Below are 56,440 nucleotides of genomic sequence, written 5' to 3' on the forward strand. Positions count from 1 at the left end.
CCTCCGCTACCCGCTCCTGCGGTACATCGCCTGGCTGCTCACCGGCGCCACCGTGGCATTCAACGCTGCAGCCTCATGGCCGGACGTCCTCGCGTCCGCGATGCACGCCGTCATCCCCCTGCTGTTCATCTCGGTGACCGAGGCGGTGCGCCACGCCATCGAGAAGGCCACCTCCGCCGCCACCAACCAGCGCATGGACTCCATCAGGCTCGCGCGCTGGCTGCTGTCCCCCGTGTCCACCTGGAACATCTGGCGAGACATGAAGCTCTGGGAGATCCGCTCGTATTCGGCGGCACTCGAGCGCTACCAGCAGAAAATGCTCTACCGGCAGGACCTGAAGTCGCTTCACGGCCGGGGCTGGCGTCGGAAGGCCACCGGCGCCCAGCTGCGCCCGCTGCGTCAGGCCCGCCTCGGGCTCAGCGTCACGGACCAGCCGGCCCCGACCTTGCTCTCGGATCTGGCCGACGTCCTCAAGACCCTGACACAGGCCGAACTCCAGGTCCCGGAAGCGTCGAATTCCGTCCAGCCTGCTGAGCTCGCAGCCACCGAATCCGCCGTTCCTCTGCCGCTGCCCGCCCAGCGTGGCGTTGCCCCACTGGCATCCGCTACGCAGCCACCCGCCCCGACAACCGCCGCTCAGCCGGGGACCGTTGTGCCTGTCGCTGCCCAGCCAGCGCCCGAAGCGCCGGCACCCGCCGGGGTGACGCCGGCGCCTGCCCAGCCGGCCGTTCCCCAGCCCGCGCCCGGTTCACTGGCCGCCTCTCAGCCGGTGCCCGCCGTGCCCGCCGTGCCCGCCCCAATGATCACCACCCAGCCTGTCGCTGCCCAGCCGGCACCCGTACTGCTCACGCCCGTACTGCCGGCACCTGCCGAGGTGACGCCGACGCCCGCCCAGCCGGCCGTTCCCCAGCCCGTGCCCGCTCCAGCAGCCAACACTCAGCCGGTGCCCGCCGTGCCCGCCCCGACAATCGCCGCTCAGCCGCAGACCGTTGTGCCTGTCGCTGCCCAAACGGCCCCCGTACGGCCGGCGCCCGCCCAGCCCGCTGCTCCCCAGCCCACGGCGGCCACAGGAGTGCTGCCTGCCCAAGTCGCGCCGGCTCACGGGGGACCACTGCCCTCGACCACCTCCGCTGGACAAGACCCGCAGGACCTGACGAGCGAGGCCAACCCAGCCTCCGGTACGGCTCCCGCGCCGGGAGCGGTTGAGGAACTGCAGGCGCGGGAGAAGCACGAGGCGGAAGCCGAAGAGACGGCTGCGGAATCCGGCATCGATCATGAGGATCTTGAGGACGAGGAGGATGGAGCGGCCACCGGCGAGGAGATGCCGCGACTCGACCTGGGCGTGGCGCCGCCGAACGAGACCAAGAGCCAGAAGGCAGCACGCATCTACCTCGCGCATCAGCGTGCCGGCGTGGAGCTGACGAAGCCGAACCTGGCCAAGTGGGCCGGATACCAGAACGACGGCTCCGGCCGTACCCAGTACAACCGCCTTGAGCAGCAGTACGGGCCGATCCTCGTCAACGAAGGTGCGGACCAGCTCGACCTCGATTGGCAGCAGAACCCGGGCGGCCGCGAGGCCCAACCGGCGGCCGCGGCTTAAGGACTCGGTCGACCGCGAGGACTCCTACCACTGACGGGGTCGCCTGGAGCCGCCAGGCGACCCATCTGCTCGGATCGCGCCGGCACCCCGCCTGCCGAGAACTGCGCGGAGACTCGGGCGGACTGCCTGGTCAGTGCTGCTCTCGAATACGGCGGCGGTGTGTCATACGCGGACGTTAAGCTCCTCCCCACCGAACAGAGACCGGGAGACTTGCGAATGGCCAGCTCGCGAACACAGCTCAGAGGCGCTGCAGCGTCTGAGCAGAACGTAGCGGCAGGCCTCGGATTCGGGTGTGGCATGGCCGGCATCCTGGCTGTGCCCTCGGTCGCCATCGACTCACAGCTTTTCCATGATCACCGGCCCGTTGCCTTCGCGGTGATCTCCGTGTCTGCTCTAGCCATGGCCCTGGCCGGCTATGGCATCTCGCGGCTCGTCTTCTCGCGCTACGGGGTGAAGTGGTCGTACATCGGGATGGTGACCGCAGTGATCGTCGCTGTGGTGGTGGGGGTGCCGCAGGTGTCCGCGTACGTGTTCCCCGATCAGATGAGGCGCTACGACCGGGAGCTCGGCGGTGCCGGCCGGTGCCTGGGCGATACTCCGTACGCAAGCCGAGATGCTTTCCCGAGCACCTCCCAGGTGACCTACGACGACAGCAGGGGTGATCGGATGGTCGTTACCCCACTGGACCCAGCTGTTCCGGCGATCACCCTCAGCCATGCGAAGAGGGGCGGAGTACACCACCTGACCCCCGCTGATGATCAGACCCGGAAGGTTCTAATGTCGCACGGCTGCTGAGATCCCCGGCAGCGTGCATGTGAGGTAGTCCGGCTGCGGACCGCGGCCACGAAGGTTCACAGCACAGGGCCAGCCCCGGGCAAGAAGCCCGGGGCCGGCCCTGTGCTGTGATCAGAATGGTGGTTCGAGGCTCTGTGTCGGCTTGAACCAGGGACTCCGAGGCCGACGAAGCCCAGTGTGGAGCGTCTCGAGGTCCTCGCCAGCGATCCGCGCAGCCACGGCGGAATCTGCGAACGATGAGGTGAAGGACCTGAGCCGGGCATGCTCGCTCTCGGGCGCGGCCAGAAGGCCCCGGCCTGCCGCCCACAGCGCACCGGTCGTGTCGCCCGCAGCGAGTCGGGACTGAACGAGCAGGCGAGCTGCATCGACGATCGAGGTCGTCATCGCGTCCACGAACCGATCTGCCCACCAGTACAAGTCGGCTTGCTCGCCGAACGGACGGCCTCGGACGAGCTCGAGAGCCTGCTCCAGGGCCCGCTGTCCCTCGGCTGTGTCGGGCGCCAGCCGGCCGACCTCGTAGTGCTGCTGGAACTTGGCCCAGTCGCTTGTGACCGTGTCGGCGAAGGCGTAGCCGCGCTCCTTGGTGGCCTCGGGGAAGTGCTGAGCGCCCATCCATGCCCGCAGGCGGCTGGTCATGACGTTCCGGGTTGTGGCGGTGGTGCTCTGGTGCGGCCACAGCGCCTGGTCGAGCGTCAGGTAGTCGGAGCCAGGGTGGAGATGAAGCCAGCTCGCATACTCAGTGAGGCGGCGAAGGCGCTTCCGTTCGACCGTGCCGTTCGCTCCAACCACCTCAACAGGCCCCAGCAGGCGGATTTCGGGGCGTGTGACAACGCTCTCCGCAGCACCGCCTTGGGTTTCGGCGGAGAGGGCCGTCTCGGACGTAGCCGTGCTGGTCGGCTGGACAAGCAGGCAGCAGATGATCTCTGGATAGTCGGTGGTGGCGGATCCGCGCAGCGCAAGCAGCGTGGAGTGGGCCTCCCGGCCGGCGCCGCGGTCGCCGGCTGCGAGACGCCCCAGAGCCAGGCCGAGTTGGTGGCGTTCGGGCGCGGGTGCGAAGAGCATGACCCGGCCTGCCGCCCACGCTGCCCCGGCCAGGTCCTCGCGCTCCAGACGGAGGAGGTAGAGGTGGAGGGCGACGTCAAGGATCTCCTCCGTCATCCGCCGCGCATGCGGTTCCACCCACGGGGCCGATTCGTGGCGACGGTCCCGGAGGGTGCAGGGCGGCCCTTGGACCAGCTCGAGGGACCGCTGAAGGAGGGCATCGCTGTCCGCACCGGGCTCGAGGGCTGCCTGGTGCAGGGCCTGGAACACTTCCCAGTCGCTCGTGACTGTCGGGGCGAAGGCATACCCGTTCTCCTTCTCTGCCTCTGGGAAGTTCGCCGCCCCGACCCACTCACGTAGGAGGCCCAACGCCTTGTCACGGGTCCTGTTGTTGATCCTCGTGTTCGGCTGGAGGGCAAGGTCGAGACTCCGGTAGTCCCCCAGCGGATGGAGGTGTATCCATGCTGCGCCCGCTTCCAGCTGCCGGCGCCGCCAGGCGCCGTCCGGGCATGCGACGGCTGTTCCAAGCAGGTCGACCTGTCCCAGGAGCCGGATCACGGGCCTGTCCGCCGCGAGGTCCTCCAGGGGGTCCCGGTCCTTGCGGAACTCTGGTTCGTAGCGGGCGGGTTGGTGCGCTATGCGAACGGCTGCGAGCTTGACGAGCGTGGGCATTGGCATGGCAGGAGGAGCCGGCGCGGCTGGAGGTGCCGGCAGGCGGCTGTTCAGGCTGTCGAGCACTCCGAGAGTGATCGCCCAGCCCTCGACGAAGGCCCGTTCCGAGGCTTCCGGATCGGGCAGTGGCGGCCACTGCGCGTCGGGCCGCAGGATCTGCCAGGCGTAGTCGTCCGGTGGGCAGATCGATCGGAGTAGCAGGAAGGCGGCCGCACGCCATCGCGCCAGGCGGTCGGGTGGGGTGCCGGGGCCGAGTTGCTCGCCGCTGCCGATCAGGTCTCGGATGGCAGTGCGGAGCTCTGGGCTTCTGGGCGGTGTCGTAGTGAGCGGTGTGGGGTTCACGGGTGTGGCCTCCGTTGGGTGGTGAATGTGGACCCCAATAGAGGTGTCGGAACGCGCCTGCGTGTGACATGCAGCCGCTACCCAGTTTTCGGGGTGCCGGGCGCCGGCGCTCCCCGCTATTTCGTAAGGCTATTTGCCAATGTAGACTGCCATAGGGCGCCGTTGTGGCGGCGAGGGCCACCCGGCTGGGCCTTGCGTCAAACGCCTTGGGTGCAGTGGCGCAACCGATCCACGATCGAGATCCAAGGCACGGCCGCCCCGGAGCCACGGAACCGGCCATGCGCCCGCTTTACGTTCGACAGCCCCAGCTCATCAGACGAAGGAGTAGCTCATGACTCACGACACCGCCCGAGTACCGGACGAACTGTTTCTCGCCCGCCCCCGGCTGTGGGGAGAGTGGAAGTCGTTCATCAGCCGCGACCAGCTCGCGTCCTTCCTCGAAGCTCATCCGGAGGCAGTCGTTAAGCGCGCCAAGCTGGTGTTCGAGCCAGTCGACACGGCGGAGTATCGTCGCCCGATGCGGGTCTACCGGGTGCTCGTCCGCTACCAGGACGGCAGTGTCGATACGCCTGGACCGGCTTACGAGATTTGTGCCAATTCACCCTGGATGCTCGACGATCAGGCGCTCGCACAGGCGCGGCTCGACTATCCGACCGTGCCGTGGAACCGGTTGGTTGCCAGCTCCCCCAGGGTCGCCAAGAAGTCCGTAGCCTGGGGGCCGAAGGGCTCTCTGCGGAAGGTTCGGGACTTCACGCCGCCCGCCTAGAAGCCCGTACCAGCCGGGGACCCGCAGCGGCTGACACGCCACCAGGCGCAATCCGAGAGGTGCGAGGGGTCAGCTTCCGCCGGGCCGGGCGAGGCGGGCGCGCCGAGCAGCGGTGAACGCCGCCGCCGGGTCGGCTGAATGCCCAGCGGCCGGGCGCCAGTCCCCGCCGGAAGCGGCGAACGGATACCAACGGCCGTCAGGACCGAGTCGCACCTGCAGCCCGGCACCCATATCCGTGATCCGATTCCTGTCGCACGTCAGTGGTCCCGGCGCACCTGGGCGCAGCGGCTGGATGCGTTGCTCGGCAGCGGCGACGACGTCCGGGTCGGCCGGGCCGGAAGCTGCCGCAGCGTGGACGGCTGGGATACCGCCCAGGCGATAGGCGGCGAGCAGCAGGCGCAGTTCCTCCGGGGTCCGGCCCAGGTGGGTGGCGGCGTCCTCGAGGTAGGGCAGGCCAGTGGTCGTTGCGAGCAGACGGATGGCGTCGCCGAGTGCGTCGACGCCGGTTGCGGTGTTGGTTTGCCCGTTCAGCAGGGCGGTGGCGTGGTGGGCGGCTGAGGCAGTCAGGAGCCTGAGGTGCTCCAGTGGTGGCGCTGGGGCGGGTGGTTCGTCGCGGAGCTGGTCCAGGACCGGGTGGCCGCCGGCCGTGGGGTATGTGCCGGGTTGGGGCAGGGGCTGGGTGTGGGTGCGCCAGAGTTGGTAGGCGTGGTCGGCCCGTACCTCAGTGGGCAGCGTCGCTGGGCGCGGTTCGCCGGCGCGGGCTGTCGTGCGCTGCTCCGGAAGGATGACGGCGGCGGTCAGCCTCGTGGTCAGGCGGCTCATGGAGAGGCCGCGCAGCACGAGGAAGACGCTGGGGTTGGCGGCGATGCGCGGAGTGAGGGCGTGGCCGAGCGCGGCGCTGTGCTGGCACACAGTGGGGGTGTTGCGGCAGGTGCAACGGAAGGTGATTTCCGTTGCGGCGGGGACGAGGCGAATGCCGGCGATGTGCGCCGGGTCGGCAAGTTGACGGTGGAGGTGGCCCGACAGGACGGCGGCTCGGTGCTCGGGGTGGGCGGCGATGGCGCTGGTGACGGCGTCCCACTGTGCTTCGCTGAGCGTGGTGGTGGAGATGGTGGCCCGATGGCTTGTCCCGTTGATGCCGACGACCTGTGCGGTGACGGTCAGCGGTGCGGTGGAGATCTGGCCGACGGCTCCGTCGCGGGCGAGCTTGGCGCCGGCCCCGAGCCGGTTGGGGTCGTCGGCCGCCTCGGTGAGGGCCCGCTTCCACTGGTCGGCCCAGGGGCTCAGGTTGGTGCGGCGGCGGGTGGCGGTCATCGGCTGCTTCCGAGGGATACGAGGTCGGACAGGTCACGGTCGTCGAGCTCGGTCAGGGCCTGCTCGCCGCCGGCCAGGACAGCTTCGTTGAGGGCGCGCTTGTGCTCGAGGAGGGCGGTGATCCGGTCCTCGACGGTTCCCTCCGTGACGAGTGCGTGCACCTGGACCGTCAGGTGCTGGCCGATGCGGTGGGCGCGGTCGGTGGCCTGGTCCTCGACGGCGGGGTTCCACGGCCGGTCGTAGTGGATCACGTGGGTGGCGCGGGTGAGGGTGAGGCCTGTTCCGGCTGCCTTGACGGAGAGGATCAGCACCGGGGTGCGGCCTGCCTGGAACGTGTCGACGATCTCCTGACGTCGGCGGCGGGTGGTCTTGCCGTGCAGGAACTGCACGGGGACGCCGCGTGCTTCCAGGTAGGCCTGCAGGAGGTGGCCCATGGTGACATAGCTGGTGAAGACCAGCACCGCCTCGCCGCTGTCAGTGATGGCGGCCAGCAGCTCGTCAAGCGCCTCGACTTTCGCGGACCGGGCGGCCAGGGAGCCGGGGTCCGCCCGTACGCTCTCGGGGGTGTCCTTGAGGTAGTGGGCGGGACTGTTGCAGATCTGCTTGACGCTCTGGAGGAGCTTGAGGACCAGGCCGCGGCGGTTGATGCCGGAGGTCCCGGCGATTCCGGCCATGGCCTCTCGCACGACCGCCTCATACAGGGCCGCCTGTTCGGTGGTCAGCTGGACGATGCGCGGGCTGTGGACCTTGGCGGGAAGCTCGGGGGCAATACCCGGGTCGGACTTGAGGCGGCGGAGCATGAACGGGCTGATGAGCCGTGCGAGGCGCTGGGCCTCCTGGCTGGCGGTGTCGCGTTCGGCGGCGCGGGCGTAGCGCTCGCGGAAGGCGGTCAGTGTTCCGAGCAGGCCGGGGTTGGCCCAGTCGAGGATGGCCCACAGTTCGGTGAGGTTGTTCTCGATCGGGGTACCGGTGATGGCGACGCGGGTGCGGGTGGTGAGTTCGCGCAGGCGGCGGGCCGCGGCGGAGCGGTGGTTCTTGACGTTCTGGGCCTCGTCCGCGAGGACGGCGCTCCAGGGCTGGTCGAGGAGGGCGGCGGGGCTGCTGCGGAGGATGCCGTAGGTGGTGATGACGATGGCGTCGTCGGGCAGATGGGTGAGGGTGCGGCCGGCGCCGTGGTAGACCACGACCGGGATGCCGGGTGCGAAGCGGGCGATCTCGCGGGCCCATGCCGTGACGAGGGACGACGGGCAGACGACCAGGGTGGGGCCGGTGGATCCGGCGGTGTGGCGGTGGAGGATGAACGCGATCGCGGTCAAGGTCTTGCCCAGGCCCATGTCGTCGGCGAGGCAGGCGCCGAATCCGAGGCTGGTCGTGCGGGCCAGCCACGTCAGTGCCCGGTGCTGGTAGTCGCGGAGCGTCGCGTTCAGCACGGAAGGTACGGGAATGGGGTCGGTGCTGGTGTCTCCGGTGCGCAGGGCGGAGATGACGGAGGTGAGGCCCGCGCCGGCCTCGCACACGAACTCCTCGCCGTCCACGGTGATCGTGCCGGTCAGCGCGGCGGTGAGAGCTTCGACGCCGCTCAGGTCCTTCAGGGTGCGGTCTCCGGCGCGCAGGGCGGTCTGTGGGTCGACGAGGACCCACTGCTCGCGCAGGCGCACCAGGGGGCGGGCCGCTTCCGCGAGGGTGTCCATCTCGGCTTCGGTCAGCGGGCTTCCGTCGAGGGCGATCCGCCAGCGGAAGTCAAGGAGCTCGGTGAGGCCGAGCTGCCGGTCGGCGGTCGTCGACCGGCCCACCACGGTGTGGGTGGCGAGGGCGGACACCAGCTGCGCGGGCCAGTGGATCGTGATGCCGGCGCGTTCGAGTTCCTGGGTGGCGGGGCCGAGGAGCTGAACGGCCTGGGGGCCGGTCAGGTCGAGGCCCACCGGCTGTTCCTGGCGGGCCAGTGGCGCCAGGGAGGGGCAGATCCGTGCGGCGCGGCGCAGCACGCGTTGGACGCGAGCAGTCGCGCCGGGGTCGAGGCCAGCGGTCGCGGGGTCGGCCCAGGCGTTGGCTGCGGGGATGTCCTTCTCTTCGGTGTCGGTTGCGATGCGCAGTGCGAGTGAGGCGCGCAGTGTCGGAGTGCCGTGGTCGGTGGACGGCGCCTTGATGTGCAGGACGAGGTGTGGTTCGGGGAAGGGGTCCAGGCGTTGTTCGATGGAGTCTGCCCATGCGTGCAGGTGTCCGGCGTCGCGCGGGGTGGTGCTCGCGTAGGGCAGGTCGCCGACCAGGGCTGCGGCGCCGGGGGTCTTGAGGTAGGAGTTGGCGAGGTCGTCGAGGAACGCGGACACCAGTGGGCGGGCGCCGGTGATGCGCAGTGGGGTGTGGCCGGACAGGAGGCAGTGGGCGTGTGGGGGCATGGCGGCGGCGAGGTCGTCGAGTGCCTGGGCCAGGCGCGGTGTCATCGGGCCGGCGCGCCAGCGGTCGTGGCCGGCGGTGCTGACCGAGGGGTACACGAGACGGGCGGCGACGATCTGCAGTCCCAGGCGTGCGACGCGGGCCCAGGCCAGCGTGGAGGGGTGGACGGCGGGGCTCGTCTGGTCGAGGTCCAGGAGCAGCGGTACGGCCGTGGCCACGGGGACCGCCCAGCCGTGCACGTGTGCCCGTCGGACACCGACGTCGGTGCCCAGGGCCAGTTCCGCGCTGCTGTTGGCGAGCGGCGCGGGAAGGTCGGCGTCCGGTAGCGGTTCGCCGTCCGGCCGGTAGGCGAGGAGGTGTCCGCTGGCGTCGGCGGACGGCAGGTAGAGGAGTGCGGTGCCGGTGGCGAGCTGCTGGCGCAGCCGCGCTTCGGCGGCGGCGCGCGTGATCCAGTCCGCGGGGTGGCGGTCCGGGGCCGGTGGGGTGAAGTGCGGCAGGGCGCGCTGAGCGGGGGCGGCGGGGCGGGACTGTTCTGGCGAGGGCGGCGCGGGCGGTTGCTCGGTCGCGGGTGTTGCGGCCGGTGCGGGAGGCCGGGTGCCCGGCGTGGGCGAGGTGGCTGGTGCGGCCGGATCCGGTGTGGCGGTGGTCCGGCGGAGCAGGTCCACCATGCTCTGCGCGGCGCGGGTGCGGGCGTCGGGCTTGGAGGATGCCCTGCCGGTGGCGGTGAGCGGGTTGCCGTTCAGGTCGCACGTGACGGTGCAGACGAACTCTGTGCCGATCGCCCGGCCGGGAAGCGGTTCGACGGTGACGGTGTAGACCGGCTTGGTGATCCCGCCGACCTGCGCGTACTCGTTCAGGATGCTCAACGGGTTCTTCCCGTCGCGCAGTTGAGGGACACCGGGTGCCCCGATGGTGGGCGACGGGTCGACCGGGGGAAACTGCGGTGCGCGTGTTCCGGCGAGGTGCGCCAGGAGGCTGCATGCCGCGCGGTGGCGGCCGTCCTTCTTCGATCTGGCGCTCTGCTCGGCGCCTCGTACCGTCCCGGCGTCGGGGGCCTGAAGTTCAGCGGTGCAGACGAGCACGGACCCGCCGCTCTCCTCTCGCACGCCCTCGTCGTAGCGGAGCCACGGGCCCGCGTCCGGGTCGCCCGCGTGGGCGAGGACGGCGGCGGCCGTACCAGGCTGCCGGGCGACAAGGCGCATGACCGCTTCCCGCACCTCGGCCCAGCCCGGCGAGCCGGTGGTGAGCAGGATGCGGTGGATGTCGCCCTTCTTCAGCTGCTCCCGTTCGCAGCGTCGCAGGATCTCCCGCTCCAGCGCTGCATCCGGCTCCGGGGCGGCGACGCGGCTCTGGAGGAGAGCCTGGAAGGCCTCTGCGCCCATGCGGGGGGCCGGCGCGTCCTTGGTCCGGCCGGCGGCGGTGAACTGGCCGGACGGAGCAACGGCGCTCGCGCGGCCCGGGTCCGGAAGGTCGGCGAGCTCCGCCAGGAGACTGAGCAGTGCGCGTTGGCGTGCCTCACGCGGGGTGGCGGCGCGGTGGACGGCGCCGCTGGTCTCCTCGCCGGGCAGGCCGAGCGTTGCCTGGGCGAGGAAGGCTTGCTGCTTGCCGGAGCCGGCGACGGCTTCCTGTACGGCGGGCGGTGGCCACATCTCGACCTGGGCGTGCGCGGCGACGATGCCCGGGACGAGCGGGGGTGTGCGGACTGCCTGGTCGAGCGCGGCCTGCCGGGCCCGTCGCCAGTGCGGCGTGTCACCGGTGAGGAACAGGAGCAGCCGCAGGTCTCGGACACCGAGGCGGTCGGTGTCCGCCCGTGATGCTGCTTCCGCCGGCTCGGGACCGGGCTCTGCGCTCAGGCAGGCGGCTTTCAGGAAGGTGTAGAACTCCTCGCTCCCGAGCCCCCCGAGATCGAGGTCCTGACCGGCTCGGTCGAGCGGGGGTCGGGGTGCGATCAGGTGACCGTCATGGCGGCCGGACAGGGCGGTACTCCGGGGTTGGCGGGGAGCGTCAGCCTGGTTCGGCGGCTGGGTGGGGAGAACCGGCTGGCGGGCGGGCTGCTGGACCACCAAGAAGAACTCCATGCAAAGGACCGGGCCGACACAATGCCTGCCATTGTTCCGTGCTCCCGCCGAGTCGAACGCCCGGACGCGCCAAAACGGTCCGCTCACCCGCGTCATGCCGATCTCGTGAGGCGCAGCCCGCTGGTCCACGATCGCTACCTGTGTCCTGCGAATGCGAGTTGCAGCGGCTTGTCGTTGCGGTGCCGAGGCCTTGAGGTTGGTGGCCAGTGCGTCCGGAGCCGCCCCCCTGACTCTGCTGCTGGGAGGCAGGCAGCGCCTCGTAGTTCGGGAGTGTCCGCACCCCGGGCCGAGCGCGGGCGATCCAATCGCTCCCTCAGGCCTTCGGGAGGCACGCAAGTGACGATGGTCCAGGTGATGGCCGATCGGGTTCGCATGGGGCATTGGACTGACGTTACTGCTGGTCTGAATCTAGACCGGACTGAATTCAGTACGTATGATGCCTGCATGGACACCAGCGAGATCAGGGCGGAGCGAGCGAATTTCCTGGGGGCGAAGCGGGCACTGGTCGACGCGATCACCCGCGAAGCCCGGAGCGGGACTTCGGCCAAAGAGATCGCCAGGCAGGCGGCGCCCGCCTTCGGGCGGGACCAGGTGCTCCAGTACGTCGCGGCGGTCGCGCTTCACGACGTCGCTCGCAAGGCGCTGCTGGAGGCGGGCCTCGACAGTGCGGTAGACATCTCCGTGACTGGTATGGACACACCCCGCGAGGCGCGCCTGCGCCTCTACGTCGACCCCGGCGAGACAGCCGACTACGCGCAGCTTCCCGAGCGCATCCGGGCGGCCCTCCGCGACTTCCAGATCACGCTGGCGCCCGCCCGCGACGGCAGCGACCCTGCCGCCGAGCCCGACGACCTCCTGCGTGACGGAGAAGCAGCACGGCTGATCCCGCTCAAGCCCCGCCGGTGATCGTCCGCAGCCGGTGGCCGAGGCGGGAAGCGGCCATGCCCGTCCATGATCCCAGCAGAGCGAACGTTGCCAGAGCACGTCGGTGGCCGATGGTTCAGCAAGAGCGGCTACCGAGCACCCCCGGCCGCGCTCCACGCGGTGGCGGCGCTTACCGCCACGTTGGGTGGTCTGCCGAATGCTCAGCCGCTCGCCGAATCACCGTGATCGTTGCCACCAGGGCACGACATCACATCCCCGGCCTCACCTGTCCACGGCCGTAGCGCAGGCCCCCCTTGGAGAGTTCATGTGGCAGCAAGTGCAACTCAACGGCCTTGAGGCCTTCACACAGTACCCAAGCCCATTCAGGGGCGGGATGCTGGACACCGCCACGATGACGGGTGGCCTGGATCCGGAGCACCTCCGGTTGCGCAACGCACATCATGAGGCCGGACACGCCGTCATCGGCATGATCCTGGGCCTGCCAGTGACGGCGGCCGTCCTCGATGCCAGCCCAGCTCCGACGTCCACCCCGGCCGGCACGTACGGCGAGTCAGGGCACGTGTCGGTCGGCCCGTTCGACGCGACGGAACTCGACACCGTTCTGGCCTTCTACGTCGCCGGCGTCCGGGCCGCACACCGTTGGCTATTCGAGAACGGACTGCTGACCCCGGTCACCGCGTTTCTCAACGATGTGGTCGCCGGCGTCGGCGACCAGGTGCAACTGAGAGCGGTCCAGGCCGAGCGGCCGATCCTGTTCACCTACGGGACGGGGCGTCCCGAAGACGTGCCGGATGGTTGGGACCACGTGGAGGTCGCCTCGATCTACACACGGGTGGACAAGCTGGTCGATCGGCACTGGCCACAGGTCGCAGCGGTCGCCCTCCACCTGGTCTCCCACAGCCGGGCGGGCGTGGACGACCTGCGGGCCCTACTCTCCTCGGACGTACGCCACTGAAGGTCCGAACCAGATCCCTCCAGGGCCGCCAGGCCCGACTCGGACAGAGGGGCATCTCCCCCCGCCTCAACGGATGATGCCCTGCCTGACGTGCGCGGACGGCCCCCGGCAGGCCGTGCTGACCCGAACCGATCGCGGCCGAACTCAAACTGAACCGCCGCGGAGGCGTACCGCGGCTGCGCGAGCGGACCGGGAGGCGCGGACACCGGCTGGCGTGGGCCCGCCCCACACCGGCCAGGCCTATCCTCAACGGCCCACCGATGCGGCTACGGCTGCGACGCGGCGTGGCCGATCCACCCGGCCGCCAGGTCGTCCGGACGAGCCAGGACCCGCGACAGGTCGTCGGCGATGGCGAACGGCACCTTCGGGTCGGCGAGGAACGCTGCCGGCTCGATGGCGCGGGTGACCATCAGAGGGATGACCCGCCAGACCTGGTCGGACTGGATCCCGCAGGCCCGGGCGGCCGCATCGGTGTGGGCTGCGATGACGGCCGCCTTGGCGAGCAGCTTGCCGACGTAGGTCTCGGTGAATCTCTGAAGGTGAGTCAGGAGGTTGTGCGGCGCTACGGCTCCGTGGGGGTTCTTGGCCTCGATCACCCACAGCCGGCCGGTGCCGGGGTCGGCAACGAGGAGATCGATCTCACCCGGCAGGTCCGGGATGCCAAGTGCCCGGGCCGGCTTGGCCTCCAGTCGGAACCGGTGGGGCAGCCCGGCCTGCTCGGCGACGGCCCGCACCTCGGTCTCCAGCTCGTCGTTGAGGTGCTGACGGTGCCGTTCCAGCGCCTGGCGGACGGCCGGCGGCAGGTCAGGGTGGGGCAGCCGGGAGTCGGTGAGGTAGCCGGCGTAGACCTGCTGGGCACTGTCGACGAGCCAGGGCAGGATGAGGATCTGACCCTCGAGGGAGATCAGCGGGTGCGTCGCGAATCTGGTCCGCCGCTCGACCTCGGTGTAGGCCTGGGCACGGTCGTCGGCGGCGTTGCCCGCGTGCAGAAGCAGCCGGTTGGCTGCGGCGCTCAGGTCCGCCGGTGGCAGCTCGGACCAGGCGGCGGCTTCCCGGACCAGGTCCGCCTCGGTGGTGACGGCAAGGCCGTTCGGGGCGGTGGGCCAGTCGACGGCGGTGGCGAGAACTGCGGCCAGCGCCTCCAGGCCGCAGCCCCAGTGCTGCTGCAGGAGCCGGTCGGCTGCGGCCAGGTGGCTTCCCGTCGGCGGCCGCAGCGGGGTGAACGCGGCCGGGGTGCTCCGCCGCTCGGGGGTGAACAGAATCGCGGGGTCGAGCAGCTCGTCCCGGGCAGTGCTCGCCGCGGTGATGAACTGCTGCTCACGGGCATCGTGGAAGGCATCGCGGTCGAAGCCCATGTGCTGGAGCGCGGTGTCTGCGGCGCCGGAATGAGACGGATCGGTGGTGTCTTCGAGGCTGAAGACCCCGGAGGGGTGGATCTCGAGGTGCAGATCGTGGAGTCGGCGGCTGCCGGCGACGGCCGTGATCCCGGTGTGCAGCACGAGTTCGGCAAGGGCGACGAGCTCGGCGAGGGCAAGGATGTCGACGGGAACATCGCCGGCGGGCGGGGCGGCGATGGCGTGCTGCAGCAGGAGCTGCAGGGCGGTCGTGGCCAGGGCGCCGTCGGCCTGCCGCCGGCCGGCCTCCTCGGTCCAGTTCTCGGCCCACGGCGCGGCAAGGTTCCGGACCGCCTCCAGACGGCCTCGCGTACGGGTGCTCCAGGCCGCGTTCAACTGCCGCGCCAGCTCGGTCGTCAGCGACGGGTCGTACTGGCGGACCTGGCTGGCGAGTTCCTGTTCCAGGACGGTGAGCAGCTGCTCGGCGGGGCCGCCGCGGCGGCACGCATCGGGGCCGTGGAAGGTTCCGGTGCTCACGCGGGCGCGGCAGACTGCGGCGGCCGTGGTGCGCAGAACCCGGGCGTGCACGTGGCGCGAGCGGGCCAGGGTGTAGGTGGGCGCGCTGACGGGGTGGAAGTCGTGCACGGCGTGCAGGGCCAGCACGGGGTGGGCGGCGTTCCAGGCCGCGGTGAACGCGCTCTCGTCGGTGCCGGGTGAGGCGCCGCGGGTCTCGCGGACCTGTGTGGCGCAGCGGTGCAGCAGCCGGCCGAGGATCTGGTGGCCGTCGTCGCCGAAGCGGCTGAGGAACGGCGGGTCGAGGTCGATGCTGATGCGGGGCCCGTCCGGATCAAGGGCGACGCGCAGCAGCAGGCCGTGTTCGGACTCGGCGGCGTCGCCGGTCCCGGTGCGCTGGTGTGCTTCGGCGGTCTCGGTGACGTGGACGAGCCACGCGTCGCCGCTGGGCAGGGTGAAGTGCGCGGCCACCGGCGGGAGGTCGGTGATGGTCGCGCGGACGGCGTCGGCCAGCGAGGCGAAGGAGGCGACGTCCAGCACGGCGGTGTCGTGCCCGCCCGGGCTCGCGACGATGACGAGCGGCGGGCTGGTGGTGACGTATGCAGCCAGGGGTCCCACGCCGTCGTGCCCGGGCTGGAACAGGTCGCCCTGGCGGACCGACGCGTCGTCATGCTCGATCAGGCGGGCGGTCCTCCACTCCAGGGACGGGGGCAGGCCGACTCCAGCCAGGACCGCGTCGACGCTCCCCCAGGCCGCCGCCCTCTCCCAGGACAGGTCACGGCCGTACGGCGGAACCACGGCCACGCCTCCGTCCGGCGGGCCGGGTGGCAGCAGCGTGGCCTCCCGCCGCCAGAGGGACCACGCATCAAGCGGCTCCTGGTAGGCGACCGCGTCCACGCCCGGGTGCTCGGTCAGCTCCAGGATGAACAGCGCAACGTCGGCCAGGTCGCCCTGGGCGTCGGCGAGGATCTCGGCCAGCTCTTCGACGTGCAGGTACACCGCGTCGGTGATGACCTCCCGCCCGAGCACCCGCGGACCGCCGTAGACCACCAGCCGGCCCGGCCGCGCCGCTCCCTCGGCCCCGGCGAGGGCGGCGCGGCCGTCCTCGATCCGCCGAGCCAGCGCCCGGTCGGCCAGGGCACTGACGACCGCGATCTCCAGGCGGTGGGACGGTGCGCCGAGGAGGCAGACCGGGTCCGGGTGCCGGGGCACGCGGTCCAGCCCCAGCAGCTCAGCGACGCGGTCGACGGTGAGCTCCTGGAGACGCTCGTCCAGCCCTGGCTCCTCGGCGACGGCGCCGACCAGGTCGGTGGTCACGGCTGCGAGGGTGTCGAGCGCGACGGAGGCCGGCACGGGAATCCTCCGACCGTGAGCGGCCACGGCCAGGACCGGTCCGAGCAGTGGGGGGTCCGGCGCGTAGCGCAGCGGCAGGGTCCGGATGTCGGCGGTGAGGTACTCCAGTGCCCGGGTGGTGCGCTCGGGCTCCGGCCCCGCAGCGACGAACGCCTCGAGGTCGAGGCGGGCCACAGCGCCAGCGGCGTTGGCCTCGGCATCGGTCACCTGGCAGGAGATCTCCGCGGACTCGTCCAGGGCAGGCCAGGACGGGGCCAGGAGCCCGATGGTGTGATCGGTGTACCGCAGGACGAGCGTGAGGACGTCGGTGAGGGTGAAGCCGGCCTTCTCCAGCAGCCGGTCGTCGACGGCCTCGGCGGTGGTGCTGAGGGAGCGCAGAAAAGTCAGCGGGTGGTCGAGGTCGCCCGGGTGCACGCGCCAGCGCGCCCCGCCGACCGCGATTCGGACCTGGGCACGCGGGTCGTTCGGCTCCCGGTCGGTCATCACGCCGCGCCCGGGGGCGGCGTGAAGTGCCGCCTGCATCAGCGCGGGCAGGTCACCGGCCGTGGCCAGGGCTCCGGCCCGGCCTGGGCCACGCGCGACGCGGGTCCACAGCAGCAGCAGGTGATCGTGAAAGCGGGCACAGCCGGGGGAATCCAGCGCAGCACGGAGCAGCTCGAGCAGCGAGTCGGTGGAGAAGCCCGCGAGGGCCTGGTCGACGGTCTTCCACTGCACGTGCCGGTGCTGCGCGGAAGTGGGCGGCTTCACTGCCATCGTCGGTTCGTCTCCCCTGCCGGTTGCCTCGGGTCAGCCTGGCAGGGAAGCGGTGCTCCTCGCACGGGTTTGTCGGCTCGGGACGGGTGCCGACGGCTTCGGCGCCCTGGTTTGCGGAGTCCGCGTCCACAGGCATCGGGTTAACGTCTTGGCCGGGCCCAGCTGCGCACCGCAGGGCGACTCTCGGCACCGACCCGCGCTTGCGCAACCGGCGTCGGGAAGGCAGCTGACACGGCATCATCGTCGATGTGCCTGCAGGAGGAGCTCCGGCATGTTCCGATGCAGCACGGCGGAGTTCAGAACCACCAGCGAACCATCAGCTACCGCCGGCGAGGCCTCGCTGTCACCGGCAGGCCGCACCGGCACCACAGGGAGCTTCACCATGGACTTCCGGACCTGGCCGCGTCTGTATGTCGTCGATGTGGAGGGGAACGGGGCGACCCCACCGGATCTGGTGGAACTCGCGGCCGTTCCCGTGGTGGACGGCAGGCCGATGCTGGCCTCTGCGAGGTCCGTGCTCGTCCGCCCCGCGCACCCGATCACCCCCTTCGCAAGCCGCGTCCACGGCCTCACCGACCGGCATGTACAGAACTGCCCGTCCTGGGACGAGGTCGCGCCCCGTGTGCGCGCCGATCTCGACGGCGTCTGGATCGCCGCGCACAACGCGTCGGTGGACTACAACGTCCTGCTGAGGCACCTCCCCGGCTGGCGGCCAGCCGGTGTGCTCGACACCCTCCGGCTCGCCCGAGCAACCTATCCCGCGGCACCGCGGTACAGCCTGGACGCGCTTGTGGAGTTCGCGGGGCTGGACCTCGCCGCAATCCCCGGCCACCGCCACCGCGCGGGCTACGACGCCCACGCTGCCGCACTGCTGCTGCTCAACCTCGCCAGTTCCTATGCGACCTGGAACACGATGCTCGCCTCCGCGGTGCCCCCTGGAATGCCCGGCGCCCCGATGCCTGACCACCACGAGGAGCAGCTCTGGTGATCCCGCCCACGTCACCGTCACCGAAACGGGGAAGCCGGCTGAGAGGTGCATGGCGCCGCGGGTTCCGCGAACAGATCCAACGCCTCGGTGAAAGCGCATCAAGCAGCTCACCGCCGGTACCGAGCCGTACGCTGAGGCCTCGCGCGGCCAACACTTCACCCACTTCTGGAGCCTCTCCCGTGGACTACGACGATCCCCGCAGCGGTGCCTACGTCCGGTCGCACTACGGCGTGCCAGCCGACCCCGGCCGACGAATCGTGGCGACCGGCGCAGCGGGCACCATCGTGGGTTTCACCGGCCTCTTCCTCTTGGTCCTCCGTGACGGCGACGACCACTGGGTCAGGATCCACCCGACCTCGGGAGTGGAGTACCTGGACGAGGTCCGCGAGGTCACCTTCACTCTTTCGAGCGACCCGGCCGAGACCGCGGGTCTGGCCGACTGGCTGCGCCCGTACGGCTGGTACGTCGACCGGCCGGAGCAGGCCGGCCCCGGGTACGTGAGGATGCGGCCTGTCAGCGAGGATGAGCTGGAGGACGGGAGCCTCATCGTGCGGGCCGGTGCCACCATCCAGTGGGACGGCACCGTGAACCGGTACGACCCGCCGATGACGATTCCGGCGGAGGTCCGGGAAGGTCTGGCCGAACGTTTGGCGCTCCCGTTGCCGTAGTGCGCCGGGTGATGGCCGCGAGGGGACGGTGCCGCCGGAAGCGCTCGGTCCGGCAAAAGTCCTGGTCAAGCAGCATGAAGCATGGTCATGATGGGGGCTTCGACCGCTCGACGATGGGGATCTTCATGACTTTGCCCGTACTGACTGCCCACGCGCGTACGGACGCGCTGAACAAGGCCATGGCTGCCCGCCGCGAGCGCAGCGACGTCCTCGCCGCCCTGAAGAACGAGCAGCTTTCGCTGCGGGAGCTTCTGGAAAGGACGGACAGCGTCATCGGTAAGACGCCGGTGAAGCGCCTCCTGGAATCCCTGCCGGGTGTCGGCAAGGTCCGCGCCGACAAGCTCCTGGCTGAGCTGGAGATCTCCGAGAGCCGCCGCGTGAAGGGCCTCGGGCCGCGTCAGCGCGAGCGGCTGCTCGAGCGCTTTCCGTCGCAGCGCTAACGGTCAGGCTCCCCGAGGAGCTCGGCCGCGGCCCTCGGGAGGCACCCCAGTGCATCACCGGGGCTCGATCCACATCGGGCTGCTGGCCCTCGCCACGGCCGCGGCCTCAAGCCCAGAGCGAAGGCTCCCGTTATCTGGGGTCCCGAGATGGTCGCAGGCTTGTTGACTGAACTAACCTACGCGTTTTCACAGGTCAGGCACCATGTCTGTCAACTTCCCGGGGTGCCTGAGCCAAACGGTCCCGGGAGGGATCTGTCGAGCTTCGTGCTGCCCGAGATCGGCAAACTGTACGAGACTGGTGACCGGTGGGAGCCATACCAGCTTCTGACGCCGTCAGGGGGTGGTCATCTCGACGCATTCGGTTGGAGGAGGTGCGTCATGGCACACGAGGGTGGCCTTAGGTTGCATATGGAGCGCGTCCTACCCGCACCGTGCTCGGTCGTATTCCGATCCTTGACCGAACCGCAGGGCCTGGCCAGGTGGTGGGGCCCTGACGGATTTGCCATTCCGAGTGTGGAAAGCGACCTTCGGCCAGGAGGTAGCTACCGAATCGCTATGCAGCCCCCGGAAGGCAATCTGTTCTACCTGGCAGGGGAATTCCTTGAGGTCGCCCCTCCGGAGCGCTTGTCCTACACCTTCCGATGGGAGGATCCCGATCCAGAGGACCGGGAAACGGTGGTGACGCTGTCCCTCCGCGATGCCGGTGGTTCGTCGTCCGGGCTGGTCTTCACCCAGGGCGACTTTGCCACTGAGCGGCGTCGCGCTCTACACGAGGAAGGCTGGACCCAGAGCCTCAAGAAGTTGGAGGAGCTACTGCGGCTGCATCGACCTGAGAGCCGCGGGGAGGGGCGTTTGCCCTATTAGTTCAGAGAAGGCACGTGGAGGACTCTCACCGCGACTTCGACGGCGAACCGGCTCCGCCAGCTGGCGGAGCCGGCCGACCCACGACCGACATCAGGAGGCCCAGCTCCTGATCCAACCGGTGCTGGGCGAGGCCGTCAGTACTCGTCCCTGTTGTGGAAGACATCGTCCTTCGTGGGGTAGTCAGGCCAGATCTCTTCCATCGACTCGTAGGGGTCACCGTCATCCTCAAGTGCCTGCAGGTTCTCTATGACCTCTACCGGCGCCCCCGTTCGGGTGGCGTAGTCGACGAGTTCGTCCTTCGTCGCAGACCATGGGGCGTCATCCAGGTGGCTGGCCAGTTCCAGGGTCCAGTACATGCTGTCTCCGTTCGAGCGGTACGGCGGTCCAGCCAAACATAGCCGCAAATATGACGACAGATCAGTGCAGTGCCACCGGGGCACGGAGACACTGCCGGCTCCTGTCCGCAGCCCAGTACCTGGTAGTTCAGAGAAGGCGTGTTGAGCGACAGGACCCGGAACCGGGTCTGCCGCACGGATATCTCGGCGTCATCCAGGAACATGAGGCGTGAGGCACTGCGACCAGACGTGTGGCAGCAACGGCCGCGCCTTGGATGCTTCGGGCGTGGGTCCGTGTGCTCGTGCTCGGGTGCCGTGAAACTGGGGTGTGTGAGCATCAGCAGCGAGCACCCTGTGGGTGCTGACCAGATCTACGCCGCCTTGGTAGCGATGGGAAGCGAGCTGGTGCTCGACCCCGAGCTGTGGCCGGAGGGGCCGCAGGAGGACGACCGCCGGCGGTTGCTTGGCGTCTTGCTGGCCCAGGTGGAGCTGGAGATCACCGCTGCGACTCGGTTGGGGAGCGACCACGAGGCAGACGAAGGCGAAGTCCTGATCGGCTGGGTCGATCAGGCGGGGCCCGACTCTCGCCTGTCGAGCAACGTGCTGGTCAACCGGTTGCAGCGCACCGGGGTGCAGCTGATGGGGCTCGAAGAGGATGAGACTCCCCCCAGCCGCGCGGCATCAGCCATGGCCATTGCCGCCGCTGCCGACACCTTCAGCGCTCACCTGCACTTCCAGGACGGAGACATGGAAGGTGTCCGGCTCTCCCTCGGACGGGCGGAGACGTCCGTCATCGAGATCCTTCGGAACATGCACGATCTCCGTGTGGCCATCGGCGACGCGGCCGAGGAGCCGGACGAGTGATTAGCGGATGGTGCGGGGGCTGTCCCGTCTCATATGATCTGGTCCCTGGTGATGGCTCTGACCTGCGGCGACCACAAGAGTTAAGACGCCGCAGCACCGGAAATCTCAGTCGATGTGGTCCCGGACGCGCGGATTCCTGATGTCGTCTCAGTTGACCTGGTCCGTCTCTGGGCCTGGCCGGGTAGGTGCTCGGTAGGGGCCGGATCAGCTCGGTGTGAAGCAGACGGACAGGGTGTTCCGGGCCGGCCGTCAAAGTACTGAAATTGGGGACCTCAGGGGCGCTGGGAGAGGCATCGTACGCGGCCTTGCCGGGCCCGAGGCGGTGCTTTGGCAGCGGTTCGCGACCCCGAAGGTAGACCGCCTTCGGACAGGCGCTCTCACGCCCGTCCACCCTCTTGGCAAACACGTCCTGACCTGGTGTTTTCCCGAGATTTGCCTAAGCTGGAGAGCTCTGCTGGACACCTTCGGAGGGGACATCGTGAGCAAGGAAGCCGTCAGGTACGACGCCAGCCACATCCAGGTGCTGGAGGGGTTGGACGCCGTTCGAAAGCGGCCCGGCATGTACATCGGCTCGACCAGCGAACGCGGCCTGCGCCACATGGTGTTCGAGATCGCCGACCGAGCCGTCAACGAGGTCCTGACCGGCAACGCCAGCCGCGTCGACATCACTCTCACGCCAGACGGCGGCGTGTGCGTCGCCGACGACGGCCCGGGCGTTCCCATCGACGAGGCCGGAGACGTCGGCGGCCCCGGCCTCGAAACCCTGCTGACCCGCATGGGCGCCGGGGCAGGCCGCAGCGACCGGCACGACGTGACGGCCGGTTTCTGTGGTGTGGGGCCTTGCGTCGTCAATGCCCTGTCGAGCCGGATGACGGCCGAGGTACAGCGCGCGGGGGCGCGCTGGGTCCAGGAGTACACGCGCGGCGTGGCCGTCACCCCGCTCACCGAGGCGGGACCGTCGACCGGAAGCGGGACCACCATCACCTTCTGGCGCGACGCTGACATCTTCGGAACTGCCGAGTACTCATTCGACGGGCTGGCGGACCGATTCAGGGAACTGGCCTTGCTGAACCGGGGCTTGGAAATCTCTCTGACCGACCAGCGCTATCCGGGCGACTCCCGGGCGGAGCGGTTCCGGTTCCCTGGAGGGGCGCGGGACTTCGTCGCCTTCCTCGACGCCCAGGCTGCGACACCCACCTCCCCTGACACCATTGGCTTCGAGTGCGAGGACCCGCGGATGGCGGGGACAGTGGAGGTGGCCTTCCGTTGGCGTGGCTCCGGTGAAGAGCGGATCCAGAGCTTCGCCAACAGTCGGCCCACCATCGGCGGTACACACGAGCGTGGCTTCCGCGACGGAGTGGCGGCCTCGGTCATCGAGTATGCACGGGCACGGCGGCTGCTGCCCGCGACGGACTCCGACCTTGTCGCCGATCGGATCGGCGTGGGTCTGACAGCGGTCGTGTCGGTGAAGGTGGACCAGCCCGAGTTCGAGGGCTCCACACGCGAATGGCTGGGTAACGCCGCAGTGCGCGCCTGCGTCAAGCAAGCCGTCAAAGACCATCTCGGCAGGTGGCTGGGGGAAAACCCGGAGCGGGCCGCAGCCGTCATCGATCGGATCGTCCGGGGCTGACCGGCAACGGGCCGCCCCGCCGGTTCCCGGAAGCGGGACCAGCGCAGCACGCGGGGCCAGAACTGTGCCCTCTCACACTAGGTGATGACTTGCCATCAGATTGCGACCGGTGGCACTGACAATGCCGCGGCCGGACCAGCCACTGGGCAGTGGCGCCGGGTCCGCACCAGGGCGGACCACCGGACCGTGGTCGCCGACTGGCGGCGCCGTCAGCCGGGCCAGTCAAGCGTCGAGGTGCCGGGCAGGTCCACCCAGGGATCCAGGCGGACGACGGTCCGACGTACGTCACCTGCGGGCGTGTAGACGTTGCGGTACAGGTAGGTCGGTGCGTTTGCAGGCGCGCCCGGCCGGACGAGAAGCCCGATGTCGGCGATGTCCCGGCCGGTGCTAACCGCCTGGCCGGCGAGCCCTCGGGGATCTTGCTCGTGCATGGGGAGCGGATCGTCGGGGTCGCGGGGGCGCCGATGCCGTCCAACCGGTTGGCCTTGAGTCACCTCCCCTTCTTACCGCGACTGTTCACGAGTTAGCTCGGGAATGGTTGACGAGATCCCGTCCGATCCATGTGATCGGGCGGGATCTCTGCGTTGTGCGGGCTTGTTCGAGGCGGTGACCGAACCCGGCAGGCCCTGGCGTGTGGCATTCGGTGGTCTGCGGCGGCGGTTCGGGGGTGGTCCGAGGTGCGGGAGGCAGGCCGGGGCTGCCGCTGGGCCAGTGACCAACGGCGACCGGGGCTCGGACTCTTCAGGACACGGGTGGACGTCTCGTCAGCCTGGGGGTGGGGGAAGTCCGTTGGTGGTGAGCGGGATGGGCGTGAGCCCGTCGTAGTCCTGACCCCGGCCGGCCTCGATGGGTTCGGCGCTGCTGGTGCGGGTCCAGTCGTGCAGGATCTGCAGGTTGATCATGAGGATCATCAGGGCGAGCAGGAGGCTCTGGGCGACGCGGCCGTGGGCGAGGCGCTTCTTGGGGTCGGCGATATCGATGCGGTGGCCCTTGGCCCGGCCGTTCAGGCCCTCGTTGTGCGCCCGGATGGGCTTGTAGGCGTCGCGCCAGTCAGGGCTGAGGTAGTGGCGATCCTGACGGAACTTGTCGAGTTTCCCCAGGTCACCGGGGTGGACGGTGATCGTCGGCTTGCGGCAGATCCTCGGCAGCTCGTTCTTGTTCGCTGGCCGCAGGCGCTCGGCGGGGCTGATCTGGATGCTCGGCTTGGCGGAGGGGTGGGCCGCGGTGGAGCGCGCGTTGGTGAGGTCGACGACGGCGGGGGCGCCGGCCTCGGGCCGGTGCAGGCGGTTGAAGCGCGCGCAGGTCACCGAGGGGGAAGGGCCGGCGGCGGGGCACTGCAGGCGGATGGTCCCGTGCTGGTCGGGGCCCTGCTTGCGCTTGAGGAAGAAGGGCTCGCGCTTCGCGAGACGCTGTTCGAGCTTCTGGTCGAGGTCGCGGACGGCCTTGTCCTCCAGACCGGTGGTCGCGTTCGCGAGCGCGTCCGGGATGCCGGGGCAGGCGAGGGTGCCGTCGATGAGGAGTGCGCCGAGGTGGGTGCCCTGGACGCCGCGCTGGTCCTGCTTGTAGTCGAGGGCGAGCTGGTAGCCCAGGCGGCGGGCTGGCTGCTGGAAGTGCTCGGACTTCTGGTCGGTGTAGGCACGGTCGGCGGCCAGCAGCCCGACGGGCAGACCGAGCGGGGCCAAGGTGGTGAGAGCGTGGACGGCGTTGGGCCCGACGCGCTTGCCGGGAGTGTCCAGGACGGCCCCGAGGGCGAGTTGGGGGTGCTTGCTGGCCCGCTCCCCGGCGTGGGGGTGGCCGGCGGGGTGGCGTCGGCTGGCGGCGACCAGCAGGGTTGCGCTGTGGCCGAAGACGCCTTCGGTGGCGCCACCGCTGAAGTGCCACCCGGCGGTCAGTTCGACGGAGGCGAGGTCACGCCGGTCGCTGGGCGGGTGGTGCCAGGCGGGGACGGCGGTGGTGTCGGCGCCGATGTCGCCGCGCCAGCTCTTGAAGAGGCCGCGGCGTTGGGCGAGTCGGACGGTGACCAGCACCATGCGGTCGCTGATCTCCTGCAGCAGGGCCCGGCGCCGAAGGTGTTCCGGGTCGTCGTCCTCCCAGGCGGCGGCGTGGGCGGCGGCCTCGGCGAGGGGGAGCCTTCGCCGGCGGTCGGCGCGGGAGGGGTCGAGGGCCGTGGTCAGTCGGTCGAAGGAACGGGAGAGACGACGGGAGAACGCGACGCGTGCCCACGGGTCGCCCCGGTCGACGTCGGGGACGTGGAGCCATCCTCGGGCGGTGGGGCTGAGCTGGTCGAGCAGGATTCGGGAGGCATCGGCCAGGCACGCATTCTGGTGGTGGTGCAGGGACAGCAGAAGGCCGACCAGCACGGTGCGGACCGGCAGGCCGCCCGGTCCCGGACGGCCCGCCAGTTCGGTGTCGATGAGGTCGAGGACGCCGGAGCGGTGGAGCAGGAAGTCGAGCTGGCCGACCTTGGAGTCCGCTATCTGCGCGGGTGCATCGCTGACCGGCCGGGGCCGGCAGTGCCTGATCTTCTCCGGGTTCCGCCAGGCGCGCGGGACGGTCATGCCGAGCGGCCCCGCAGGAGCCGGACCGCGGTGGCGTCGTCGAGTGGGGGGACGAGGTGCTGGTAGCGGGCGAGGGAGGCGGCGGAGGCGAGCCCGGCCGCCCTGGCGATCAGGGCATGGTCGATGCGGTCGGTCATCAGCTCGACGATCCAGCCGGCCCGCAGCCTGCCGACCGACACCGGAGGGAGGCCGCCGGACGGCTGATGCAGCAGGGACCAGGAGCCGATGAGGTTCTTCGCGTAGGGAGTCGTGCGACGGGGCCGGAAGAGGTAGTGGCCGCCCGCCAGGTCGGCGAGCTCGGCCAGTACCTCCTCCCACTGGGCACGGGCGACCAGCGGGGAGCGCTCGATGCCGGTATGGACGAGTGGATGCCCCGGTCCGGGGCGCCGCAGATCCAGGCCTCTGGTGGCGGCGACCTCCCGGGGCATCAGCCCGCAACCGGCCCCGAGCGCCAGCAACGCGAGCGCGTCGGTCCGCTGCTGCCCCCGAAGCCGCGAGGCCCAGTGCCGCAGTCCCGCCAGCTCGTCTTTGCTGTAGGGGTCGTGGGGATTGGCTGGGGCGTGCAGCTTCGGAGGGACGGGCTCGCCCCGGTCCGCCCAGGCCAGCGCGTCACGCACCCTCCTCAGCCAGCTGCGATAGGTCTTCACCGAGTTCGGGGTGAGGGAACCCACACGGGACAGGACGAAGGCGTCGATGACCTCGCCCCGCAACCAGAGGTCCGGATCACGCGGCAGGCCGCTCGCCTCAGCCCAGAGGGCCAGGCCGGCGGTGGCGTGCAGAAGCCGTTCGACGTCGTAGGGCACGGCCGTGACCGTCGCTGCGACGATCGACCGCACCAGCGGTGCGACATCGTCCCAGCCCGGCGGTGCCTCACGGGGCCGGTAGCGAGTGATCTTCGCGGAAGTGTCTGGATCAAGTGCCACGTTCCACGAATACCGGCTGGTCAAGCAGCCGTCCGGGGATTGATCCACTTCAATGGACAGGATGGTGTGAACATGGTCGGCGGAAGCGCCCGCGTGCGCCCCCCTAGGGATCTGACCGGGGATCCGGAAGCCTGGCCCCATCTGGCCAGCGCCGATGTCGGGGCGGAAGCCGTCCGGGAGGTCTCCCGCCGCCTCGCCGACGCCCTCGCCGAGCAGGGAACGAGCCTGCGTCAGACCGCAGCCGCATCCGGCGTCAACCGGCAGGCGATCGCCGACCTCCTGGCCGGCCGGTCCTGGCCGGACATCGCGACCGTCGCCCGCCTGGAGCACTTCCTCGCCGTGCCGTTGTATCCGCACCGCGGCGGAACGCGCATCGCGCATGGTGAACGGCCTTTCCGTCCCCGCGACGCTGTCCCGGGGACGACGAAATAGGCCACGCGCCCCCCGAGGCCAGTGAGCTTCCTCTACTCTCGGGGGTGCGTGAACCACTTGATATGGGGCCACGTGAAGGTTCCGATCCGGGAGCAACCCCGCCGGAGCCGGTTCCCTCCTCCCTGCCAGGGGAGGGGGGAACACCTCTATGAAGGGCGCGTCGTCAGGCGGCCCCCTCCGCGTGCGGGCCCTCGGGACGGGCGATGGCGAACACGCCGACCGGACCCTCGACGACCCTGCCGGTCTTCACCAGCCGCTTGCAGGTCGAGCGGGTCGTCTCCTTCACAACCCGGCCCTCGGCGCCACTCACCGGCCGGCCCAGGGCCTCGGTGATATCCCTGACGCCCAGCGGACGCCCGGATGTGGCCAGAATCTGCAGGATCGCCTGCATCACCTCTCCGGACTTCACCGCTGAGGCAGCCTGGCCATCGCCGGGGACGGGTGACTTCCGGCGGGCGGCCACCTGGTCCGTGCCGGCCTGCCGGCCCGGCCGATCCGCTGGCCCGGCCTCGTCATCCTGAGCTGCCTTCGCCGAACCTGTTGCACTCGGCTCGCGGTCCTGCGCGGAACCCGCATCGCGGCCGGCGATCTCAGCGAGGGCCTCGGCGAGCTGGTCCCGGGCACTGTCAGCTTTAACCAACTCGACACGCAAAGAAGCGAGTTCGGCTTCCAGATCCGCCTGCCGCCGCCGCAGTCGCTCGCTCTTGGCCGTGTAGAAGTCAACGGCGGTCCGAAGCCCCGGGGCCGCAGCAGCCTCATCCGCTCCCACGGAACCCATGCGCCCTCCCGAGATGTCCTGACACACCAGTGCAACCGCAGACATCGTAGGGAATGCCAGACGTGTCAGGCAGGCAAACGCCCAACCACGTCTGGCACTTGGACTTGAAACGCGTCAGGCAACCCTTGGGCCGAGGGGGGAGACGGAGCAGACGGGCGAGTGGCTGGCGTGACTGGTGCCTGCGCGAGGCCGTCAGACCTCAGGCACAGCAGCTGGTCATCTATTCTGAGCTCCTGTTGCCCGGTCGACAGTCCCCTTCCGCCTGCCCGCGAGGTGATCACCGGCTCTGCGGCGGACGGTGCTCAGCCACGGAGCTCGGGCCAACCGTCCTTGTTCGAGCAGGACTCGTGGTCGTAGCGGGTCAGGCGGTCCCACTCCGTCCCGGTCACCTGCTCGAACGCCTCCTCGTGCACGTAGAGCAACTGCTCGCACTGCCGCGCCGTGAACGGTGCGAACCGCTCGGGATCGTAGAACACGCCCTCGTATGCGTCGCGGCCCGCAGCCACCACTGCGGCGCGTGTGTAGAGGAAGTGGTCGCTCGACTGCGGGAACGGCGAGCCGTCGGGCAGCACCGCCCCGAAGATCGGCAGGGTCCCGAACTGTTCCTGGTCCAAGCGGTAGAGTGCTTCGGAGAGACGCTCGCCGAAGCCGATGATCTGGCTCACCGGCTCGCACGAGAGAAGCTTGGTCAGGCGGGCGCAGCCCTCTTCGAGGTCCTGGCAGGTCTCGATGCCGGTGTCACCGCCGAGAACCTCGATGAGCTGCCAGAACCGCTCCCAGGTCATGATCGGGAGGCCGGGGTCGACGCCGTTGTTCAGTGGTGTCCTCGAATCGTTCACGACGTGATCACTGTCATCGTCCCCGTCGTCGAACGGCTCGTCGCTCCACCGGAACCAGGAATGACCGTCCTGGATATGGAGCAGGAACTCGGCCACGGGGCCCGAGGGCGAGACCAAGGACAGGGCCTTCGTGATCTCCCCGTAGACGCCCTCGAAGCCCTCCCAGTCCTCCGCGTCGGCCAGTGCCCCTGACCGGGCGAACAGCGGCTCAAACGCGGCGAAGGCCGGACCTGCGATGAAGCGCCCGCGAAGCCATGGAAAGTCGGTTTCCTCGATCACGATCTCGCCCACCGGCTCATCCTGGCCTACCAGACGCCAGACCTGGCCCTCGAAACCCATCGCACTCAGCCCCCGCAACCCGTTGCCGCCCTCTTCTGCTCGGCAGCATGGCATCCGGCTCTGACAGCCGACTCGGGAAACGATCACCAAGTAAACGGGAAGCGATCTTCAAGGACCCCGCCTGCTGCTGGTCAGCCCCACTCGTGAACACCCCTTACCGCAGCCCCAACGCCAGGCGCGTCGGCTCGGGCAACATCGTGCGCTCGTGGTCGTGTTGCGCTAGGCGCGCCCGGGAGCTCGTGGCGGTGGCTGTGGGTGCCGACCTGTCAGCGGGGCGGCGCATCATGTACCCGGAGGGCTGACGGGACGAAGGGGGTACGGGATGTCGACGGCGCGGGTGGGTGAGCGCTGGTGGGCGGCGGAGTTCGCCCAGCTGGTGACGGAACTGCGGGAAGGGCTGGTCCTGGAGGACCTGGCCCAGATCCACGGACGCTCCCCGAACGCGGTCCGAGCGGCGATGCTGCGACTGCTCCCCCACCAGGACGGTCTCAGGAGAGCCGACGCCGAGGCTCTGCTTCGCGCACGGCTGGCCGACGACGAACAGTACGACTGGGAGAGCGTGCTCCGTGCCAACCTCGCGCGTCACGGACAAACGTTTTGGAGCACCTCCGACGACCAGGTGCTGACCACCGCGTGGGAGCGCCGCGACGAACTGCCCGACCTTGCCGGCCGGCTGGGCGTCAGTGAGCTCGCCGTGGTGTGGCGGCTCCGGGAGCTCGGCCTGGCCGAGCGCATCGGCGAGGTGACGGAGCGGCTGGGCTGCGCGCCCGGTGGTGACGTCGAGCTGCGCGCCAAGATCGCAGCGGACTCCGCGGAGTGCACGGTTCACGTCCTGATCGCCGAGCTGCCTTCCGGGCAGTGGCACGTGAGCGTGCACGGCGGCGTACCCGAGGCCGAGGACGCCTTGGAGGATCTGCGCGAGGCATCACCGTCCGGGCAGGGCCTGGGCCGATGGCAGATCTCCTCCCGTCTGCCCGGCGCCTCCGGAGGCCGTGACCGGTGCGGTCCCGGTGCGAGCGACGGGCAGTAACGGGCCTGGCCGGGTCGCGGAGCCGCGGCCACTGACTCCCAGGGGCGGTCCGCTGGCATCGGTCAGCGGCCGCCTCCGGCTACCCCGGGGGAAAGTCCTCGGCTGTGGCGGCCGCCGACCGAACCGGGGTTCATCCCCGGGTGAGGTCGGCGGGGTGTCGTCGCGGGCGGGAGCCGTCGACCAGCTCCCACAACGGCTGGCCTCCGGCCGCCCACTGGTCGAGCTTGGCTGAGTCGATCAGGTGGACCCCGTAGGCCGCACCCCACTCCACGGCGTTCGCCGTGAACCGTCCGTTGGTCACCACGACGGCGAAGTGGGCACGGTGTACCGGGCCTGCGGTGCCCTTGACCTGCTGAAGCACGTGCACCCTGACCGTCGTGCCGCCCCGGCCCCTGCGACTGTGCTTGCACTGCACAGACCAGATGCGGCCGTCCGGGTCAACGCCCCGGACGTCGCAGGCGTTGTCGCCGGCCCCGCCGACCTGTTCGGCGGTGAACCCGTCGCGGCGCATCAGGTCACGCACCAGGATCTCGAACTGGCGGTGGTGGAGCCTGGCGATCTGGTCCAGGCCGAAGCGAAGACCGTGCCTTCGGACCCGCTCGTCCCACTTCTCGCGGTCCTGGACCCTGGCGAGCCACACGGCCGCGAGGAACGCCGCAGCGGCCACCGCGGTGTCGATCGCCCAGTGGACGTGGAAGAGCAGCCGTGTCACCGCGCCGTACACGGGGAGTGACAGCACAAAGCAGGAGACCACGGTCTTCTTCACGCGGGCCTTGCGTTCGGCCCTCTCACACTCCTCCTGCGCGGTGCGCGGCTTCCGGCGGGCCAGGGCCCGGCCCCTGGTGCGTGCAACGCTGAGGTTCTGGGACGGCATGCCATCTTCCCTTTCGTGACGCGGTCCCGATCGATGAGACCGGTCCGATCGCAGACGTTCGGTGGTGCGCCCGGCTCTCGGGTCGCCGCGCAGCTGCTCAGGTCAGCGGCAGTCGCCGCCCGATGACGGAGTAGAGGTGGTCGCCACCGGCCCAGCGGGCCAGCGCTCCGCGGTCGACCAGGCAGATGTCGTGGCGGTCGGCTAAGTCGCTCCCGGGGGCCGTGAATCCGTTGAGCCCGACGATGGTGGCCACATCGGCGCCGTGTTCCGGCCGGGCGGTCCCGTTGAAGGTCTGGATGTCCTTGGAGCCGACCGGGCGGCTGTACTGCTTGCACTGGAGGACGACCTTGCGTCCCTCGGAATCCCAGGCGGTGACGTCCGCTCCGAGGTCGCCGGCACCGCCGACGCGCCTGGCCCGGGTGAAGCCGTCACGGATGAGCAGCTCGGTACAGGCCTGCTCGAAACCGGTCGGGCTCATGGCGGCAAGCTGCGCGAGGCTGTAGGTGAGCGCCTGAGCGTCCTCCCAGGGCTCGTCATCACTGTCTTGGTAGTCGCCATCCGAGCTGAACAGCCCGATCAAGACCACGATCAGGAGCACCGCCACAGGGACGGCGATGAGCGCCGACCACCACGGGTGGTCGGTGATCCACCCCCACACGTCGTGAGTGACCCAGTGCCAGGCGTCGCCGGACAGCCAGCGCCAGAGCATCGTGCCGGCGACCCAGACGACCGCGCACCCGACCGCGATCTTCAACAAGGGGTCGAACGAACCGTCTTCCCTCACTGTGCCCCCTCCCGGACACCCGCGGGTGTCTTCATTTTGAACTCGAAAGTCGTCCTTCGGCTGTACGGCCGCAGCGGCTCCGGGACCGGCCCTGGCCCTGGCCGCCTCTCAGGCCGCCGACCGGCCGAAGGCCCTTCTCGGCGCGCGGGCCGGCAACCGGAGCAGGTCGCCCAGGGCCACGCCGTGCTCGGCCCAGGTCCGCAGCCGGTCACGGTCGACCCAGTGAATCTGGTGCTTGTCGCCCCAGGCCTTGGCGTCGCGGGTGAAGAAGCCGTTGGTGACGACCACGGCGATGTCGGCGCCGTGAGCGGGGCCGGCGGTGCCCTTGACCTGGTACATCACCTGGGATCCGACCTTCCCGCCGACTTTGGTGTGCTTGGCCTGCAGCACGATCCGCCCGCGCTGCGGGTCCTGGCCGATGACGTCTGCCGCCTGGTCGCCCTGCTGGCCGACCTGCCGGGCCGACCAGCCGTCGCGGATCAGCAGGTCCCGCAGCGCGAACTCGAACTCCTGGTCCGACAGTGCGTCGATCTCGGCCAGCGTCAACCGCAGCCGGGCGAGTCGTTGGGCGCGCCCGCGGCCAGCCCTGGCCCGGCGGAATCCGAGCACGGCGCCGCTCACGATCCCGGCCATCGCCAGAGCCGCCAGGACCGGCCAGCCGCCGAGCACGGCACGGCCGACCGCGACGGCCGCCTGCATCAGCCAGGCCGCCACCGCGACGGCGACGGCGACCGCCGCGATCTGCTCGGCGGTGCCGCGCGGTCTCCTCACCCGAAACCGGCGCCGTGCCATCACGGGGCCGCAGGGGCCGACGCCGACGGGGACGGGGTTGTCGGCGAGGTGGTGCTCGCATCGGCGAAGCCGACGAAGTGACCCCACAGCCAGACCGCGGCGATCGCGCCCGCGATCACCCAGCCGCTGGTCTTCTTCGCGCTCGGCCGCGGATTGCGGCGGATGTGGCTGCGGACGACGTGGTAGCCCTCAGGCATGGGATTCCCCTCCCCAACGGCGGTCCACCGTGCGCGGACCGTCTCGGAGATTGGTGTACCAGCGGCCTCCGACAGTCCCGGACGCTTCATCAAGAAGCGGCTCCACCAGTGGAGATGAACCAGCCACAACCGATTTCGAGCGTCGACAGAAGGTCACAATCGAACACTTAGGCACTGACCATCGGCAACGGTTCGATCACTGCGCGTACCCTGGCTGGCACGATGGGAGCGCCGGGATGCGGATTCCCGCCGGGATCGTGTGCCCCACGTGCAGCGATCCTTGCGGGAGCACCCCACTGCGGCACTTCCTGAGGGATGGCGCGTTCATGACGGTAGCGCCAGCGGACCGCCGATCCGGTTCCGCGCGCCGATGCGACGGCGCGCTGCGCGGGCGTACCCCTGCGTACGGCTGCACTGCCGCGAGCGCGGATGCCCCGGCAGGGGGACTACCGCGCGCCCGCGACCCGTCCAGCGCGTACCACTTCGGACGCGGCCTCAGACGAAGGGGTTCCAGCCCGTGGCCCAATAGGCGACGCCGCCGAGCACGGTCACCGCGACCCCCGAAACGGCGGCCGCGAAGCGCCCGTTGGCGAGGAGCCGGGGCCGTTCCTGAAGGACGACCTTCAGCCCACCGACCTTGAGGTCGAGATACGGGCGCGGACGGCGCGCCCGGGTCCGCACGACGCTCATCCGAGAACCCCTGCCAGCCGGCGCTCGATGACCTCGGCCACCTCCTGGACGCCCGCCTGACCGAGCAGCTCAAACATGCCTTTTGCCTCCCGCTCGCCAGCCGCGCGGAGCCGGGCCATGCAGGCGGCCACCTCCCGCCCGAAGGCCTCGTCGCCGGAAGGGTCGACCACACGGATCGTCCCCTTGAGGATTTCCTCGTCGAAGCCGCTGAGCGCATGCTCGACGATCAGGCGGACCAGCCCGTTCGGAATGTAGGCGGCCTCGGCGCTGCCCTCGCTCCTCAGCACGATCCGAGGCGGACCAGTCTTGGCGGACGGGGGTGGAGTCTCGGCGGTGCGGCCGGTCCGTACGGTCACCGCGACGCCGGCCGGGGCGTCGACGGTCAGGTTCCCGTCCGCGTCGGCCGTCACGGTCGCTCCCCCGACGACGGCTCGCTGTGCCGGGCCGCTCTCGGTGGTCACCGGCTCGGTCCTCGAGTAGAGCTCGCGCAGTGCCCCCAGCTCCATGACCTTCACGGGCGAGCGTTCCCCCCTCACCCACGTCACCGGCGACGGCTGGCCGACCAGCTGGGCGAACTCGGCGGAGGGCCGGCCGTGGAACTTGACGCGCTGGCGCCCGGACACGTTGGTGTCCTCGAAGTACTCCCAGACCTTGCCGTCGCCGCCTTCGACGGTGTCGTACGCACCGATGACCCTGCCGTGGGCGGTGCCGATGACCGCGGCAATGCGGTTCGGATCGAAGGCTGTGTGCCGGGTGCCGTCGCCCCGGCCTGCCAACCAGGCTCCCAGGATTCCGGTGGCGCGTTCCTCCAGGGGGCTGTCGCGGGCGTGCTTGGAGTTGGTGAAGAGAACCTGATCCAGCGTCATGAACGCTCCTCGGCAGTGCGCATGGGGTTGACGGCACTACCGTAGAGCATCTATCCGTAGCTATTGAGCTGAATAGTAGATATAGATGCGATCGCGGTCGGGAGCCCACTGCGCCGACCCCGGGGACCCGCGGACTGCCAACTCGCTGGAGCGGCCGTGGCTCCGGCCCGGCCGAGCGATTCCAATCGAAGGCCATCCCGCTGCCGCTGAAACACCCGCTCCGAGTTCCGGGAGTCGCCTGCCATGCGTGACGGCGCCGCAGATCCGAACACAGGACAGGAGCGCCCCCGTTCTGATTGGCGGGTCCGGCTCCGGGAAGCCGTCGCAGGCAGATGGATCTGGCGCGGCGCGTGGCCGCTGGGATGCCGTGCGAGGTGGCCTTCAACCGCCGATTCCACGGGTCACTGTCCGGCTCGGCCGCACTGCCGCGCAGAAGCGACCCGGCGCCCACCCCCGGGGCGACGCAGGTCCGGAGGACGGGGACCACACCGTCGAGGACCACCGGCCCATCGCGGCGGGTGGCCTCTGATGGTGGAGCACGGGTCACAGCCTCGCTGTTGGTGGCTGCCGTGCTCACCGTCTTCAGCGTGAACGTGCCGTAGCCGAAAGCCGCTACGCCTTGGAGTCGGCGGGCAGGCCTTCGGCAGAGTGAGCCGTCGGCGGAACCGCCTGGGCGGTGGCCGCCGCCCGGCGCGCGCTGTGGGAGGAGCGCGCCCGCTCGCCGGTCACCGTGCGGCAGTGCTCGCCCGGCAGGGCCTTGCAGTCCGGGCAGGCGACGGTACGCACTCGGGCTCGTTCACGGCGCAGCTTGATCTGGCCGAGGCGAAAGCGCTCATGGTTCCGTGCGGCGGCCGCCAAGCGGTGGGCGGTCGCTGCTGCCCGGTCGGTATCCCTGGCATGGTCGGGGCACATTCCGTCGGAGAGGACCTGCCCGCAGGGGTGGCCGCCGAACATCGTCGTGTCGCAGTACTGGATCATCTGCCAGGTGATGCTTTCGAACGGCGTGACTTCTGCTCGCCCGTCGGTGAGTTGGAACTGCGGAAAGCGGTGGCGCCGAGCAGCGGCATAGACGTCGGTGCCTTCGGCGTACGCGATCGACGGGTTCAGCCAGACGTGCTGGACGCCGCGGTCGTCCTCGGCTTCGAGTACGACCACCTGGTCCTCAGCGAGCTCGGCGGCGACCTCACGCAGCCGTCCCGGATCGGCATTCACCTCCAGCGCCAGAGCACGGTAGTCGACCGGGATCGCCGTGTCCCCCGAGACGCTGGTGGCCAGGTGCAGCAGCAGCCGCATCTCCATCGCGTCGTCGTAGCGCTCAAGCCACCGTCGGCCTGCCTTCCGCGCCTGGTCCTTCCTCCTCTGACGGGCCCGCATGCTGACTGCAGAGATCGCGCCGTAGCAGCTGCGGACCTGGGTCAGCGAGTTCCCGCAGGGGGCGTCGCTGATTGCGGTAACTGTGGCGAGGGGCTGGTCAGCCATGCGTGACCTTCTGTTCTGCGCTGCCGGCGGCCCGGCGCGGGGAAGCCCGGCACCGCGATCCTCTCCGACCCTGGCAGGCCCAGTCGATCGGAAACGGCCCAGCCAGGCGGAATTCACCCGGCTGTCGGCACCGGGTTGATGTTAACGGGACATCGGCGGCGAGCGGCGCGCCGAACGGCCCGGTACGGATGCCCCGCTCTCTCAGCACTTCGTCACCTGATCAAGTGGCCGTAAGTCCAACACGTCCAACACCGTCAGGCGGTGCGCCTGACTTGAAGCGGGCGGCCACCGGAGCCCTACGAGGGGCCCGGCACGCCGGGGCCTCGTAGTGTCGACGCCACCCCGCCGGTTCTCGAAGGAGTCGGCCACCTGCGCCGCGGACCCGACTCGCTCGTCGCCGACAGCGGTTACGACCACGACATCTACCGAGGGCAGGTTCACGCCCAAGGTATTGTCCGGCCATCGCGCACCGAGGCACCCGGCGGTCCGTAGTCCCGCCGGCCTGGGGCGGGCGTCAACACTTACTCTTCCATCTGCGCCCACTCGAAACGGTCAAGTGCGGCCCGCACCCAGTTGAGTTGCGCTGCTAGTTTCGGGCTGGCCTCGGCGAGCACTGAGAGGTCAGTTCGGGTCTCCAGCATCTGCGCCCACATGATTCCACGAGCCTGTTCGAGTAGTTCAATGCCCTGTTCGGGGAGGCCAGCCCGCACTGCACACGCTCCCGCGTCGCAAGCGATCCCCGATCGATCTGCGATCAACCGTTCCAAGCTGGTCTTGCCGACACCGCGCCAGGCGGCGAGTGGCAGCAGCCTCACCGCCGTCGCGTAGCCGTCGAGCGCACTCGGCGCCCTGCCGAGGAAGAACGCGAGGGCTCCCCAGCCCTCGGCTGCGGTAACCCGTGCGGACGCCTCGCCTGTGTGGGTGCCCGCTGCAGTTGACCAGGCCCGGATGGCTGCGTCCGCGTCCTGATGGCCGCCTCCCATCGCGAACCGCGACTGCAAAGCAGCTCCGAGGTTCACGAGCATCCCGACGCGGTCAGGATGGCCGTCAGGGAGGACCGAGATCCCTTCCTGGAACGCTGCGACCGCCTCATCCACGGAGCTCGGATCACCTGACTGGCCGAACCGCGCGCGCAGGGCGTTTCCCAAGCCTGACAGGAACGACGCGCGTTTCGGGCCTCGCATGGGAACAAGTTCGACAGCCTTGCGGCTGAGGTCGATGGCTTCGGCCAGGTCGTCAGCGTCTACCAGCGCGTCGGTCTCCTGGAGCAGCTGGTGCCTGGCCTGCAACGCAAGGCTCAAGTTCGACATCCGGCCGGCTAGTCTCGGGTCACCTGGCGCGGAGACCCGGCAGGCCTTCCGGCTCGCGTCGATGGCTTCGTTCAAGACGGCTGGCTCGGAGGTCTTCTCGAAGCGCACCCTCAGCATGATCCCCAGGTTGTTTAGCATTCCCGCCAGATTGGAGGCATCGGCGGCGGCTGCTTGCACTGCCTTTCGGCCTGCCGGGATGGCTTCCTCAAGGTCGTCGAGGTCCCGGACATACTCGTAGCGGGTCATGAGCGCCATCGCGAGGTTCGACCATGCTCGATTTGTTTCGGGGGCGCCGATCCGTGTCCGCTGAACACTGAGACGGGCGGTTTGGACTGCCTCAGTGAGATCGGCCCAGTCGCCGCCCTGATCGAACCGGATGCGCAGACGGTTGCTGAGATTGCACAGATACGCTGCCGCGTCCTCATGTCCAGGCGGGGTCAGCTTGATGGCCTGCTGGCCTAGTTCAATCGCCTGGTCGAGGTCGCTCTGGTCACCCGTGATCTCGAAGCGGGCCCGGAGCGCAACGGCGAGGCCCGAGAGCCGCTTCGCCCGAGCAGTAGAGCGGAGGGGGGTGGCATCGACGGCCTCCTGGCCTGCCCTGATTGCCTCCGTGAGCTCCGTGAGCTCCGTGAGCTCCGTGGGATCCTCGGTACGCTCGTGCCGTGTCAGCAATACGAGGCACAGATTCAACAGGGCAGCTGGGCGGTCGGAATGGGACTCGGGCAGTGTGCGGACAGCCGTCCGAAGTGAGTGTGCAGCCTCGTCGAGATCGGCCGGGTCTCCCAGGCGTTCGAAGCGCGCCAGAAGGACTGATCCGAGGTTAGCCAGCGGTGCCGCCCTGGCGCTCCCATCTGGGGCCTCCTGCACGGCCAGCCGGATCGTGCTGAGCGACTCCTCCAGATCCCTGCCCTCTCCCTTTCGGCTGTAGCGACTCATCAGCAGACTGGTGAGGTTCGACAAGAGCATCACCCGGACAGGGTCCGAATCGGAGACGGACCTCAGGGCGCAGCGCAAGACGTCCATGGCCTCTGCCAGATCGCCGAGTTCCCCAGTCGCGGCGGACCGGGCGTGTAACGCCCCGGACAGGTTCAGCAGCACCTCGGCGCGGTTGGGATGGCGCGGTGGAAGCGCCCGCTGCGCGCGTCGGCCGACCGCCACCGCGGCGTTGATGTCTGCGACGTCACCGCGGCTTTCATAGCGGGCGCTGAGTGCCAGGCCGAGATTGGTCAGATAGTTTGGCAGATTGGAGTGACAGGGTGGAGTTGCGGCAACGGCCTGGGCGGCAGCGTCGATCGCCTCGTCAAGGTCGGCGTCGCCGCTGGATTCCTCGGACCGCATAGATAGCGCAGCGCCCAGATTTGAAAGGGCCAATGCTCGGCCGGAGTGCCACCTGCTCGCGGATCGAATCGCTCCCCTGAGCAGCCCAATCGCCCGGTCAAGGTCGGCGTTACTCGGGTCGGACTGCAGGATCACGACTGCCTGACTCGTCGCTCTATCGAGACCGTCTTCTGGCTCTCGCGTGTCGCCCTGGACATGTAGCAGTTGCTGCACTGGAGGGGGCAGGAGGTCGGGCCTGCTCCGCCGCAAATGGACGAACAGATCCATTGCGGCTTCGAACTCGACATGACGCTCGTCCCCCGACAGGGCGAGATAGCGACACCAGTGGACGTAGGACAGCACGTGCAGCGCAGCGATGGCGACGGACCCATCGGAGGGGAACCCCTCCGATGTCGAACGCAGCCGATCGACCATCCCAACGGTGTCGTCGGCCAGCAATGGGGCCGAATCCCCGTCCACAACGAACGACCTAATTCGTTCGGACAGCAATGCAAGCAAGCGTTCGAGTAGTGCCCTGTCGCTGGGAGGATCCTGTCCGAGCACCACCCAGTCCCCTCTCACCGCGACGGTCGAGACCGTCACGATGGACCATTCGGGCTCATCCGCCCTAGGTAACCTTCTCTGTTCTTGGTCCCTTTAAGCAGCCTCATCCCAGTCCAGAGGAAGTCCTACCTTGGCTGCTCATGCTCTGGATACCGCCGCAATCGTCTTACAGCAGGCCCCGTAGGGCAATCTGGACACGAAGTAACTGTCCTCGTGCGTAGCATCTGCTGCGGGTTTCCAGCGATAGTCTGCATGCGCGGACTCCGCGTCGACAAGCCGGAGCAGACGGAGGGGGCATCCCGTGGCGGAGGCCGAGGGCCCGGCAGGGTTGGTGGATCGGCGCATGGCCCTCGCCCGCGAGTGGGACGACCTCGTGGAACAGGTACGGAAGCTGGAAGGATTCGAAGACTTCCTGCGCCCGCCCCGCCTCGACTCGCTGCTGCCGGTCGCGAGCGACGGCCCGGTCGTCGTTGTCAACGTCAGCCAGTGGTCCTGCGACGCCTTGATCGTGACCAAGGAAGGTGTGCGCAACCGAAAGTTGCCGGACCTGACCCTGGGCCAAGCGACTGAGCGGGCCGACACATATCTGCGTACGCTCCAGGATGCGGAGCGGGCGGGGCACGACCACCTGATGGCAAGAGACGCCGTGGACGCCGCCGCGACCCCGGCGGCCATCCGCGCCCAAGGCCTGGCCGCGGCCGCATTGATGAAGGCAGAGCACAGCACGGACGACATGCTCAGGTCCCTCCAGGGCTGGCTGTGGGACTGTATCGCTGAGCCGGTACTGGACGAATTGGGTCTGGATCAGGTCCCGCCCACCGGCACGCCGTGGCCACGGTTGTGGTGGTGCCCCACCGGACCGCTCACACTGCTGCCCGTGCACACAGCCGGACACCACGGTGAAGCGGCCGGTGATGGTGCCCCCCGCAGCGTGCTCGACCGTGTCGTGTCCTCGTACACGCCGACGCTTCGAGCGCTGCTGGAGGCACGGTCCGTTCGTGTATCGGCCGACCGCATGGCCAGGGACGGCGACACCTCACGCGCGGACTTCGGTGGAGCGGACGGCGACCGCATGCTCGTCGTCGCCGTGGGCGACGTCCCGGGACAGCCCCCGCTGTACAATGTAGCCGCCGAACGCGACGTGCTCACCGCGCTCTTTCCGCCCGGGCGACGGACGCTCCTGGAAGGGCCGGAAGCTACTCGGCGCGCTGTTGATGAGCAGCTCACGCGGCACCGGTGGGTGCACTTCAGTTGCCACGGCGACCAGGACCTCGCTGATCCGTCCCGCGGGGGCCTGCTCCTGTACGACGGGATGCTCACAATCTCCGACATCTCCGCGCGCCAGTTCCGGGGCGACTTCGCCGGCCTGTCCGCCTGCAAGACTGCCGTCGGCGGGATCAATCTGCCGGACGAGGCCGTCACACTGGCCGCCGCGCTGCATTACACCGGGTACCGGCATGTGGTCGCGGCCCTGTGGTCAGTGGACGACTCAACGGCGGCCCAGGTGTTCAGCGCGGTTTACGGCGAGATCACGAACGAGGGACGACTGCGGCCCGAGGCCGCCGCATCGGCCCTGCACAACGTCGTACGGGCCTTAAGGGACGAGGCGCCCGACGAACCCAGGATCTGGACCCCCTTCACTCACATCGGACCGTAGAGACGTCAGCTACAGAACGCACCCACCCTGCACGGAAGGATCGCTTATGTCCGACGGTTCTCCAGCGCCGGAACCGGCCGAGCCCGACCCGGCCCCGCCCACCGGGAACCCGGCCCCGGACTCCCCTGCAACGGATGCGTCGGAGCCCGAACCGTACGAGGAGATCACCGACTTGAGCTTCGCCACCGCGGCTGTCTCCTTCGAGGCACTGCCGACCCATGGTGGGGTGATCCTGCGAGGCAAGTGCCCCCGCTGCGCCGATCCAATGGAATTTCCCCACGTCGACCGCGTCTACCGAATGACGCTACGGGGACGGTCCACTGCGGGCCGGCGCTCCGGAGCCGAGCAAGACGTCGTGCACATGATCTGCACCTGCACGGCAGACCACCCCGGACGGCCGGAGGGACTCGACGGCTGCGGCGCGTACTGGAACGTCACGTTGGGACCCGAGCGACCGTGACCCTGAGCGTAAACCCGGGTCCCGCGGCCGACGCCGCCGACCGGCTGTCCGCACTCCAGGACTACCAGCTGGTCAAGAACTCACTCCCACGCGTGCGGGCCGCTGCCCTGGCCTGGCGCAACGGCGTCGGCGCCCTCCTGGTCGGCCTCATCGGCTTCGGATTGATCAAAGGGCGAACGGATGTCGGCGAACTGGCCTCACCCTACGACGCCATGGTCGGATTCCTCCTCCTGGCGGCCCTGGTGGCAGGAACCACAGCCGCTCTGCTGCTCCTGCGCGCCGCGCACGGCCGGCCCGCCGCTGTAGCCATCCGGGAGCACAAGGACTCTGGAGGTTCGGCGCTCGGGACCGACCACACCGAAGCCCTCCGCGCAGCCGACGCCCTCCTCCAGGGCGTCGTGCTCTCGCTGGCCTGTACAGCCCTGCTGGTCCTGGCCGTGGGCACGACCTGGTACGGGCCAGCCAAGAAGGACCCTCGAATCGAAGTCACCACGCCCACCGGCACCCGCTGCGGCGAGGTGGTCCGAATGACGGCGGGGCGGCTGACACTGAAGACCAACAGCGGTGAGATCACGGTGGACCTGGACAGCGCCGCCGGCATGCGGGCCGTCGACTCCTGCACGTCCACGACCGCGTCGCAGGGGAGCCAATGACTACTGCGAGACCCGTAACCTCGAAGCGCTGACGGAACGCGCCGTACCCGGAGTTGCACGGTCACCCTGCTGATCACCGGCGCGGTCTCGGCTGACGCCCCTGGTACCGGTGCGGCTCGCTTCCGCCAGACCTCAGGGGATCGGCCGCCAGCCGGGCGGCGTCAGCGCGGTGTCGTCCAGGATCCGCTGCACGCTGTCGGCCAGCCTGGACTCGCTCGGGATAATCCGTTCGGCGCCGTCCGGCAGAAGGTCCAGATGCCGATACCAACCGGCCATGTCTTCCGGCGAGAACTCGGTCGCCTGAGCGCGGGTCGCGTGCCGTCTGACCGTCTCGCGGTAGGGCACGTCGAGGTAGTACCGGTGGGAGCGGCCGCGGTGGTCGGCGCAGAGGGCGGCGAGCATCGCGTTGTAGTGGGCAGCCGCGAGAATGCCCTCGACGATGACGTGGTAGCCGTGGTCGAGGGAGTGGCGGGCCACCAAGTTGATCAGGCCGATGTTCGCCGCGCCCGGGGTGTCGCGCTCTCTGAGCACCGTGCGACGGATGTTGTCCTGAGCCACGACCGCGATGCCCCGGCCGTACCGAGCGCGGACACCGGCCGCGATGCTGCTCTTCCCGGACCCGCTGTTGCCCCGGATCACGATCAGTACGGTGTCCTGGCTTCCCGTCACCCGCGCCACGTTACCGGCCGCTCGCCGTGGGCCGGAGCGTCTCGCCACACACACGAACGTGTGACCCCTCCCGGGGCCGGCGCGCCTTCGGGGCGACGGGGCTCGGCGACGGGACCGCCGCAGCGCCGTGTGGCCAGCTGGGGCGCGTCGGCTGCTGCTCCCCTCAGCGAGCGCCGCAGTCAATGTCACCGACGCTCAGGCACCCCGGAAGACTGGGCAACTCGGTCATCTGAGGTCAGCCAATCCATGGATCCGGGGAGAATCAGCCCAGGCCCGACATCGCGGCGCTCCGTGCGTAGGTCCAGCAGGTGAGCACCGAAGATTCGGGCCGGTGCGTCGTGCCGTGGGGGGCTCGACCACCAAGCCGCAAACCAAGCTCGCGGCCGTATCGCCGCCCTTCGTCGAGCCCTGACGCGCCGCCGCACTGTGCGACGGCCCGTCAGCCGTGTACGCCCGAGCGCCCGGCCCAGGACGGTCGGCCGCTGGGCTCCCTCAGGCTGGCAGACTCCCAAGCACCTGGCGCAGGCGTGCGGCGATCTCCCGGTAAGGCAGGACGAAGTCCGCACCGCTCAGTTGCTCCGGGCTGGGGAGCTGGCGATACCGCAGGGGCAGGCGGGCGCTGGTGGCCCAGCCGAGAGGGCGAAGACCTGCCCGCTCCATGTCGCGGTCGACGCGCCCCAGGTAGGCACCGTCGACGGGCAACTCGCCGTGCGCCAGCCAGATCAGCCCGTCCAGTGTGATCGGCGGGAGGGGGAAGCCGAAGATGAAGGACAGGTAGCGCTCGCGCAGCACCGCGGCGCACTGCTCCGGGGTCAGCGGGGCACCGCGCTCCTCGTCGGTGCCGGGCACCGCGACGCGGCAGTCTGTGTGCGGGAACTCGTCCACCTCGGCGAGCACGACGGATGTCGTGGCCAATTCCCGGTCGGGGTAGGCCCAGCCGCGGTGCGGCAGGAGAACGACGACGTCGTGGGCCTGGCGGGCGGCAGCGGCCGCCTCGCGCACGGGTGTGCGGTCGCGCTGCGGCAGCCCGCGGTCGCTGCCGGGCCCGCGGAGCTCCCACAGGCAGGTCTGGTGCACCAGCGTGCCGGCCCCGGCAGGCTGCTCCCACAGCACCGTGGTCACCGGCTCCGGCGCGGTGACCGGCTCCAACCGTCGACGACGGCCGCGCGCAGCGACGTTGTAGCGCCAGGCGTCGTCGGCTTCCTCGAGCAGCAGGACGCGCAGCCCAGTGCGGGCCCACGCGGCGGTGATACCGCCGACCAGCTCGTAGAGGTGACCGGACTGCTGGGCGAGGAATCGCAGAACGGGGGCGCGCTTGGATGCTGCGGCCTGGCGGGCGCGCAGGGCGGTGGTGTACTTCGTGCCGTCGTTGGTGTCCTGGCGGGCGGCCTGGGCGGCCGTGGTCTGGTTCTTCGGCATGGCGTAGTCTCCCGCCGGCTCGGGCCACGCCCCCGGTGCCGGCTCGTACGACTGCCGCTCGAAGATGGGTGGTGGAACTCGCGGGCCTCAAAAGACCTTGACCACGATCCCCGGGCTGGCGTGGAACCCCGGAGGTGGTGGTGAGCGGCATTACGCGTCTAGCCGTGGTGGACGGTAGTCCAAGCGGGCACAGCGGCCGCGGCGACACCGCCGACGATCCCACGATCGGGTGACCACCTGTCGGACCGGGTCACCCTTCCGCCCGGGTCAGGCCGATGTTCGCCGCACCCGGGGTGTCGCGCTCCCTGATTACCGTGCGACGGATGTTGTCCTGAGCCACGACCGCGATACCCCGGCCGTACCGAGCGCGGACGCCGGCCGCGATGCTGCTCTTCCCGGACCCACTGTTGCCCCGGATCACGATCAGTATGGTGTCCTGGCTTCCCGTCACCCGCGCCACGCAACGACGACGGGAGCACCACAGCGCCGCTTGGCAAGCCGGGGCCCGTCGGCTGCTGTCTGCCTCGCGAACGCCGCAGCCCATGTCACCAACGCTGAAGCACCCCGGCTGCGGCATACCGAAGAAACGACCGAAGACCGCGCCGCCGATCGAAAACGGGGACTTCGCGCGGGCTCGCCCGGAATCTCCCGGGTTGAACGAGCGATTCGAACAGCATCATCATCGGCCGGGTGAACGACACCTGGAGTGCAATCAACTCACTTGCCAGTCAGCTCGATTCGCAGTCCCGCCATGGCAGCGACCAGCGGCTGCTCGTGGCGACCGTAAAGCTGCAGGAGGAGGTGGGCGAGGTCGCCGAGGCGGTGATCGGTGTGCTGGGTGAGAACCTGCGAAAGGGCCGGTCCCACACCATGGACCACGTCCGGGCCGAGGCCTGCGACGTCGCGGTGACCGCTCTGATCCTCCTCGCCCGAACCGGCTGCAACACAGAGCAGGTCTTCAGCGAGCACCTGCGCCATCTCACCGCCCGCTCTGCTGCAGGAACGGCGGCGCCGACGGCGGACCTGGCTGTAGAGCCCCAGATCAACGTACTCGGCGCCCCGGTGCCGGGAGATGATCGGATGCGCGCGACCCTCGCCCCTTCCGTCCGCACCGGCGGCTGTCTGTGCGGACAGATCCGGTTCGAGGTCACCGGCGAGCCGGACTACCCCCACACGTGCAGCTGCTCGCATTGCAAGGCGCTGTCGGGCGCTCCGATGATGACCTGGGTGTCCTTCAAGCTGGACGGCTTCAGTTGGACGGGCCCGGGCGACGAGCCGTCGTGGCACTACACGTGGCCGGACTCCAGGCGCGGGTTCTGCCCGAGCTGCGGCAGCCAGCTGTGTGCCCAGGACGACGGCGCCGACAGCATCGCGCTTACCTTCTTCGCTTTGGGCAACCCGACCGGCCTCGTTCCGGTCAACCAGTCCTTCCGCGACGACGCGGTCAGTTGGTTGCCCCAGGTTCCCGACACCCAGCACAGCACTGTCGCCACTGTCGCTTGAGTCTCCCGGTGAGTGGTACGCCACCACACCTCCCGCCCCTCAGGCAGGGCCCGGAGGAAGCAGGTGTGCCGACCGTTGCAACGCAGCCGGTCACCGAGAAAGAGGCGGTCAGCTGTCGCTGCTGGCCATCCAGGCAAGCGACCGAGTCTGACGTGCACACCCCGGCGGCTCGGGGACCCACCGGCTCCTCGCCCGGCAGGTGACCGCAAGCCGGTGGGCGCCGCTCGGGTCATGGCGCGTTGATCAACCTGCTCAAGAGCCGTGCCGCCGCGGTGGAACCTACTTGATCAAGCCGTTGGGCGCTCCAGTCGGCAGTACAGCCGGTACGTCTCGGCCGGGCGGGGCGACCCTGGCGGGCATCTTCCGAGGCGTCCTCGCACCCGGTGTCAGTCCGGCACCGTAGAGTTCGCGCGTCCCCTGGGGAGGGGCCAGCACTGTAAAGGGGTGGGGACATTGGTCTCGGGACGCCGGGTTGACCCCGATGAGGCTCGGCAGCTGATGATCAGGAACAGCCTGAAGCCGAAGACTCCGTTCACCAAGGCCACGGACCGCTGGCCGAGCACCTGCGCTCGCTGTGGGGCCGATGTCTCACCGACCTACGACAGCATCGCCACCAAGGCCCGCAAGCACGGCGACTCTCCCCGGGGCTGCCGGCCGTGCGCCGACCGCGACCTGGCCGAGGCCAACAAGCTGGACGAGGCCGAACTGCTCGCGTCCATCGTTGCGGCCAACATCGAGCCGCTCGAGCCGTACCGGAACAACAGCACTCCCTGGAAATGCCGCTGCCTCAACCAGGGCTGCCCCCGCAAGGGCAAGCCGATCAAGGTGACGATGAAGACCGTGCGTCGCGGAGGCATGGCGTGCAAGTACTGCGCCCGGCACGAGATCCATCCCGACGACGCGTTCGAGATGATGCTCGAGCTGGGGCAGGTCAGGCCGACGGCGCCGTACCCGGGCGTCGACCAGCCGTGGCCCGGCGACTGCCTGCGCTGCGGCAGTCGAGTGTCGCCGCGCCTGCACGACGTGAAGAACGGCGGCCAGGGCGCGTGCCAGGACTGCGCGCCGAACACTCCGCTGACCCCGGCCCAGGCTTGGGACCGTGCCGTCTCCTACCGGGTACTGCCGAACGACAAGGCGGCCTTCCGGAACACCAACACGCCATGGGAGGGCACCTGCATGGACTGCCTCGCCCCGGTGAGCCCGTCCCTGGGCAACCTTTACCGGGGCCAGGGCGCGTGCAACGCGTGCAAGCGGACCGGCTTCAACGACCAGAAGCCCGCCGTCGTCTACCTCCTGCACCGCAGTGCGGAGCCCGCGATGGCGAAGATCGGCATCTGCGAGGACGCCCCGCACAACACTCGACTCAAGCTCCACCGGGGCAACGACTGGGAGGTGGCGTACACGCTGCCGTTCATGGTGGGTCTGCACGCCCGCCTCGTCGAGTCGGCCATCAAGCGTCTGTGGTTCAAGGAACGCGGCTGGGAGGACGGCCGTGCGAGGGGAGAAGCCCGGTTCGACGGCTACACCGAGACCGTGGTCCTTCACGACTTGGGCCGCGCCGAGCCCTGGGAGCAGCTGACCGCCATGGCCTTGTGGACAGATGTCCTCATCCAGGCCGGACTTCTGGGCTTTGCCCCCGACGAAGCCCAACTGTCGCCCGCGCCGGCGATCACCGCGGGCCAGGCCGGATCAGCCGCGGTGTAGCGGCGGCCGGTTCTCCTGCCGCATCGGTCCAAAGCCGCCGCCGTGGGCGGCCCGCATGTGTTCGCACTGGTGAGTTTCGATCGTGAAGGCCGCGCCGGTGGCCTTGGCCATGACCAGGAAGAACCGCTTGCCGAAGTCGGACTGCGGGCTGGTCGTCCAGGAGTGGGACCCGCAGTCGCGCATCGCGCGCAGCATCATGCGAGTTCCGTAGCCGCGGCGCTGCCAGCTGTCCGATACCCGGATCTTGGCGACGAGCCCGAGCTGGCACTCGTCGCAGGTCTTGAAGGTCAGGCCCGCGAAGTCGTAGCCGGTCGGGTCGAGTACCTGTATCTGCTGCCAGCCGCCCTCGGTGGCTGGAGGCATGTAGATCCACCGCTCCGGCTCGGCAGTCACAGTGCGGCCGGCCGGTTCGGCGCCGTCGGCCTGGTCGTGCCAGTTGGCCCGGCTGGTGAAGGCCGCGCGTAGGCGGGACAGCAGGCCGCGCCGCTCACCCATGGACAGCTCCCTAGTCGGTCAAAGAGTGCGTGCTCCGCTCACTGAGGTGTCGGTCACGATCCACATCGTCCCACTGGTGGCGGTCAGGGCGGAGGCCCCTGGACGATTGCCGGGCCGCAGTTCGCAGCACCGGTGACGGGTAGGCGCAAGGGCCGCGCGGTGGCGGCGGCATATTCTGGAGGTGGTGGCGGGACCGCGCTTCGGAGCCATTCACGCGGACCCGAGAACCGGTCCAACAGGGTGTTGAGCGACCCCTGGTCGGGGACTTCCTGGAGTCCCCGACACTGTTGAAATTACTGGTCAGGGGCTTGTGCGGCCAAAATCGGCTCAGGCCGAGGTGCCGGGCTGGACCGAGTACGACTCGTCGCAGACCACGAGGTCGCTGAGCCGCTGTCCGGTCGCCCGGTGCCTGAGGATCGGCAGCAGGTCATCGTCGGCGAACCGGCCGGCGGTGGCCCAGGTAGAGGTCGACCTCGCCGGCACCGACCAGGGCGGCGAGTTCGAGCTGGCCGCCCACCCCCCAGTCTCGGGCCGGCCGCCTGCCCGCCGGACTGCTCCTGCGGCAGCCCGGCGGTCAGGCGGCCGGTCATCCGACCAGGCTGTAGAGACGGCCGCGGGTCTTGGCCTTCTCTGTGTTCATCTCGGCGACCTTGTTCCATGCGGCGGCGGACTGCTTGCCGCGGCGGATCCAGTACCAGTGCTCGTTGATCCAGTCCCGGTGGGTGATCGACCACAAGGCCCAGGCCAGGTTCTCGCGCATGGGCTTGGTGAGTTTGCGGCCGACGGCGATGCGTTCACGGACGTCGATGTGCTGGAGGGGACCGAGGTACTGGCAGGCGGTGAGCAGGTCCTCGTCCGTCAGCACGGTCTCGGCGGGGATCTCCCCGCTGGCCCGCAGCCGTTCGGCGACATCGCGTACCTGGTCGGGCGCGGGGAGGTCGGCCGCCGAGAGGCGGGACAGGAGGAACGAGTGCGCGTCGATGTGGGTGGGGTGCAGGATCCGACCGCCGCGGAACCGCTCCCGCCACTCGGCTGCTTCCACCTGGCGTCGTTGTCCGGTGAGTTCGGCGATGGCCTGTTCGTCCAGCGGGCCGCTGCCGCCGCTGGTCCTGTCGCGGGCGCCCCGCGCGCTTGACCCCCAGGCCAGCGTGCGGGAGGTGAGCATGTGCTGCCACAGCCGGGCGATCAGCACGGCGTCGTCACGCGGGTCGGCGTCGTGCCGGTTGGGCGAGCCCAGGTCACCCAGGCCTCGGACCCACTGCGGGTAACGGATCTTGGAGACGACGCCGAGGTTGGCGGTGACCAGAGCGGACAGGTTGCACCCGCCGGGGTACTGCTTCCCACGCAGGCGGTGAGCGAGCGCGAGGGTGTCCACGGTGCGCGCCAGAAGCCCGTCCGGGATTTCGGTGACCATCGCCGCCGAGCGCAGGTCGCTGGTGAGCACCCCGTGTCCGACCACCAGCCGGGCCGGCCGCAGCGCCCTGATCCACGCGCTGGCCGGCCGGGTGCCTTCGATCACCTCGTCGCCGGTGAAGGCCAGCTCGCTCCCGTCCCATTCGGCGTGGACCAGGCCGACGCGGCCGATGACCCAGCCCTCGGGTGGCGCGGGCGCCACCCCCTTGCCGTGCGCCCGGGATCCGCGCTCGTAGTCGACGTCGCAGAAGACCACGGGCACCGGCCGCCCGCGGCGTACCCCGTCCGCCCGTTCCCGGCGCAGTCGTGCCGCCTTACCCATCAGCCACTCCTTGTGTCGATCCGACTACACAGAGGATTGTGGCGCGGCGGACTGACACACCGGCCCGGCTGAGGGCGCCAACCTCGGCCGGGCCGCGCGATGGCAGGCTCACGCGGCAGCGCGGTCCTCATCGAGGTCCGCGTCGAGTGCGTCGTACAGGTGGGCGCCGTGGGCCCACCTCTTCAGGGTCCGCCGGCCCACCAGCGCCAGGTCCTGGTGGTCGCCCAGTGCCCTGGCGTGCGCCGTGAAGCCGTTGAGACCGACCATGACGGGTACCTCGGCGTGGTGCACGGGCCGGGCGGTGCCGTTGAACATCTGCACGTCCGGGGAGCCGACCGGCTTGGCGTAGTGCTTGCACTGCACGACGACCTTGCGGCCGAGGTGGTCGTAGGCGATGACGTCCGCGCCGAGGTCGCCGCGGCGCCCGGAGTGCTCGACCCGGGTGAAACCGGCCCCGGGCGAGCAGGGCGGCGCACGCCTTCTCGAACTCGGTCGGATGCATCGCGTCCAGGTGGCGCATCCGGTAGACCGGGCCTGCCAGTTCCTCCTCCTGGTCCTCGTCGTCGAAGTCGTCGTAGTGGACATACCCGCGCGGAGTGAAGAGCCTGACCAGCAGGACGGCGGCGAGTACGACCGGGCTGGCGATGAACGCCGACCACCAGGGGTGGCCGGCGATCCAGCCCCACACGTCCGCGCTGAGCCAGTGCCAGAACGTGGTGGACAGCCACTGCCAGAACACCTTGGCGGCGGCCACGGCCAGCACCGCCCCGGCGAGGAACTTCAGCAGCGGATCGAACGTGCCGTCGTCGCGCACGGCGGCCCTCCTTGTCTCGTCGGTGGGGCGAAGCGGGTCAGGCAGCCGGTCGGCCGAGCCCGCGCCTGGACGTGCGGGCCGGCAGCCGCAGCAGGTCGTGGAGGGCGACGCCGTGCTCGGCCCACAGGCGGAGCCGGTCACGGTCGACCCAGTGCACGTGGTGCTTGTCGCCCCACGCCTTGGCGTCGCGGGTGAAGGAGCCGTTGGTGACCACGGCCGCGATGTCGGCACCGTGCGCGGGACCGGCGGTCCCCTTGACCTGGTACATCACCTGGGAGCCGACCTTCGCGCCGACCTTGGTGTGCTTGGCCTGGAGCACGATCCGACCCAGGGCGGGGTGCTGGCCGATCACGTCGGCGGCCTGATCGCCCTGCTGGCCTACCTTCCGGGCGCTCCAGCCGTCGCGGACCAGCAGGTCCCGCAGCGCGAACTCGAACTCCTGGTCCCCGAGGGCGTCGATGCCGGCCAGGCTGAGCCGCAACGTCGCCAGCCGCTCGGCCCGCACCCGGGCCGCGGCATGGCGCCGCACCCACCAGGCCGCCGCGCCGACAGCGGCCACGCCCGCGAGCGCCGCCAGGACCGGCCAGTTACGGGCGGCGGTACGGGCCGCGGCCGCGGCCGCCTGGGCGAGCCAGACGAGCGCTGCGAGGGCAACGGCTGCGGCCGCGAGGAGTTCGGTGGCGCCTCGCGGCCGACGCAGCCGGCGCCGCCTGCGGGCCATCAGCGCGCCGCGGGGGCGGAGGCGGGCGCCGGCGTGCTCGGCGTGGTCGTGCTGGTGTCGCTGAAGCCGATGAAGTGCCCCCACAGCCACACCAGCGCGCAGATCCCGGCGATCGTCCAGCCGCTCATCTTCTTCGCGCTCGGGCGCGGGTTGCGGCGGATGTGGCTGCGGACGACGTGGTATCCCTCGGGTACCGGCATCGGACTGTTCCCCTCCCGTCGGCGGACCGCACCGCGCGGCCCGTCTGGCCATTGATGTATCAGCGCCCCACGACAGGAACTGGCAGATCATCAACACGCGATCACCGGACCGGGCGTGTTCCGGACATCGCGCCGCGGCGGGTTGCCTACAGTCGTGGATCCGCGCACCGACCATGACCTTGCGTGATCGAACGAACCCATGGAGCGAACGGTCGAAGGCGTGCGCGCGGTTCGGCTGACCGGGGGCCGGCAGGCATGTCCTGGCCTGCGGTGATGTCGGGCAGCCTTGGCCCGGGGCGACCTGGTCATGGATATGGCGAGAACTGGCGGCGTACTCCGGTGGTGCGGGCTGGAGTTGCTCGCGCCGGATCCGCCGGTGTCGCAACGAGCGGGAGGACGCCAGCGCGCTGGACGACTTCTACGAGCAGTTCGACATCCCCGAAGGGGAAGGCGAGGAGATCATCGCGCCTGTTTCGTTCTAGCCGAACACCCGCGCGGGCGGGCGCCAGGTGTCGACCAGATGCTGGCGCTCCTCCGCCCACCAGGCGGGTGTCCTCGGCGAGGGTGACCGGCCGCAGGCCCAGCTGCCGGCCGCCGATCCGGCCGCCGTGCCGCTCCAGGTGGGCGAGCACCCGGCAGCCTCAGTGTGGCGGACCTGCGACAGGGACTTCCAGGCGCCAGCCGCGAAGTGTTCGGCGCGGCAGCGGACGTCGTCCTGGACACCCCGGCGCCACTTGAAGTGGTGCACGACGATCGGCGGCCGGGTGCCCTGTGGTTGCCGGAGGTGACCTGCACGGTCGAGCGGACGAGGACGATCTCGCGGAGGTCGCCGCAGACTACGCATCGGGCAACGAATCCGCCGAGCGGATAGGCCGCGTCCGGGCCGGTGACAGTGTCGAAGCCGGTGAGGGCGCCGTCGGCTGCGACGCGATCCAGCATCAGGCCGCGGACCGTGCCGCATCCGGCCTGCTCGGCGTCGGCCAGGGCGACGGCGACGCCGGCCGGGTAGGTCTGCAGTTCGGCGGAGTCGGCGAGTAGGTGCCAGCCCTCGCCCGCGCTGCGGCGGAGCTCGTCGCGCAGGGCGCCGTTGGTGGGCTCGTGCCACGGCGCCCGGTGGAGACGATCCGCGCGGTGAGATCGAGGTCGCGGCAGGCGGTGTCCAGGGCCTCGCGTCCGTCGGCAGCAACATGGTCGGGGACGTGGAAGCCCAGGTGGAAGCGGGTGATGCCGAGCGCGCGGTAGCGCGTGGCGAAGGCCGTCCGCAACTCGGGTTCGACAGGACCGATCACCGCGATCAGCGGCGGGTCGAGTGTCATCGGGTGAGGTCTCCGGTCAGCCGGGTGTAGGTGTCGGTGAGGAACGCGGTCTGCTCGGCAGCGGTGGGCAGGCCCAGCGCGCGGGCATCCTCCGCTGGGGGACGGCGGGGCGCGTTGAGGTGGGCAGTGGCAGTGGCGAGGGCGTGCGCGAGGTCGACGGAGTCGCCGACGGTGAACAGTCGAGCCCAGCCGGTGCCGGCCAGCGCCCGGGTGAGGGCTCGGACGTGGTCGGAGGCCAGCAACGGCACCTGGAGGCGTACGGCATCCGTGACCAGGCCGGATTCCTTAGCCACCCCGGCCCAGCGGGCCACGACGACCAGACGGCGGCCGCATACACGGCCCGGATCTCCGCTTCTTCGGCCCAGCGCTCGATGAGGTGGAGCCACACGTGCGCGACCGCCCGCAGCTCGTCCAGCAGGTGGCCGGCGACCAGCAGGTGCAGAGGCTTCCGACACCGACCCAGCAGCAGCTCCGCGCCCGGCACCCACCAGCAGGCGGGCGGACATCCCATCGCGGCCAGCCCACGCCAACCCGGTCACCGCAGAGCACCGGTCCCCACGCCGCCCGATCACGACAGCCCGATCAGCAGCTCGGAGTCGGTCGCACCGTCGAAGATCAGCGGCGCACCGTGCCCAAAGCGCTCATATCCCTCGTCCTGCTGACGGACGCCCAGGTGCTGCCAGCCCAGACCGTGCGGATCCGGGCAGACCTCCTCCCGGTGCCAGGTCCAGCAGCCGACGACAGAGCAGCGATTGAGCCCAGCGCACTGCGGGCACAGGGTGTCGCCGAGCCGACCCACCGGTCGTCCGCAGCAGCCGTCCTTGCCGATGCACTCGGCGTCCGCGGAAACGCCCTCGCGAATGGCCAACCGGTTGGCCACGGAGTCGGCCTCCCGACGCCGGCCAGCGTTCTCACGGGCGAGCTGCGCCCGCTTGGCGTCCCAGTAGACGTCTCCCGCCTCGGCCTCCTCGCGATGGGTGGCGCGCCAGACGGTCAGGCCCGCCCCGCGGCTCTCCTCGCGGAGGAAGTGGCACCGCTCGCAGCGCTCGCCGGTGCTGCATCGATGTCTTGAGTCGCCCGCAGCTCTGTGGATCACATGCGCCAAATATCGTGTTGATGGCGCACGTGCGATCAGGAGCATCGATTCCCCTCTCCGCCGGGACGTGAGGTGGTCGGTGTGCCGGAAGTGCCGCACAGGCGCCCATGCAGGCGCACGCACTGCCATGCGGGTCGCCATGCGGGTCGCCATGCGAGAGTTGTGAACTTGTGAAATGACTGCACCCCTGTCCGCCTCGAGAGCCCTACTTCGCGCCGGGTCGAGCGTGACCATCTACGGGTCGCCACCAGCAACGTACACCCGAGAGGGGGATCGGGAGCAGAGTCCAGCTGACCCGCGAGCTGTGGCTGGTTACGCTGTTGCGTCCCAAGCTCCAGCGTCAGCACGACGTGGTCGAACGGGGCATGCTCGAATGACCTGGAGTGCCCGCCAGCGCAGATAACCACGACGTGGACGTACTAATCCTGCTTCTCGTCGAGCGACAGGCTGCGAGAGACAGGCCGTTGCCCGCGGGGTGAGCCGGCGGATCCGCGCCATTCGTCAACGAGAGCGCGTTCAGGCCGGTCGTGCTCCGGGCGGAGCTGCGCCGACGTGGCAGGCGAGTTGGCGCACATCCACTTGGTCCGACTTGTAGAGTGCGAACCCCGTACGCCACGCGCCCCCGCTGGAGCTGATTGTGCACGTGCTCGTTGCTCGTATCCGAGCGGTCGGTGGGCGGGAGCTTCGCTTCCGAGCCGGAGCGGAGGTGGCCCGTGGCGATCAGTGATGCCGTCATCTCGGACGCCCTCGCCTTCTACCTTGAACGCTTCCCGGAAGAGGCCGAGCAGTTGTCCGAGCCGCTGCGGCTCCTCGGCCAGGGCGCGGGCTTCGCCTCCCGGCGCAGCTTCCCCATGCACGTGACCGTCGGCGCGCTCCTCGTCCGCGACGATTCCGAGATCCTGCTCATCGAACACCTCGCCTACGGGATCACTTTGCAGCCCGGAGGCCATCTCGAGCCGACCGACATCACGCTGACTGCGGCAGCGGTGCGCGAGCTGACGGAGGAGACCGGCATCGACGGGAGCCAGATCTCCCTGGTCTCGTCGGTTCCCGCCTACGTTGACTACGGCATGGTGCCGGCCAGGCCCGAGAAGGACGAACCGGAGCATTACCACCTGGACATCGGGTACGCCTTCACGACGGACCGCGCCGAGGTCGGTCAGATCCAGGAGACGGAGGTGACCGGCGCCAGCTGGTACTCGCTGGATCTGGCCGAGCGTCTCGTCGGACATCGCGTCGCGCGGGCAATCAGCGCACCGGCCAAGGCCCGCTGAGCCCGGTCGGGGCTCCCTTGGACCCGGGGCGCTGCGCGCGCCTCCGCAGCCGTCCCACGCCTTCCCGTTGAAGCAGCTGCGCGCAGTCGGCGTGGGCGGTCACGCCGCGCTTTCGCCCGGCGTCTCGCACCGGTCGGCCGGGCGGCGACCAGGGCCAGGCCGTCCCAGAGCGTTCCGGCGGCCTCGCCGCGGGGCCTGCCGGAGTACGGGGCCGAACAGCGCCGTCCCGGCGACGCGAAGCACGGGCGTCCCAACGTCGAGGCCGACCTGATGGCAGGTTCGTCTCGGCGAGCGCCTCGGTGATCACGGTGAGGTCCTCGCGACGGCGCTGGTTGTGCAGCCGAGTGCCGATGGCGGTGTACAGCGGGCCAAGGACGTCGCGGCCGGCGTGTTCGGCCGCGACCGCGCAGACCCGCACCGAGCCCCAGGCCGTCTCCATGAGCGCGCGGTAGTCGTTGCTGAGTCCTTGCACGCGCTGTTCAAGGTTGAGGTAGGCCAGCGACATGATCCGCCAGTCCGCGCGCACCGGCCGGACCTGTTCGACTTCCAGGAGCCAGCGTGAGGTGCTCCACGCTCCGCGAGGCGCAGGGCGACCGCGTCGCGCGCGCTGGCGATCGTGTCGCACGCCTGTACGAGAGCGGCTCCGGGCGGATGCGCGATCTCGGTCATGCCTGCACGGTAGCGGTGACACGTTCGTTGAGGTCGACCGCGCCAGGGAGCCGGCGGTGGTCGGCTGCCCGGCGCGAGGTCAGCACGCCGCTGAGGGCAACGGCCTGCCGTCCGAGAACGACGCCCTCGTGCGGGTCCCCCCGGCGCATGGTCAACGAGGCCAGTTTCGTTGCCGAAATGGCCCGGGACCGGGGGAAGGCATCGCCGTGGCCGTGGACGGCGGTTCGGAAACGCTGCTCGGCCTGGGCCGGGCTGTAGGCCTCCATGCCGACGGCGAGATCGGAAAGGGCGTCGGCGGTGTCGCCGTTGTGCTGGGCCTCGTCCGAGTACGTCATCCAGGGAGGATCGTCTTGGGGCCGACGGCGACGAGCAGGATGCTGCCGCTGGCGGGGCCGGGGTCGGCGAGGGCCGCGTCCAGGGTGGCGTGGTGGTACGGGCAGCCGAGGAGGGTGGCGGCGAGTGCGCCGATCGCGCCGCGCGTCGCCGCTGGACAGGAGCGGAACGGCGCCACCGGCGGCGATGTCGCGGGCTTGGCGCAGGTTCGTGGTCCAGGCGTAGCCGTCGAGCAGGCCGGGCGGGTCGGGGAGGGCTCTCATGAAGCTCATGCCTCCCGAGTGTGGTCAGGTGCGCAGCGGACCGGCCGGCTGGTGGGCGCGAGGGTCTGGGCGAGTCGTTCGGCGGCGGCCCGGGCGAGCAAGGGTGGGCGCAGCCACCGCCGACTACTTGCCGACTGGCCTGGTTCCCACCGGCACCAGCGACTGCGAGGCCGCCTGGTGCGGATAGGGGCCGCCCGGAGCTGGTGGCGGCGTGCCGAATCGGCTCCGTTCGCCTGCGGTGGGCCGGTACTCTGTGGGACGCGTCGGCGAATTGGTCTGGCGCCAACTGGGCCGACTCAAAAGGTAATCGGCGATGACCGTACCGCCCCGGGTCGGAACTCGTGCTTCCGGATGCGCCATGGCCATCCGCTTGGCAAGGCCTATCCTCGGAGGTCGTTCGTGATGACGCCCACGTCGTTCCATGAGGCGGTGCGGTCACGCCGCTGGACCTACGAGGCATTCGATGTGCGATACCAGCGGGCCGCGGAGGAGCTGGCGGCGCTGGAGGATGACCCTCGTTTCGCTCACCTGTCCGTCTCCTCCCGCACCTTCGTCCGGTGGATGGCGGGCGAGCTAAAGACGCTGCCGAACCCTCGAGCGTGTCTGGTACTCGAGCACTTGCTCGGAGTACCAGCCGAGGTGCTGTTCGGACTCTCTGAAGCGGCTGCTGACAGTTCGGATGACGAACCGTCAGGTTCGCTGCAGCGGGCTGAGCTCGTGGCCGAGGCCGGTCCGGATCCGAACCTCGTCCCACACTGGTCGACGCTTCTGCGCATCCTCGCCGAGGCTCATAACACCATAGGGTCGGCCCACCTGTACCAGGCCGCCGTCACTGAGATGGCACTGATTCGCCGTTCCCGGGCCGAGGCGGGCGGCCACCTGCGGGCGACGCTTCTCGGGGTCGAGGCCAGGTGGGCGGAGTTCGCGAGCTGGACTGCGGCGAACCTCGGCACCGCTACCGACTCCGCCTACTGGCTCGACCGCGCGCTGCAGCTCTCGCAGGAGGCGGCAGATGGCAGCATGACGGCGTACATCCTCATGCGACAGGCTCAGACCGCGATCGAGCGGCGGGACGCCCCGACCGCCCGGCGCCTGGCCGGACG

52 protein-coding genes and 2 pseudogenes (2 of these 54 only partly in view) are annotated in these 56,440 nt (G+C 70.0%); 20 read left to right on the forward strand and 34 right to left on the reverse strand.

What is annotated here, in order from left to right; genetic code table 11:
- Together OG689_RS41855 and OG689_RS41860 are read left to right on the forward strand one after the other, a co-directional pair.
- Positions 1–1,600, forward strand: the 3' portion of a protein-coding gene (locus OG689_RS41855; protein WP_266328504.1) for a DUF2637 domain-containing protein. Its footprint begins 278 nt before the window's first position; 1,600 of the gene's 1,878 nt are visible here — the last part of the coding sequence; its start codon lies off the left edge, out of view; it ends in the stop codon at positions 1,598–1,600.
- Between the two features lie 297 nt (positions 1,601–1,897).
- A complete protein-coding gene (locus OG689_RS41860) occupies positions 1,898–2,395 on the forward strand; it encodes a hypothetical protein (RefSeq protein WP_266328506.1) in 498 nt (165 codons plus the stop codon).
- 111 nt (positions 2,396–2,506) lie between these two features.
- On the opposite strand, the gene OG689_RS41865 is transcribed toward OG689_RS41860, so the two are convergent.
- A complete protein-coding gene (locus OG689_RS41865) occupies positions 2,507–4,450 on the reverse strand; it encodes a bacterial transcriptional activator domain-containing protein (RefSeq protein ID WP_266328508.1) in 1,944 nt (647 codons plus the stop codon).
- A gap of 331 nt (positions 4,451–4,781) precedes the next feature.
- Between OG689_RS41865 and OG689_RS41870 the strand changes: the two genes are divergently transcribed.
- On the forward strand, positions 4,782–5,216 hold the full coding sequence (locus tag OG689_RS41870; protein WP_266328510.1) for a hypothetical protein: 435 nt from the start codon (positions 4,782–4,784) through the stop codon (positions 5,214–5,216).
- Positions 5,217–5,285: 69 nt separating this feature from the next.
- Here the strand turns inward: OG689_RS41870 and OG689_RS41875 are convergent, their stop codons facing one another.
- Both OG689_RS41875 and OG689_RS41880 read right to left on the reverse strand, forming a co-directional pair.
- A complete protein-coding gene (locus OG689_RS41875) occupies positions 5,286–6,530 on the reverse strand; it encodes a hypothetical protein (RefSeq protein ID WP_266328511.1) in 1,245 nt (414 codons plus the stop codon).
- Complete coding sequence (locus OG689_RS41880; protein WP_266328513.1) at positions 6,527–11,002, reverse strand: SNF2-related protein; 4,476 nt, start codon at positions 11,000–11,002, stop codon at positions 6,527–6,529. Before OG689_RS41880 ends, OG689_RS41875 begins: the two co-directional genes overlap by 4 nt.
- Positions 11,003–11,446: 444 nt before the next feature.
- Here OG689_RS41880 and OG689_RS41885 point away from each other — a divergent pair, with 444 nt between their 5' ends.
- Both OG689_RS41885 and OG689_RS41890 read left to right on the forward strand, forming a co-directional pair.
- Positions 11,447–11,908 (forward strand): hypothetical protein, encoded by a 462-nt coding sequence (locus tag OG689_RS41885; RefSeq protein ID WP_266328515.1) that lies wholly within the window; start codon positions 11,447–11,449, stop codon positions 11,906–11,908.
- Between the two features lie 283 nt (positions 11,909–12,191).
- Positions 12,192–12,842, forward strand: coding sequence for a hypothetical protein (locus OG689_RS41890; protein ID WP_266328517.1), 651 nt, complete (start codon positions 12,192–12,194; stop codon positions 12,840–12,842).
- Between the two features lie 266 nt (positions 12,843–13,108).
- Here OG689_RS41890 and OG689_RS41895 read toward each other — a convergent pair whose 3' ends face one another.
- The gene (locus tag OG689_RS41895) at positions 13,109–16,795 is read right to left on the reverse strand and encodes a hypothetical protein (protein ID WP_266328519.1); all 3,687 of its coding nucleotides are present in this window, start codon (positions 16,793–16,795) and stop codon (positions 13,109–13,111) included.
- A gap of 271 nt (positions 16,796–17,066) precedes the next feature.
- Here OG689_RS41895 and OG689_RS41900 point away from each other — a divergent pair, with 271 nt between their 5' ends.
- The 4 genes from OG689_RS41900 to OG689_RS41915 all read left to right on the forward strand — a co-directional run bounded on the left by OG689_RS41900 (position 17,067) and on the right by OG689_RS41915 (position 19,755).
- Complete coding sequence (locus OG689_RS41900; protein WP_266328521.1) at positions 17,067–17,783, forward strand: 3'-5' exonuclease; 717 nt, start codon at positions 17,067–17,069, stop codon at positions 17,781–17,783.
- Positions 17,784–17,962: 179 nt separating this feature from the next.
- Entirely contained in the window at positions 17,963–18,451 is a 489-nt protein-coding gene (locus OG689_RS41905; protein ID WP_266328523.1) for a hypothetical protein, read from the forward strand.
- 125 nt (positions 18,452–18,576) lie between these two features.
- A complete protein-coding gene (gene mihF / locus OG689_RS41910) occupies positions 18,577–18,891 on the forward strand; it encodes an integration host factor, actinobacterial type (RefSeq protein ID WP_266328895.1) in 315 nt (104 codons plus the stop codon).
- 408 nt (positions 18,892–19,299) lie between these two features.
- Positions 19,300–19,755: an SRPBCC domain-containing protein gene (locus OG689_RS41915; protein ID WP_266328897.1), complete on the forward strand. Its 456-nt coding sequence runs from the start codon at positions 19,300–19,302 to the stop codon at positions 19,753–19,755.
- 134 nt (positions 19,756–19,889) lie between these two features.
- Here the strand turns inward: OG689_RS41915 and OG689_RS41920 are convergent, their stop codons facing one another.
- Positions 19,890–20,111 (reverse strand): DUF2795 domain-containing protein, encoded by a 222-nt coding sequence (locus OG689_RS41920; protein ID WP_266328525.1) that lies wholly within the window; start codon positions 20,109–20,111, stop codon positions 19,890–19,892.
- A gap of 309 nt (positions 20,112–20,420) precedes the next feature.
- Here OG689_RS41920 and OG689_RS41925 point away from each other — a divergent pair, with 309 nt between their 5' ends.
- The gene (locus OG689_RS41925) at positions 20,421–20,954 is read left to right on the forward strand and encodes a hypothetical protein (protein WP_266328527.1); all 534 of its coding nucleotides are present in this window, start codon (positions 20,421–20,423) and stop codon (positions 20,952–20,954) included.
- 478 nt (positions 20,955–21,432) lie between these two features.
- Positions 21,433–22,584: an ATP-binding protein gene (locus OG689_RS41930; protein WP_266328529.1), complete on the forward strand. Its 1,152-nt coding sequence runs from the start codon at positions 21,433–21,435 to the stop codon at positions 22,582–22,584.
- Positions 22,585–22,793: 209 nt separating this feature from the next.
- On the opposite strand, the gene OG689_RS41935 is transcribed toward OG689_RS41930, so the two are convergent.
- The 3 genes from OG689_RS41935 to OG689_RS41945 all read right to left on the reverse strand — a co-directional run bounded on the left by OG689_RS41935 (position 22,794) and on the right by OG689_RS41945 (position 26,065).
- Entirely contained in the window at positions 22,794–23,015 is a 222-nt protein-coding gene (locus OG689_RS41935; protein ID WP_266328531.1) for a hypothetical protein, read from the reverse strand.
- A gap of 333 nt (positions 23,016–23,348) precedes the next feature.
- Entirely contained in the window at positions 23,349–25,142 is a 1,794-nt protein-coding gene (locus tag OG689_RS41940; RefSeq protein ID WP_266321577.1) for a hypothetical protein, read from the reverse strand.
- Complete coding sequence (locus tag OG689_RS41945; protein WP_266321576.1) at positions 25,139–26,065, reverse strand: hypothetical protein; 927 nt, start codon at positions 26,063–26,065, stop codon at positions 25,139–25,141. The genes OG689_RS41940 and OG689_RS41945 overlap by 4 nt, the downstream gene beginning before the upstream one ends.
- Positions 26,066–26,137: 72 nt before the next feature.
- Between OG689_RS41945 and OG689_RS41950 the strand changes: the two genes are divergently transcribed.
- A complete protein-coding gene (locus OG689_RS41950) occupies positions 26,138–26,497 on the forward strand; it encodes a helix-turn-helix transcriptional regulator (protein ID WP_266327239.1) in 360 nt (119 codons plus the stop codon).
- A 163-nt stretch (positions 26,498–26,660) separates the two neighbouring features.
- Here OG689_RS41950 and OG689_RS41955 read toward each other — a convergent pair whose 3' ends face one another.
- On the reverse strand, positions 26,661–27,275 hold the full coding sequence (locus tag OG689_RS41955; protein ID WP_266321574.1) for a hypothetical protein: 615 nt from the start codon (positions 27,273–27,275) through the stop codon (positions 26,661–26,663).
- Between the two features lie 302 nt (positions 27,276–27,577).
- Positions 27,578–28,405: a DUF4240 domain-containing protein gene (locus OG689_RS44975; RefSeq protein WP_323189307.1), complete on the reverse strand. Its 828-nt coding sequence runs from the start codon at positions 28,403–28,405 to the stop codon at positions 27,578–27,580.
- A gap of 370 nt (positions 28,406–28,775) precedes the next feature.
- On the opposite strand from OG689_RS44975, the gene OG689_RS41970 reads away from it, so the two are divergent.
- Complete coding sequence (locus OG689_RS41970) at positions 28,776–29,483, forward strand: hypothetical protein (protein WP_266328533.1); 708 nt, start codon at positions 28,776–28,778, stop codon at positions 29,481–29,483.
- 130 nt (positions 29,484–29,613) lie between these two features.
- On the opposite strand, the gene OG689_RS41975 is transcribed toward OG689_RS41970, so the two are convergent.
- From OG689_RS41975 to OG689_RS42005, 7 genes are all read right to left on the reverse strand, one after another.
- Positions 29,614–30,357, reverse strand: coding sequence for a restriction endonuclease (locus OG689_RS41975; RefSeq protein ID WP_266328535.1), 744 nt, complete (start codon positions 30,355–30,357; stop codon positions 29,614–29,616).
- Positions 30,358–30,454: 97 nt separating this feature from the next.
- A complete protein-coding gene (locus OG689_RS41980; protein ID WP_266328537.1) occupies positions 30,455–31,114 on the reverse strand; it encodes a restriction endonuclease in 660 nt (219 codons plus the stop codon).
- Positions 31,115–31,249: 135 nt separating this feature from the next.
- Complete coding sequence (locus OG689_RS41985) at positions 31,250–31,933, reverse strand: restriction endonuclease (protein ID WP_266328539.1); 684 nt, start codon at positions 31,931–31,933, stop codon at positions 31,250–31,252.
- Positions 31,933–32,130 (reverse strand): hypothetical protein, encoded by a 198-nt coding sequence (locus OG689_RS41990; protein WP_266328541.1) that lies wholly within the window; start codon positions 32,128–32,130, stop codon positions 31,933–31,935. The genes OG689_RS41985 and OG689_RS41990 overlap by 1 nt, the downstream gene beginning before the upstream one ends.
- A gap of 495 nt (positions 32,131–32,625) precedes the next feature.
- Positions 32,626–32,820 (reverse strand): hypothetical protein, encoded by a 195-nt coding sequence (locus OG689_RS41995; protein ID WP_266328543.1) that lies wholly within the window; start codon positions 32,818–32,820, stop codon positions 32,626–32,628.
- The gene (locus tag OG689_RS42000; RefSeq protein ID WP_266328545.1) at positions 32,817–33,686 is read right to left on the reverse strand and encodes a hypothetical protein; all 870 of its coding nucleotides are present in this window, start codon (positions 33,684–33,686) and stop codon (positions 32,817–32,819) included. The genes OG689_RS41995 and OG689_RS42000 overlap by 4 nt, the downstream gene beginning before the upstream one ends.
- A gap of 612 nt (positions 33,687–34,298) precedes the next feature.
- On the reverse strand, positions 34,299–35,165 hold the full coding sequence (locus OG689_RS42005) for a hypothetical protein (protein WP_266328547.1): 867 nt from the start codon (positions 35,163–35,165) through the stop codon (positions 34,299–34,301).
- 330 nt (positions 35,166–35,495) lie between these two features.
- On the opposite strand from OG689_RS42005, the pseudogene OG689_RS42010 reads away from it, so the two are divergent.
- A pseudogene (locus OG689_RS42010) lies at positions 35,496–35,621 on the forward strand (IS5/IS1182 family transposase); the annotation flags it as partial.
- Positions 35,622–35,686: 65 nt separating this feature from the next.
- On the opposite strand, the gene OG689_RS42015 reads toward OG689_RS42010, so the two are convergent.
- The gene (locus tag OG689_RS42015; RefSeq protein ID WP_266328549.1) at positions 35,687–38,395 is read right to left on the reverse strand and encodes a hypothetical protein; all 2,709 of its coding nucleotides are present in this window, start codon (positions 38,393–38,395) and stop codon (positions 35,687–35,689) included.
- A 304-nt stretch (positions 38,396–38,699) separates the two neighbouring features.
- On the opposite strand from OG689_RS42015, the gene OG689_RS42020 reads away from it, so the two are divergent.
- Positions 38,700–40,013 (forward strand): CHAT domain-containing protein, encoded by a 1,314-nt coding sequence (locus tag OG689_RS42020; RefSeq protein WP_266328551.1) that lies wholly within the window; start codon positions 38,700–38,702, stop codon positions 40,011–40,013.
- 456 nt (positions 40,014–40,469) lie between these two features.
- Positions 40,470–41,126, forward strand: coding sequence for a hypothetical protein (locus tag OG689_RS42025; RefSeq protein ID WP_266328553.1), 657 nt, complete (start codon positions 40,470–40,472; stop codon positions 41,124–41,126).
- Between the two features lie 132 nt (positions 41,127–41,258).
- Here OG689_RS42025 and OG689_RS42030 read toward each other — a convergent pair whose 3' ends face one another.
- The 3 genes and pseudogenes from OG689_RS42030 to OG689_RS42040 form a co-directional block, all read right to left on the reverse strand.
- Entirely contained in the window at positions 41,259–41,795 is a 537-nt protein-coding gene (locus OG689_RS42030) for an AAA family ATPase (protein ID WP_266328555.1), read from the reverse strand.
- Between the two features lie 492 nt (positions 41,796–42,287).
- Positions 42,288–43,214: a hypothetical protein gene (locus tag OG689_RS42035; protein ID WP_266328557.1), complete on the reverse strand. Its 927-nt coding sequence runs from the start codon at positions 43,212–43,214 to the stop codon at positions 42,288–42,290.
- Positions 43,215–43,482: 268 nt separating this feature from the next.
- Positions 43,483–43,674: pseudogene (locus OG689_RS42040) on the reverse strand (kinase); the annotation flags it as partial.
- A 230-nt stretch (positions 43,675–43,904) separates the two neighbouring features.
- On the opposite strand from OG689_RS42040, the gene OG689_RS42045 reads away from it, so the two are divergent.
- Positions 43,905–44,717: a GFA family protein gene (locus OG689_RS42045; protein ID WP_266328559.1), complete on the forward strand. Its 813-nt coding sequence runs from the start codon at positions 43,905–43,907 to the stop codon at positions 44,715–44,717.
- 498 nt (positions 44,718–45,215) lie between these two features.
- Entirely contained in the window at positions 45,216–46,421 is a 1,206-nt protein-coding gene (locus OG689_RS42050) for a hypothetical protein (RefSeq protein ID WP_266328561.1), read from the forward strand.
- Here OG689_RS42050 and OG689_RS42055 read toward each other — a convergent pair.
- From OG689_RS42055 to OG689_RS42100, 10 genes are all read right to left on the reverse strand, one after another.
- Positions 46,407–46,916 carry a hypothetical protein gene (locus OG689_RS42055; protein ID WP_266328562.1) on the reverse strand — a complete coding sequence of 170 codons (510 nt, stop codon included), beginning with the start codon at positions 46,914–46,916 and terminating at the stop codon, positions 46,407–46,409. The genes OG689_RS42050 and OG689_RS42055 overlap by 15 nt on opposite strands.
- Before the next feature lie 327 nt (positions 46,917–47,243).
- Positions 47,244–47,399 carry a hypothetical protein gene (locus tag OG689_RS42060; RefSeq protein WP_266328564.1) on the reverse strand — a complete coding sequence of 52 codons (156 nt, stop codon included), beginning with the start codon at positions 47,397–47,399 and terminating at the stop codon, positions 47,244–47,246.
- A 103-nt stretch (positions 47,400–47,502) separates the two neighbouring features.
- Positions 47,503–48,651: a hypothetical protein gene (locus OG689_RS42065; RefSeq protein ID WP_266328566.1), complete on the reverse strand. Its 1,149-nt coding sequence runs from the start codon at positions 48,649–48,651 to the stop codon at positions 47,503–47,505.
- Between the two features lie 108 nt (positions 48,652–48,759).
- On the reverse strand, positions 48,760–49,236 hold the full coding sequence (locus tag OG689_RS42070) for a restriction endonuclease (protein WP_266328568.1): 477 nt from the start codon (positions 49,234–49,236) through the stop codon (positions 48,760–48,762).
- Positions 49,237–49,502: 266 nt separating this feature from the next.
- Complete coding sequence (locus OG689_RS42075) at positions 49,503–50,186, reverse strand: restriction endonuclease (RefSeq protein WP_266328570.1); 684 nt, start codon at positions 50,184–50,186, stop codon at positions 49,503–49,505.
- A complete protein-coding gene (locus OG689_RS42080) occupies positions 50,186–50,386 on the reverse strand; it encodes a hypothetical protein (protein WP_266328572.1) in 201 nt (66 codons plus the stop codon). Before OG689_RS42080 ends, OG689_RS42075 begins: the two co-directional genes overlap by 1 nt.
- A gap of 478 nt (positions 50,387–50,864) precedes the next feature.
- A complete protein-coding gene (locus OG689_RS42085) occupies positions 50,865–51,134 on the reverse strand; it encodes a hypothetical protein (RefSeq protein ID WP_266328574.1) in 270 nt (89 codons plus the stop codon).
- Between the two features lie 190 nt (positions 51,135–51,324).
- A complete protein-coding gene (locus OG689_RS42090; RefSeq protein ID WP_266328576.1) occupies positions 51,325–51,702 on the reverse strand; it encodes a hypothetical protein in 378 nt (125 codons plus the stop codon).
- Entirely contained in the window at positions 51,699–51,995 is a 297-nt protein-coding gene (locus OG689_RS42095) for a hypothetical protein (protein WP_266328578.1), read from the reverse strand. The genes OG689_RS42090 and OG689_RS42095 overlap by 4 nt, the downstream gene beginning before the upstream one ends.
- A 275-nt stretch (positions 51,996–52,270) precedes the next feature.
- The gene (locus tag OG689_RS42100) at positions 52,271–52,843 is read right to left on the reverse strand and encodes a hypothetical protein (RefSeq protein WP_266328580.1); all 573 of its coding nucleotides are present in this window, start codon (positions 52,841–52,843) and stop codon (positions 52,271–52,273) included.
- Between the two features lie 668 nt (positions 52,844–53,511).
- On the opposite strand from OG689_RS42100, the gene OG689_RS42105 reads away from it, so the two are divergent.
- A complete protein-coding gene (locus OG689_RS42105) occupies positions 53,512–54,072 on the forward strand; it encodes an NUDIX domain-containing protein (protein ID WP_266328582.1) in 561 nt (186 codons plus the stop codon).
- Here the strand turns inward: OG689_RS42105 and OG689_RS42110 are convergent.
- The 3 genes from OG689_RS42110 to OG689_RS42120 form a co-directional block, all read right to left on the reverse strand.
- Positions 54,047–54,598: a hypothetical protein gene (locus tag OG689_RS42110; RefSeq protein WP_266328584.1), complete on the reverse strand. Its 552-nt coding sequence runs from the start codon at positions 54,596–54,598 to the stop codon at positions 54,047–54,049. The genes OG689_RS42105 and OG689_RS42110 overlap by 26 nt on opposite strands.
- 139 nt (positions 54,599–54,737) lie before the next feature.
- Positions 54,738–55,076, reverse strand: a complete 339-nt coding sequence (locus OG689_RS42115; protein WP_266328586.1) for a hypothetical protein — start codon at positions 55,074–55,076, stop codon at positions 54,738–54,740.
- Positions 55,073–55,252 (reverse strand): hypothetical protein, encoded by a 180-nt coding sequence (locus tag OG689_RS42120; protein WP_266328588.1) that lies wholly within the window; start codon positions 55,250–55,252, stop codon positions 55,073–55,075. Before OG689_RS42120 ends, OG689_RS42115 begins: the two co-directional genes overlap by 4 nt.
- Before the next feature lie 484 nt (positions 55,253–55,736).
- Here OG689_RS42120 and OG689_RS42125 point away from each other — a divergent pair, with 484 nt between their 5' ends.
- Positions 55,737–56,440 carry the 5' portion of a hypothetical protein gene (locus tag OG689_RS42125; protein ID WP_266328590.1) on the forward strand. 535 nt of this gene lie beyond the right edge of the window, so only the first 704 of its 1,239 coding nucleotides appear in the window; the start codon lies at positions 55,737–55,739; its stop codon lies beyond the right edge, outside the window.

The sequence above is a fragment of the Kitasatospora sp. NBC_00240 genome (genome assembly GCF_026342405.1).
Lineage (GTDB): Bacteria > Actinomycetota > Actinomycetes > Streptomycetales > Streptomycetaceae > Kitasatospora.

Bases quoted from the DNA above. Each gene is read 5' to 3' on its own strand.
- OG689_RS41995 (WP_266328543.1), bottom strand. From the start codon at position 32,820: ATGAGCGTCGTGCGGACCCGGGCGCGCCGTCCGCGCCCGTATCTCGAC.
- OG689_RS42065 (WP_266328566.1), bottom strand. From the start codon at position 48,651: ATGGGTAAGGCGGCACGACTGCGCCGGGAACGGGCGGACGGGGTACGC.
- mihF (WP_266328895.1), top strand. From the start codon at position 18,577: ATGACTTTGCCCGTACTGACTGCCCACGCGCGTACGGACGCGCTGAAC.
- OG689_RS42080 (WP_266328572.1), bottom strand. From the start codon at position 50,386: ATGCCGGTACCCGAGGGATACCACGTCGTCCGCAGCCACATCCGCCGC.
- OG689_RS41985 (WP_266328539.1), bottom strand. From the start codon at position 31,933: ATGGCACGGCGCCGGTTTCGGGTGAGGAGACCGCGCGGCACCGCCGAG.
- OG689_RS41870 (WP_266328510.1), top strand. From the start codon at position 4,782: ATGACTCACGACACCGCCCGAGTACCGGACGAACTGTTTCTCGCCCGC.
- OG689_RS41920 (WP_266328525.1), bottom strand. From the start codon at position 20,111: ATGTACTGGACCCTGGAACTGGCCAGCCACCTGGATGACGCCCCATGG.
- OG689_RS41895 (WP_266328519.1), bottom strand. From the start codon at position 16,795: ATGGCAGTGAAGCCGCCCACTTCCGCGCAGCACCGGCACGTGCAGTGG.
- OG689_RS41875 (WP_266328511.1), bottom strand. From the start codon at position 6,530: ATGACCGCCACCCGCCGCCGCACCAACCTGAGCCCCTGGGCCGACCAG.
- OG689_RS41915 (WP_266328897.1), top strand. From the start codon at position 19,300: ATGGAGCGCGTCCTACCCGCACCGTGCTCGGTCGTATTCCGATCCTTG.
- OG689_RS42020 (WP_266328551.1), top strand. From the start codon at position 38,700: ATGGCCCTCGCCCGCGAGTGGGACGACCTCGTGGAACAGGTACGGAAG.
- OG689_RS41940 (WP_266321577.1), bottom strand. From the start codon at position 25,142: ATGACCGTCCCGCGCGCCTGGCGGAACCCGGAGAAGATCAGGCACTGC.
- OG689_RS42090 (WP_266328576.1), bottom strand. From the start codon at position 51,702: ATGACACTCGACCCGCCGCTGATCGCGGTGATCGGTCCTGTCGAACCC.
- OG689_RS41880 (WP_266328513.1), bottom strand. From the start codon at position 11,002: ATGGAGTTCTTCTTGGTGGTCCAGCAGCCCGCCCGCCAGCCGGTTCTC.
- OG689_RS41935 (WP_266328531.1), bottom strand. From the start codon at position 23,015: ATGCACGAGCAAGATCCCCGAGGGCTCGCCGGCCAGGCGGTTAGCACC.
- OG689_RS41990 (WP_266328541.1), bottom strand. From the start codon at position 32,130: ATGCCTGAGGGCTACCACGTCGTCCGCAGCCACATCCGCCGCAATCCG.
- OG689_RS41890 (WP_266328517.1), top strand. From the start codon at position 12,192: ATGTGGCAGCAAGTGCAACTCAACGGCCTTGAGGCCTTCACACAGTAC.
- OG689_RS42055 (WP_266328562.1), bottom strand. From the start codon at position 46,916: ATGGGTGAGCGGCGCGGCCTGCTGTCCCGCCTACGCGCGGCCTTCACC.
- OG689_RS41950 (WP_266327239.1), top strand. From the start codon at position 26,138: ATGGTCGGCGGAAGCGCCCGCGTGCGCCCCCCTAGGGATCTGACCGGG.
- OG689_RS42000 (WP_266328545.1), bottom strand. From the start codon at position 33,686: ATGACGCTGGATCAGGTTCTCTTCACCAACTCCAAGCACGCCCGCGAC.
- OG689_RS42075 (WP_266328570.1), bottom strand. From the start codon at position 50,186: ATGGCCCGCAGGCGGCGCCGGCTGCGTCGGCCGCGAGGCGCCACCGAA.
- OG689_RS41900 (WP_266328521.1), top strand. From the start codon at position 17,067: ATGTTCCGATGCAGCACGGCGGAGTTCAGAACCACCAGCGAACCATCA.
- OG689_RS41975 (WP_266328535.1), bottom strand. From the start codon at position 30,357: ATGCCGTCCCAGAACCTCAGCGTTGCACGCACCAGGGGCCGGGCCCTG.
- OG689_RS42050 (WP_266328561.1), top strand. From the start codon at position 45,216: ATGATCAGGAACAGCCTGAAGCCGAAGACTCCGTTCACCAAGGCCACG.
- OG689_RS42035 (WP_266328557.1), bottom strand. From the start codon at position 43,214: ATGCCGAAGAACCAGACCACGGCCGCCCAGGCCGCCCGCCAGGACACC.
- OG689_RS42100 (WP_266328580.1), bottom strand. From the start codon at position 52,843: ATGCTCCTGATCGCACGTGCGCCATCAACACGATATTTGGCGCATGTG.
- OG689_RS41860 (WP_266328506.1), top strand. From the start codon at position 1,898: ATGGCCGGCATCCTGGCTGTGCCCTCGGTCGCCATCGACTCACAGCTT.
- OG689_RS42070 (WP_266328568.1), bottom strand. From the start codon at position 49,236: ATGTCCACTACGACGACTTCGACGACGAGGACCAGGAGGAGGAACTGG.
- OG689_RS41885 (WP_266328515.1), top strand. From the start codon at position 11,447: ATGGACACCAGCGAGATCAGGGCGGAGCGAGCGAATTTCCTGGGGGCG.
- OG689_RS41970 (WP_266328533.1), top strand. From the start codon at position 28,776: ATGTCGACGGCGCGGGTGGGTGAGCGCTGGTGGGCGGCGGAGTTCGCC.
- OG689_RS42005 (WP_266328547.1), bottom strand. From the start codon at position 35,165: ATGGCTGACCAGCCCCTCGCCACAGTTACCGCAATCAGCGACGCCCCC.
- OG689_RS41955 (WP_266321574.1), bottom strand. From the start codon at position 27,275: ATGGGTTCCGTGGGAGCGGATGAGGCTGCTGCGGCCCCGGGGCTTCGG.
- OG689_RS42115 (WP_266328586.1), bottom strand. From the start codon at position 55,076: ATGACGTACTCGGACGAGGCCCAGCACAACGGCGACACCGCCGACGCC.